This window comes from Burkholderia torrens (assembly GCF_984668525.1).
In genome coordinates, this window is the sequence record NZ_OZ480211.1 from 342,185 (window position 1) to 397,299 (window position 55,115).

The 55,115-nt window shown below is 66.7% G+C and carries 54 protein-coding genes and 1 riboswitch (2 of these 55 running past the window's edge); of the genes, 45 read left to right on the forward strand and 9 right to left on the reverse strand.

Annotation, left to right across the window (positions count from 1 at the left end):
* The 15 genes from rplF to dsbD form a co-directional block, all read left to right on the forward strand.
* A protein-coding gene (gene rplF / locus AC5LXX_RS01525; protein ID WP_006477184.1) for a 50S ribosomal protein L6 crosses the window boundary here: on the forward strand, positions 1–194 show its final stretch. 337 nt of this gene lie to the left of the window's left edge; 194 of the gene's 531 nt are visible here — the last part of the coding sequence; its start codon lies beyond the left edge, outside the window; its stop codon occupies positions 192–194.
* A gap of 12 nt (positions 195–206) precedes the next feature.
* Positions 207–572, forward strand: coding sequence for a 50S ribosomal protein L18 (gene rplR, locus AC5LXX_RS01530; protein ID WP_006477183.1), 366 nt, complete (start codon positions 207–209; stop codon positions 570–572).
* A 14-nt stretch (positions 573–586) separates the two neighbouring features.
* Positions 587–1,105 (forward strand): 30S ribosomal protein S5, encoded by a 519-nt coding sequence (rpsE, locus tag AC5LXX_RS01535; protein ID WP_006752931.1) that lies wholly within the window; start codon positions 587–589, stop codon positions 1,103–1,105.
* 15 nt (positions 1,106–1,120) lie between these two features.
* Positions 1,121–1,303 (forward strand): 50S ribosomal protein L30, encoded by a 183-nt coding sequence (rpmD, locus tag AC5LXX_RS01540; RefSeq protein ID WP_006400644.1) that lies wholly within the window; start codon positions 1,121–1,123, stop codon positions 1,301–1,303.
* Positions 1,304–1,329: 26 nt separating this feature from the next.
* Positions 1,330–1,764, forward strand: a complete 435-nt coding sequence (gene rplO, locus AC5LXX_RS01545) for a 50S ribosomal protein L15 (RefSeq protein WP_006482880.1) — start codon at positions 1,330–1,332, stop codon at positions 1,762–1,764.
* 42 nt (positions 1,765–1,806) lie between these two features.
* The gene (gene secY / locus AC5LXX_RS01550) at positions 1,807–3,156 is read left to right on the forward strand and encodes a preprotein translocase subunit SecY (RefSeq protein ID WP_006482915.1); all 1,350 of its coding nucleotides are present in this window, start codon (positions 1,807–1,809) and stop codon (positions 3,154–3,156) included.
* Positions 3,157–3,161: 5 nt separating this feature from the next.
* Positions 3,162–3,380: a translation initiation factor IF-1 gene (gene infA, locus AC5LXX_RS01555; protein ID WP_004521905.1), complete on the forward strand. Its 219-nt coding sequence runs from the start codon at positions 3,162–3,164 to the stop codon at positions 3,378–3,380.
* Between the two features lie 20 nt (positions 3,381–3,400).
* Positions 3,401–3,517: a 50S ribosomal protein L36 gene (gene rpmJ / locus AC5LXX_RS01560; RefSeq protein ID WP_004199844.1), complete on the forward strand. Its 117-nt coding sequence runs from the start codon at positions 3,401–3,403 to the stop codon at positions 3,515–3,517.
* Positions 3,518–3,555: 38 nt separating this feature from the next.
* Positions 3,556–3,921 (forward strand): 30S ribosomal protein S13, encoded by a 366-nt coding sequence (gene rpsM / locus AC5LXX_RS01565; protein WP_006477178.1) that lies wholly within the window; start codon positions 3,556–3,558, stop codon positions 3,919–3,921.
* Positions 3,922–3,949: 28 nt separating this feature from the next.
* Positions 3,950–4,351: a 30S ribosomal protein S11 gene (gene rpsK / locus AC5LXX_RS01570; RefSeq protein ID WP_004197937.1), complete on the forward strand. Its 402-nt coding sequence runs from the start codon at positions 3,950–3,952 to the stop codon at positions 4,349–4,351.
* A 154-nt stretch (positions 4,352–4,505) separates the two neighbouring features.
* Positions 4,506–5,129, forward strand: a complete 624-nt coding sequence (rpsD, locus tag AC5LXX_RS01575) for a 30S ribosomal protein S4 (protein WP_047899585.1) — start codon at positions 4,506–4,508, stop codon at positions 5,127–5,129.
* A 124-nt stretch (positions 5,130–5,253) separates the two neighbouring features.
* A complete protein-coding gene (locus AC5LXX_RS01580) occupies positions 5,254–6,231 on the forward strand; it encodes a DNA-directed RNA polymerase subunit alpha (RefSeq protein WP_006477176.1) in 978 nt (325 codons plus the stop codon).
* A gap of 136 nt (positions 6,232–6,367) precedes the next feature.
* The gene (rplQ, locus tag AC5LXX_RS01585) at positions 6,368–6,763 is read left to right on the forward strand and encodes a 50S ribosomal protein L17 (protein ID WP_006477175.1); all 396 of its coding nucleotides are present in this window, start codon (positions 6,368–6,370) and stop codon (positions 6,761–6,763) included.
* Between the two features lie 201 nt (positions 6,764–6,964).
* Positions 6,965–7,291: a divalent-cation tolerance protein CutA gene (cutA, locus tag AC5LXX_RS01590; RefSeq protein WP_034189858.1), complete on the forward strand. Its 327-nt coding sequence runs from the start codon at positions 6,965–6,967 to the stop codon at positions 7,289–7,291.
* Positions 7,284–9,140, forward strand: coding sequence for a protein-disulfide reductase DsbD (dsbD, locus tag AC5LXX_RS01595; protein WP_493410279.1), 1,857 nt, complete (start codon positions 7,284–7,286; stop codon positions 9,138–9,140). Before cutA ends, dsbD begins: the two co-directional genes overlap by 8 nt.
* A gap of 107 nt (positions 9,141–9,247) precedes the next feature.
* Here dsbD and hemB read toward each other — a convergent pair whose 3' ends face one another.
* Complete coding sequence (hemB, locus tag AC5LXX_RS01600; protein ID WP_124456897.1) at positions 9,248–10,246, reverse strand: porphobilinogen synthase; 999 nt, start codon at positions 10,244–10,246, stop codon at positions 9,248–9,250.
* A gap of 252 nt (positions 10,247–10,498) precedes the next feature.
* Complete coding sequence (gene yihA / locus AC5LXX_RS01605) at positions 10,499–11,158, reverse strand: ribosome biogenesis GTP-binding protein YihA/YsxC (RefSeq protein ID WP_175045560.1); 660 nt, start codon at positions 11,156–11,158, stop codon at positions 10,499–10,501.
* 214 nt (positions 11,159–11,372) lie between these two features.
* Between yihA and AC5LXX_RS01610 the strand changes: the two genes are divergently transcribed.
* The 5 genes from AC5LXX_RS01610 (at position 11,373) to msrQ (ending at position 17,517) form a co-directional block, all read left to right on the forward strand.
* A complete protein-coding gene (locus tag AC5LXX_RS01610) occupies positions 11,373–12,026 on the forward strand; it encodes a c-type cytochrome (protein ID WP_493411078.1) in 654 nt (217 codons plus the stop codon).
* 217 nt (positions 12,027–12,243) lie between these two features.
* Entirely contained in the window at positions 12,244–14,460 is a 2,217-nt protein-coding gene (locus AC5LXX_RS01615) for a cytochrome c biogenesis protein ResB (protein ID WP_493410280.1), read from the forward strand.
* 4 nt (positions 14,461–14,464) lie between these two features.
* The gene (ccsB, locus tag AC5LXX_RS01620) at positions 14,465–15,655 is read left to right on the forward strand and encodes a c-type cytochrome biogenesis protein CcsB (protein WP_493406561.1); all 1,191 of its coding nucleotides are present in this window, start codon (positions 14,465–14,467) and stop codon (positions 15,653–15,655) included.
* A gap of 159 nt (positions 15,656–15,814) precedes the next feature.
* Entirely contained in the window at positions 15,815–16,810 is a 996-nt protein-coding gene (msrP, locus tag AC5LXX_RS01625; RefSeq protein WP_493410281.1) for a protein-methionine-sulfoxide reductase catalytic subunit MsrP, read from the forward strand.
* A 20-nt stretch (positions 16,811–16,830) separates the two neighbouring features.
* Positions 16,831–17,517: a protein-methionine-sulfoxide reductase heme-binding subunit MsrQ gene (msrQ, locus tag AC5LXX_RS01630; protein ID WP_493410282.1), complete on the forward strand. Its 687-nt coding sequence runs from the start codon at positions 16,831–16,833 to the stop codon at positions 17,515–17,517.
* Positions 17,518–17,598: 81 nt separating this feature from the next.
* Here the strand turns inward: msrQ and lptM are convergent, their stop codons facing one another.
* Positions 17,599–17,877 (reverse strand): LPS translocon maturation chaperone LptM, encoded by a 279-nt coding sequence (gene lptM / locus AC5LXX_RS01635; protein WP_124453478.1) that lies wholly within the window; start codon positions 17,875–17,877, stop codon positions 17,599–17,601.
* Positions 17,878–17,913: 36 nt separating this feature from the next.
* On the opposite strand from lptM, the gene cyaY reads away from it, so the two are divergent.
* Positions 17,914–18,240, forward strand: a complete 327-nt coding sequence (gene cyaY / locus AC5LXX_RS01640) for an iron donor protein CyaY (RefSeq protein ID WP_124453476.1) — start codon at positions 17,914–17,916, stop codon at positions 18,238–18,240.
* Between the two features lie 90 nt (positions 18,241–18,330).
* On the opposite strand, the gene AC5LXX_RS01645 is transcribed toward cyaY, so the two are convergent.
* On the reverse strand, positions 18,331–20,718 hold the full coding sequence (locus AC5LXX_RS01645) for a penicillin-binding protein 1A (RefSeq protein WP_493410283.1): 2,388 nt from the start codon (positions 20,716–20,718) through the stop codon (positions 18,331–18,333).
* A gap of 226 nt (positions 20,719–20,944) precedes the next feature.
* Here AC5LXX_RS01645 and AC5LXX_RS01650 point away from each other — a divergent pair, with 226 nt between their 5' ends.
* The 12 genes from AC5LXX_RS01650 to ugpQ all read left to right on the forward strand — a co-directional run bounded on the left by AC5LXX_RS01650 (position 20,945) and on the right by ugpQ (position 33,035).
* On the forward strand, positions 20,945–21,868 hold the full coding sequence (locus AC5LXX_RS01650; protein WP_493410284.1) for a competence protein ComA: 924 nt from the start codon (positions 20,945–20,947) through the stop codon (positions 21,866–21,868).
* The gene (locus AC5LXX_RS01655; RefSeq protein WP_493410285.1) at positions 21,865–22,473 is read left to right on the forward strand and encodes a fimbrial protein; all 609 of its coding nucleotides are present in this window, start codon (positions 21,865–21,867) and stop codon (positions 22,471–22,473) included. The genes AC5LXX_RS01650 and AC5LXX_RS01655 overlap by 4 nt, the downstream gene beginning before the upstream one ends.
* Positions 22,470–23,324, forward strand: a complete 855-nt coding sequence (locus AC5LXX_RS01660) for a pilus assembly protein (protein WP_493410286.1) — start codon at positions 22,470–22,472, stop codon at positions 23,322–23,324. Before AC5LXX_RS01655 ends, AC5LXX_RS01660 begins: the two co-directional genes overlap by 4 nt.
* Positions 23,321–24,952 carry a type IV pilus secretin PilQ gene (locus AC5LXX_RS01665; RefSeq protein WP_493410287.1) on the forward strand — a complete coding sequence of 544 codons (1,632 nt, stop codon included), beginning with the start codon at positions 23,321–23,323 and terminating at the stop codon, positions 24,950–24,952. The genes AC5LXX_RS01660 and AC5LXX_RS01665 overlap by 4 nt, the downstream gene beginning before the upstream one ends.
* A 40-nt stretch (positions 24,953–24,992) precedes the next feature.
* Positions 24,993–25,547 carry a shikimate kinase AroK gene (aroK, locus tag AC5LXX_RS01670; RefSeq protein WP_322083558.1) on the forward strand — a complete coding sequence of 185 codons (555 nt, stop codon included), beginning with the start codon at positions 24,993–24,995 and terminating at the stop codon, positions 25,545–25,547.
* Positions 25,544–26,623 carry a 3-dehydroquinate synthase gene (aroB, locus tag AC5LXX_RS01675; RefSeq protein ID WP_493410288.1) on the forward strand — a complete coding sequence of 360 codons (1,080 nt, stop codon included), beginning with the start codon at positions 25,544–25,546 and terminating at the stop codon, positions 26,621–26,623. Before aroK ends, aroB begins: the two co-directional genes overlap by 4 nt.
* Positions 26,624–26,664: 41 nt before the next feature.
* Positions 26,665–27,873, forward strand: coding sequence for a deoxyguanosinetriphosphate triphosphohydrolase (locus AC5LXX_RS01680; protein WP_493410289.1), 1,209 nt, complete (start codon positions 26,665–26,667; stop codon positions 27,871–27,873).
* Between the two features lie 88 nt (positions 27,874–27,961).
* Positions 27,962–29,296, forward strand: a complete 1,335-nt coding sequence (gene ugpB, locus AC5LXX_RS01685) for a sn-glycerol-3-phosphate ABC transporter substrate-binding protein UgpB (RefSeq protein WP_493410290.1) — start codon at positions 27,962–27,964, stop codon at positions 29,294–29,296.
* Positions 29,297–29,392: 96 nt separating this feature from the next.
* Positions 29,393–30,277: a sn-glycerol-3-phosphate ABC transporter permease UgpA gene (gene ugpA / locus AC5LXX_RS01690; protein WP_493410291.1), complete on the forward strand. Its 885-nt coding sequence runs from the start codon at positions 29,393–29,395 to the stop codon at positions 30,275–30,277.
* Positions 30,274–31,119 (forward strand): sn-glycerol-3-phosphate ABC transporter permease UgpE, encoded by an 846-nt coding sequence (ugpE, locus tag AC5LXX_RS01695; protein ID WP_124453457.1) that lies wholly within the window; start codon positions 30,274–30,276, stop codon positions 31,117–31,119. Before ugpA ends, ugpE begins: the two co-directional genes overlap by 4 nt.
* A 31-nt stretch (positions 31,120–31,150) precedes the next feature.
* The gene (locus AC5LXX_RS01700) at positions 31,151–32,236 is read left to right on the forward strand and encodes a sn-glycerol-3-phosphate import ATP-binding protein UgpC (protein WP_493410292.1); all 1,086 of its coding nucleotides are present in this window, start codon (positions 31,151–31,153) and stop codon (positions 32,234–32,236) included.
* Between the two features lie 28 nt (positions 32,237–32,264).
* On the forward strand, positions 32,265–33,035 hold the full coding sequence (gene ugpQ / locus AC5LXX_RS01705) for a glycerophosphodiester phosphodiesterase (protein ID WP_493410293.1): 771 nt from the start codon (positions 32,265–32,267) through the stop codon (positions 33,033–33,035).
* Between the two features lie 176 nt (positions 33,036–33,211).
* On the opposite strand, the gene AC5LXX_RS01710 is transcribed toward ugpQ, so the two are convergent.
* Positions 33,212–33,943 (reverse strand): OmpW/AlkL family protein, encoded by a 732-nt coding sequence (locus AC5LXX_RS01710; protein ID WP_124453452.1) that lies wholly within the window; start codon positions 33,941–33,943, stop codon positions 33,212–33,214.
* A 194-nt stretch (positions 33,944–34,137) separates the two neighbouring features.
* Between AC5LXX_RS01710 and AC5LXX_RS01715 the strand changes: the two genes are divergently transcribed.
* The 5 genes from AC5LXX_RS01715 to thpR all read left to right on the forward strand — a co-directional run bounded on the left by AC5LXX_RS01715 (position 34,138) and on the right by thpR (position 43,758).
* The gene (locus tag AC5LXX_RS01715; RefSeq protein WP_034189835.1) at positions 34,138–34,851 is read left to right on the forward strand and encodes a transposase; all 714 of its coding nucleotides are present in this window, start codon (positions 34,138–34,140) and stop codon (positions 34,849–34,851) included.
* A gap of 288 nt (positions 34,852–35,139) precedes the next feature.
* Complete coding sequence (locus AC5LXX_RS01720; protein ID WP_493410294.1) at positions 35,140–39,843, forward strand: glutamate synthase-related protein; 4,704 nt, start codon at positions 35,140–35,142, stop codon at positions 39,841–39,843.
* Positions 39,844–39,927: 84 nt separating this feature from the next.
* Entirely contained in the window at positions 39,928–41,394 is a 1,467-nt protein-coding gene (locus AC5LXX_RS01725; protein ID WP_493410295.1) for a glutamate synthase subunit beta, read from the forward strand.
* 289 nt (positions 41,395–41,683) lie between these two features.
* The gene (locus AC5LXX_RS01730) at positions 41,684–43,186 is read left to right on the forward strand and encodes an alanine/glycine:cation symporter family protein (protein WP_493410296.1); all 1,503 of its coding nucleotides are present in this window, start codon (positions 41,684–41,686) and stop codon (positions 43,184–43,186) included.
* A complete protein-coding gene (thpR, locus tag AC5LXX_RS01735) occupies positions 43,183–43,758 on the forward strand; it encodes an RNA 2',3'-cyclic phosphodiesterase (RefSeq protein WP_493410297.1) in 576 nt (191 codons plus the stop codon). Before AC5LXX_RS01730 ends, thpR begins: the two co-directional genes overlap by 4 nt.
* On the opposite strand, the gene AC5LXX_RS01740 is transcribed toward thpR, so the two are convergent.
* The 4 genes from AC5LXX_RS01740 to AC5LXX_RS01755 all read right to left on the reverse strand — a co-directional run bounded on the left by AC5LXX_RS01740 (position 43,746) and on the right by AC5LXX_RS01755 (position 48,988).
* Positions 43,746–45,029: a D-amino acid dehydrogenase gene (locus tag AC5LXX_RS01740; protein ID WP_493410298.1), complete on the reverse strand. Its 1,284-nt coding sequence runs from the start codon at positions 45,027–45,029 to the stop codon at positions 43,746–43,748. The two genes, thpR and AC5LXX_RS01740, sit on opposite strands and share 13 nt — an antisense overlap.
* A gap of 25 nt (positions 45,030–45,054) precedes the next feature.
* Entirely contained in the window at positions 45,055–46,317 is a 1,263-nt protein-coding gene (locus AC5LXX_RS01745; protein WP_493410299.1) for an MFS transporter, read from the reverse strand.
* Positions 46,318–46,445: 128 nt separating this feature from the next.
* Complete coding sequence (locus AC5LXX_RS01750) at positions 46,446–47,222, reverse strand: SDR family NAD(P)-dependent oxidoreductase (protein ID WP_493410300.1); 777 nt, start codon at positions 47,220–47,222, stop codon at positions 46,446–46,448.
* Positions 47,219–48,988, reverse strand: a complete 1,770-nt coding sequence (locus tag AC5LXX_RS01755; RefSeq protein ID WP_493410301.1) for an ABC transporter ATP-binding protein/permease — start codon at positions 48,986–48,988, stop codon at positions 47,219–47,221. Before AC5LXX_RS01755 ends, AC5LXX_RS01750 begins: the two co-directional genes overlap by 4 nt.
* A 270-nt stretch (positions 48,989–49,258) precedes the next feature.
* Positions 49,259–49,382: riboswitch (TPP riboswitch) on the forward strand.
* Positions 49,383–49,607: 225 nt separating this feature from the next.
* On the opposite strand from AC5LXX_RS01755, the gene AC5LXX_RS01760 reads away from it, so the two are divergent.
* The 7 genes from AC5LXX_RS01760 to mlaD all read left to right on the forward strand — a co-directional run.
* A complete protein-coding gene (locus AC5LXX_RS01760) occupies positions 49,608–50,744 on the forward strand; it encodes an FAD-dependent oxidoreductase (RefSeq protein WP_493410302.1) in 1,137 nt (378 codons plus the stop codon).
* Between the two features lie 32 nt (positions 50,745–50,776).
* A complete protein-coding gene (gene thiS, locus AC5LXX_RS01765; protein WP_014898319.1) occupies positions 50,777–50,974 on the forward strand; it encodes a sulfur carrier protein ThiS in 198 nt (65 codons plus the stop codon).
* 38 nt (positions 50,975–51,012) lie between these two features.
* Complete coding sequence (locus tag AC5LXX_RS01770; protein ID WP_096504231.1) at positions 51,013–51,828, forward strand: thiazole synthase; 816 nt, start codon at positions 51,013–51,015, stop codon at positions 51,826–51,828.
* Positions 51,825–52,949 (forward strand): thiamine phosphate synthase, encoded by a 1,125-nt coding sequence (gene thiE, locus AC5LXX_RS01775; RefSeq protein WP_493410303.1) that lies wholly within the window; start codon positions 51,825–51,827, stop codon positions 52,947–52,949. Before AC5LXX_RS01770 ends, thiE begins: the two co-directional genes overlap by 4 nt.
* Before the next feature lie 84 nt (positions 52,950–53,033).
* Positions 53,034–53,855 (forward strand): ABC transporter ATP-binding protein, encoded by an 822-nt coding sequence (locus tag AC5LXX_RS01780; protein WP_124453428.1) that lies wholly within the window; start codon positions 53,034–53,036, stop codon positions 53,853–53,855.
* Positions 53,852–54,619, forward strand: coding sequence for a lipid asymmetry maintenance ABC transporter permease subunit MlaE (gene mlaE / locus AC5LXX_RS01785; RefSeq protein WP_011655796.1), 768 nt, complete (start codon positions 53,852–53,854; stop codon positions 54,617–54,619). Before AC5LXX_RS01780 ends, mlaE begins: the two co-directional genes overlap by 4 nt.
* Before the next feature lie 24 nt (positions 54,620–54,643).
* On the forward strand, positions 54,644–55,115 hold the 5' portion of the coding sequence (gene mlaD / locus AC5LXX_RS01790; protein ID WP_493410304.1) for an outer membrane lipid asymmetry maintenance protein MlaD. It continues 92 nt past the right edge of the window; 472 of the gene's 564 nt are visible here — the first part of the coding sequence; its start codon is at positions 54,644–54,646; the stop codon falls past the right edge of the window.

The following is a 55,115-nucleotide window of genomic DNA, read 5'->3' on the forward strand; positions in this document are numbered from 1 at the left end:
TGCACCAGATGCCGGAAGGCGTCAAGGCTGAAACCCCGACGCAAACCGAAATCGTGATCAAGGGGATCAACAAGCAACAAGTCGGTCAAGTGGCTGCGGAAGTCCGCGGTTACCGTCCGCCGGAGCCCTACAAGGGCAAGGGCGTGCGCTATGCCGACGAGGTTGTGATCCTCAAAGAAACGAAGAAGAAGTAAGGGTGCGCAATCATGGATAAGACTCAATCTCGCCTGCGCCGCGCTCGCCAGACGCGTATCAAGATCGCTGAGCTGCAGGTCGCGCGTCTCGCCGTGCATCGCACGAACACGCACATCTACGCTCAAGTGTTCTCGCCGTGCGGCACCAAGGTGCTCGCCAGCGCGTCGACGCTCGAGGCAGAAGTGCGCGCAGAACTGGCCGACAAGTCGGGCAAGGGCGGCAACGTCAATGCCGCGACGCTGATCGGCAAGCGTATTGCCGAAAAGGCAAAGGCTGCCGGCATCGAATCCGTCGCCTTCGACCGCTCGGGCTTCCGCTACCACGGCCGCGTCAAGGCGCTGGCTGAGGCAGCTCGCGAAGCTGGGCTCAAGTTCTAAGGAAGGAATTCGTCATGGCAAAGATGCAAGCGAAAGTTCAGGCTGACGAGCGCGACGACGGCCTTCGTGAAAAGATGATTTCGGTCAATCGCGTGACCAAGGTCGTGAAGGGTGGCCGTATTCTCGGCTTCGCCGCACTGACCGTGGTTGGCGACGGTGATGGCCGCATCGGTATGGGCAAGGGCAAGGCGAAGGAAGTGCCGGTCGCTGTCCAGAAGGCAATGGAACAAGCTCGCCGCAACATGTTCAAGGTGCCGCTCAAGAACGGCACGCTGCAACACGAAGTGCACGGCAAGCACGGCGCATCCGCTGTCCTCCTCGCTCCGGCGAAGGCAGGTACGGGCGTGATCGCCGGCGGCCCGATGCGCGCAGTGTTCGACGTGATGGGCGTTCAGAACGTCGTGGCGAAGAGCCACGGTTCGACGAACCCGTACAACCTCGTTCGCGCCACGCTGGACGGCCTGCGCAAGCAGTCCACCCCGGCAGACATCGCGGCGAAGCGCGGCAAGTCCGTCGAAGATATTTTGGGCTAAGCCCGGGTGGTCACCATGTCTGAAAAAACTGTCAAGGTTCAGCTCGTTAAGAGCCTGATCGGGACCCGCGAATCGCACCGCGCGACCGTGCGTGGCCTGGGCCTGCGCCGACTCAACTCGGTCAGCGAGCTCCAGGACACGCCGGCGGTCCGCGGCATGATCAACAAGGTCTCGTACCTCGTTAAGGTCATCGCGTAAGCGGCCCTACGGATCAAGGAGTTGATATGGAATTGAATAACCTGAAGCCGGCCGCTGGCGCCAAGCACGCCAAGCGTCGCGTCGGTCGTGGCATCGGTTCGGGCCTCGGCAAGACGGCTGGCCGTGGTCACAAAGGTCAGAAATCGCGTTCGGGCGGCTTCCACAAAGTCGGTTTCGAAGGCGGTCAGATGCCGCTGCAACGTCGTCTGCCGAAGCGCGGCTTCACGTCGCTGACGAAGGAATTCGTCGGTGAAGTGCGCCTGGGCGACCTCGAGAAGCTGCCGGTCGACGAGATCGATCTGCTCGCACTGAAGCAAGCCGGCCTGGTCGGCGAGCTGACGAAGAGCGCAAAGATCATCGCGACGGGCGAACTGAAGCGCAAGATCGTCGTGAAGGGTCTCGGTGCCACCAAGGGTGCGCGCGCTGCGATCGAAGCGGCTGGCGGTTCGTTCGCCGAGTGACACGCGTAGCGCGTCGTCACTTGCATTCATCGGAGAAGGTACTTGGCTAACAGCCCGAGTCTTGCAAAACCCGGTCGAAGCACGGCGAAATTCGGCGATCTGCGTCGGCGAGCGATGTTCCTGCTCCTGGCGCTGATCGTCTATCGCATCGGCGCGCACATTCCCGTGCCGGGCATCGATCCGGATCAACTGGCTAAGCTGTTCCAGAGCCAGGCGGGCGGCATCCTGGGCATGTTCAACATGTTCTCGGGTGGCGCGCTTTCCCGCTTCACGATCTTTGCGCTGGGGATCATGCCGTACATCTCGGCGTCGATCATCATGCAGTTGCTGGCGATCGTATCGCCGCAACTCGAGGCGCTGAAGAAGGAAGGGCAGGCAGGGCAACGGAAGATCACGCAGTACACGCGGTATTTCACCGTGGTGCTCGCGACCTTCCAGGCGTTCGGTATCGCGGCTGCGCTGGAAAACCAGCCGGGCCTCGTCACCGATCCCGGCATGCTGTTCCGTCTGACGACGGTCGTGACGCTGGTTACCGGTACGATGTTCCTGATGTGGCTCGGCGAGCAGATTACCGAGCGTGGTCTGGGCAACGGTATCTCGATCATCATCTTCGGCGGGATCGCAGCAGGGTTCCCGAATGCCGTGGGTGGGTTGTTCGAGCTGGTGCGTACGGGTTCGATGAGCATCATTTCGGCGATCATCATCGTCGTCCTGATTGCCGCGGTGACTTACCTGGTCGTGTTCATCGAACGCGGCCAGCGCAAGATCCTCGTGAACTACGCGAAGCGCCAGGTCGGCAACAAGATCTACGGTGGGCAGTCGTCGCATCTGCCGCTGAAGTTGAACATGTCGGGCGTGATTCCGCCGATCTTTGCATCGTCGATCATTCTGTTCCCGGCAACGATTCTCGGCTGGTTCAGTACCGGTCAGCCGACGGGAAGCTGGATTTCCAATACGTTGCATAACGTAGCGGAAGCGCTGAAGCCGGGCCAGCCGGTCTATGTGCTGCTGTACACGCTGGCGATCGTGTTTTTCTGCTTCTTCTACACCGCACTGGTGTTCAACAGCAGGGAAACCGCGGACAACCTGAAGAAGAGCGGCGCGTTTGTTCCGGGCATCCGTCCGGGCGATCAGACCGCACGATATATCGACCGCATCCTCACGCGTCTGACGCTGGCCGGTGCGATCTACATCGTCTTCGTGTGTCTGCTGCCGGAATTTCTGGTGCTGCGCTGGAACGTGCCGTTTTATTTTGGTGGAACGTCGCTGCTGATCATTGTCGTCGTCACGATGGACTTTATGGCGCAGGTGCAGTCGTACGTTATGTCGCAACAGTATGAGTCTCTGCTCAAGAAGGCGAACTTCAAGGGCGGCAACATCCCGATGCGTTAAGGACTATGGCCAAAGACGATGTAATCCAGATGCAGGGAGAGGTGATTGAAAACCTCCCGAATGCGACCTTCCGTGTGAAGCTGGAAAACGGCCATGTCGTGTTGGGGCATATTTCCGGAAAGATGCGGATGCACTACATCCGCATCCTGCCGGGCGACAAGGTGACGGTTGAGTTGACGCCTTACGATCTGTCTCGTGCGCGGATCGTGTTCCGGGCGAAGTGATTTGAAAAAAGGGTATTATCATGAAAGTGATGGCATCGGTTAAGCGCATTTGCCGCAATTGCAAGATCATCAAGCGCAAAGGCGTCGTTCGCGTGATCTGCAGCTCGGATCCGCGCCACAAGCAGCGCCAAGGCTGACCGCGCGTTTGTTTGCGCTTTTTGTTTGAGGAAAAACAATGGCTCGTATCGCAGGGGTTAACATCCCGAATCACCAGCACACCGAGATTGGCCTGACGGCTATCTTTGGTGTCGGCCGCACCCGTTCGCGCAGCATCTGCGTGGCAGCTGGCGTCGATTTTTCGAAGAAGGTCAAGGATCTGACCGACGCAGACCTGGAAAAGCTGCGTGAAGAAGTGGGCAAGTTTGTCGTCGAAGGCGATCTGCGCCGTGAAGTGACGATGAACATCAAGCGCCTGATGGACCTCGGTTGCTACCGTGGCGTCCGTCATCGCAAGGGCCTGCCGATGCGCGGTCAGCGTACGCGTACGAACGCACGTACCCGTAAGGGTCCGCGTCGTGCAGCGCAAGCGCTGAAGAAGTAAGCGGAACTGACAGTTACAGGAAAACGTAATGGCTAAGGCTTCGAATACCGCGGCGCAACGCGTTCGCAAAAAGGTTAAGAAGAACGTCGCTGAAGGCGTGGTTCACGTTCACGCGTCGTTCAACAACACGATCATCACGATCACCGATCGCCAAGGCAACGCGCTGGCATGGGCGACGTCGGGCGGTCAGGGCTTCAAGGGCTCGCGCAAATCGACGCCGTTCGCTGCTCAGGTCGCAGCCGAGTCGGCTGGCCGCGTCGCGATGGAATACGGTGTGAAGAATCTGGAAGTGCGGATCAAGGGCCCGGGCCCGGGTCGTGAGTCGGCAGTGCGCGCACTGCACGGCCTCGGCATCAAGATCACCGCGATTTCGGACGTCACCCCGATTCCGCACAACGGCTGCCGCCCGCCGAAGCGTCGTCGTATCTAAGGATGTGCTGGCACGTTCGTGCTAGCGCATTGCCTGTCGCCGCTCAGCGTCGACGGGCGTTGCTTTTTTGATTGACTAAGCCCACCGTTCGCCCCAAAGGGAGCGGACTAGCGCGGATTTCGATCCGCGTGACTGATTGATAAAGGAATGCAAAGTGGCACGTTATATCGGCCCCAAAGCCAAGCTGTCCCGCCGTGAAGGCACCGACCTGTTCCTGAAGAGCGCACGCCGCTCGCTCGCCGACAAGTGCAAGCTCGACAGCAAGCCGGGTCAGCACGGCCGTACCTCGGGCGCACGTACGTCCGACTACGGTACGCAGCTGCGTGAAAAGCAGAAGGTCAAGCGCATCTACGGCGTGCTGGAGCGTCAGTTCCGCCGCTACTTCGCCGAAGCCGATCGCCGCAAGGGCAACACGGGTGAAAACCTGCTGCAACTGCTCGAGTCGCGCCTCGACAACGTCGTGTATCGCATGGGCTTCGGCTCGACCCGCGCTGAAGCGCGTCAGCTGGTGAGCCACAAGTCGATCACCGTGAACGGCGTCGTCGCAAACGTCCCGTCGCAGCAAGTGAAGGCAGGTGACGTCGTCGCGATCCGCGAAAAGGCGAAGAAGCAAGCGCGTATCGTCGAAGCGCTGTCGCTGGCCGAGCAAGGCGGCATGCCGAGCTGGGTTGCAGTCGATGCGAAGAAGTTCGAAGGCACGTTCAAGCAAATGCCGGAACGCGTCGAGATCGCAGGCGACATCAACGAAAGCCTGATCGTCGAATTGTATTCGCGTTAATCCGATTGACGGCCGAGGTACCCCGATTGCGTTGCGCAAGGAGGGGCCTCGGCTGTTTATTTTCTGGTTGTTACCGGTCAGCCTTATCGGTGTAACGAGCCGAGGGTATTGAAAAGGAAAGCCCATGCAAACCAGTTTGCTGAAACCCAAGATCATCGCCGTGGAATCGCTGGGCGAGAACCACGCGAGGGTGGTCATGGAACCGTTCGAACGCGGTTACGGCCATACCTTGGGCAATGCGCTTCGCCGCGTGCTGCTGTCGTCGATGGTTGGCTACGCGCCGACCGAAGTCACGATCGCAGGCGTGGTGCACGAGTACTCGACGCTGGATGGCGTGCAGGAAGACGTCGTCAACCTGCTGCTGAACCTGAAGGGCGTGGTGTTCAAGCTGCATAACCGTGACGAAGTGACAGTTACGCTGCGCAAGGAAGGTGAAGGCGTTGTCACGGCCGGCGATATCGAGCTGGCCCACGATTGCGAAGTCATCAACCCGAATCACGTGATTGCGCACCTGTCGAAGGGCGGCAAGCTCGACGTTCAGATCAAGATCGAAAAGGGTCGCGGCTATGTGCCCGGCAACGTCCGTCGCTACGGCGAAGACACGGCCAAGATCATCGGCCGCATCGTCCTCGACGCATCGTTCTCGCCGGTTCGCCGCGTGAGCTACGCTGTCGAAAGCGCACGTGTCGAGCAGCGTACCGACCTCGACAAGCTCGTGATGAACATCGAGACGAGCGGTGTGATCACGCCGGAAGAAGCGATCCGTCAATCGGCCCGCATCCTGGTCGACCAGCTGTCCGTGTTCGCGGCGCTGGAAGGCACGGAAACGGCAGCCGAAGCGCCGTCGCGTGCTCCGCAGATCGACCCGATCCTGCTGCGTCCGGTGGACGATCTCGAACTGACGGTTCGCTCGGCGAACTGCCTGAAGGCCGAGAACATCTACTACATCGGCGACCTGATCCAGCGCACGGAAAACGAGCTGCTGAAGACGCCGAACCTCGGTCGCAAGTCGCTCAACGAGATCAAGGAAGTGCTCGCTTCGCGCGGTCTCACGCTGGGCATGAAGCTCGAGAACTGGCCGCCGGCTGGTCTCGACAAGTAAGCCTGGTTGTTGCTGTAGTTGGCAAAGATGCGGATTTTCCTTTAAAATCCGCATCTTGCTTTTTTCGCTACCGGCCCGTGCACCCTCGAGGTGCGATAGAAGAGCTGGATCAAAACTTTGAATCAAGGAAACTGAAATGCGCCATCGTCATGGTCTGCGGAAACTGAACCGCACGAGCAGCCACCGTCTGGCTATGCTCCGTAACATGTCCAACTCGCTGATCGAGCACGAAGTCATCAAGACGACGCTGCCGAAGGCGAAGGAACTCCGTAAAGTCGTCGAGCCGCTGATCACGCTCGGCAAGAAGCCGTCGCTGGCAAACCGTCGCCTGGCATTCAACCGCCTGCGCGATCGTGACTCGGTCGCGAAGCTGTTCGACGTCCTCGGTCCGCGTTTCGCGAACCGTCCGGGCGGCTACCTGCGCGTGCTGAAGTTCGGCTTCCGCGTGGGCGACAACGCACCGATGGCACTGGTCGAACTGCTCGACCGTCCGGAAGTCGACGAAACGGAAAACGTGCAAGAAGCCGAGTAAGCTTCCGGTACGCTGCAGTATCTGAAAAGGGCCGAGCGATTGCTTGGCCCTTTTTGTTTTTGAGATGCCGGCTGCGATCGATTGTCGCAGGACGGCGCCGGCAGCATTGCGCGGGCTGCGCTACGATACGGGCAGCCGGTGTGATCCGAGGATAGGCAATCCGCGCCGGCAGGAGCCGCCAGACCAGCCAGGAGGGCGCGGATGATAGTGGTGCTGATGCTGACGACGGTGCCCGATGCGGCGACGGCCGCGGCGCTGTCCGACGGCGCGCTCGACGCGCGGCTGGCCGCGTGTGTGTCCGAGCTTGGTGCGATCAAGTCGCGTTATCACTGGCAGGGCAAGGTCGAAACGGCCGACGAGATCCAGTTGTTGTTCAAGACGAGCCCCGTGCGGGCGCTCGAACTGGAGCGATTTATTCTCGCGCATCATCCGTACGAGACGCCCGAAATCGTCTCGTGGCAAACGACGGCATCGGCCGCGTACGGCCAGTGGGTGACCAGCGAAACTCAACGTCTATTTCATGTTTAACGGTATGGCGCTTTCCGTGCGCGTGCGCGCGCTGCGGTTCCTTGCAGTCCTGGTGTCGTTCGCGGTCATGCTGCTGGGCGGCCTGTCGGCCGCGCGCGCGGCCGACGATTTCCTCGATCCGTCGGTCGCGTTCAAGTTCAGCGCGAGCGAATCGCCGGGACAGGTGGACGTCCGCTTCAAGGTCGCCAACGGCTACTACATGTACCGCGAGCGGTTCGCGTTCGCGGTGAAGAGCGGGCAGGCGACGCTCGGCGAGCCGCAATTCCCGGCCGGCCACGTCAAGTTCGACCAGACGTTCCAGAAGAACGTCGAGACCTATCGCGACGAAGTCGTCATCCACGTGCCGGTGAAGCAGGCGGCCGGGCCGTTCGAGCTCGCGGTGACATCGCAGGGGTGCGCGGACGAAGGGATCTGCTATCCGCCGGCCGAGCACGTCGTGAAGGTCGACGGCGCCGCGCTCGGCACCGCCGCGTCGCCGCCCGGCGGCGACACGGCAGCCGCAGGCAGCTGGTTCGACAAGGTCACGAGCGCCGATTTCGCGCAGTCGCTGCTCGAAGGGCACGGCTTCTTCACGATCGTCGCACTGTATTTCGTCGCGGGCGTCGTGCTGAGCCTCCTGCCCTGTTCGTACCCGATGATTCCGATCGTGTCCGCGATCATCATCGGCCAGGGCACGCGCGCGACGCATGCACGCGGCTTCGCGCTGTCGCTGACCTATGTAGTCGGCATGGCGCTCGTCTATACGGTGCTCGGCATCGCCGCGGCGCTGGTCGGCCAGAGCCTCGGCGCGTGGCTGCAGAACCCGTGGGTGCTCGGCGCGTTCGGCGTGCTGCTGACCGCGTTCGCGGTGTCGCTGATTTCGGGCAAGGACCTCGCGTTGCCTGCACGCTGGCAAAACGGCGCGGCCGAGGCATCGAGCACGCGCCAGGGCGGCCACTTCGTCGCGGTCGCGGCGATGGGCGCGTTGTCGGCGCTCGTCGTCGGCGCATGCATGACGGCGCCGCTGTTCGCGGTACTCGCCTTCATCGCGCATACCGGCAATGCACTGCTCGGCGGTGCGGCGCTGTTCGCGATGGGGCTGGGGCTCGGCGTGCCGCTGCTGGTCGTCGGCGTCGGTGCCGGGACGGTCCTGCCGCGCGCAGGCGCCTGGATGGACGGCGTGAAGGTGTTCTTCGGCATCGTGCTGCTCGCGGCCGCGCTGTGGATCGTGTGGCCGGTGCTGGCGGGCGGCCTGAAGATGGTGCTCGCCGCACTGTGGCTGCTGATCGCGGCCGCGGCGCTCGGCCTGTTCACGCCGAATGCCGGTGCCGCGTCGATCTGGCGCCGCCTGGGCCGCGGCGTGGGCGCCGCGCTCGCGATCTGGGCCGCGACGCTGCTCGTCGGCCTGGCTGCCGGCTCGACGGATCCCGTGAAGCCGCTGGCCGTGCTGGCCGCGCGCACGGTGGCCGCCGGCGGGGCTGCGACGGCCGGCGCAGCCGGCGCGCAGGACGGCCCTGCGTTTGCAGCGGTGCGCTCCAGCGGTGAGCTCGACACGCTGCTGAAGACGTCGGGCCAGCCCGTGATGCTCGACTTCTACGCCGACTGGTGCGTGAGCTGCAAGGAGATGGAGCATCTGACGTTCACCGATGCCCGTGTGCAGGCGCGCCTCGCGAAGCTTCACCTCGTGCGCGCGGACGTCACCGCGAACAATCCGGACGACCAGGCGCTGCTCAAGCGCTTCAACCTGTTCGGGCCGCCGGGCATCATCTTCTTCGATCGCAGCGGCAACGAGATCGGGCGCGTGGTCGGCTACCAGGCGGCCGAGACGTTCCTGCGCAGCCTCGATCGCGCTGCCGTCCCGACGGTATGAGCTGACGAAGGCCGGGGGCCGGCAGACGACCTCGATCGGCGGTAAACGAAAAACGGCGGAACACCGAGGTGTCCCGCCGTTTTTCGTTCGAGCCTGCCGGCGCGCGATCAGCGCTGCGCTTTCAGCAGGCGCGCGGCGTCGAGCGCGAAGTACGTGAGCACGCCGTCGGCGCCCGCCCGCTTGAACGCGAGCAGCGATTCGAGCACGACCTTGTCGTGGTCGAGCCAGCCGTTCATCGCGGCGGCCTTCAGCATCGCGTATTCGCCGCTGACCTGGTACACGTAGGTCGGGAAGCGGAATTCGTCCTTCACGCGGCGCACGATGTCGAGATACGGCATGCCGGGCTTGACCATCACCATGTCGGCGCCTTCGTCGATGTCGAGGCGCACTTCGCGCAGCGCTTCGTCGCTGTTCGCCGGATCCATCTGGTAGGTCATCTTGTTGCCCTTGCCCAGGTTGGATGCCGAGCCGACCGCGTCACGGAACGGACCGTAGAACGCCGACGCGAACTTCGCCGAGTAGGCCATGATCCGCGTGTGGATGTGGCCGTCGCTTTCCAGCATTTCGCGGATCGCGCCGATGCGGCCGTCCATCATGTCCGACGGCGCGACGATGTCGACGCCGGCTTCTGCCTGTGCGCGCGCCTGATCGATCAGGATCTCGATCGTGTCGTCGTTGATCACGTAGCCGTTCTCGTCGAGCACGCCGTCCTGGCCGTGGCTCGTGTACGGATCGAGTGCGACGTCGGTCAGCACGCCGAGCTCGGGAAAGCGCTTCTTCAGCTCGCGCACCGCGCGCGGAATCAGGCCTTCCGGATTGGCTGCCTCGCGGCCGTCGGGCGTCTTCACCGACGGGTCGATGGCCGGGAACAGCGACAGCACGGGCACGCCGAGCTCGACGCATTGTTCGGCGACGTGCATCAGCAGGTCGACCGATACGCGCTCGACGCCGGGCATCGACGGTACCGGCTGCCGCTGGTTGGTGCCTTCGACGACGAACACCGGATAGATCAGGTCGTCGGTGGTCAGGCGGTTTTCGCGCATCAGGCGGCGGGAGAAGTCGTCGCGGCGCATCCGGCGCGGACGATGAAGCGGATGGAAGCTCATGGCGATTTGGCAGAAATCAGGGCGGTAAGACCTTACGGAACCCTTAGGTGATTTTTGGGAGCGTTGGTATATGATAGCGATCGAGCGGCACGCCTCGCGTGCAACTCCCCGCTTCTCCTCCCTGAGCGGGTGCCTGTCGTTTTTCGATTAGGCTGTTTGACCCGCCGTTCAACGGCGGGTTTTTTTATGAGCCGGCCGAATTCGCAGGCGCCGTCAGGTGCGCGCCGCCGATCCCGGCCGCGCGTTGCCCGATCATTGTGCTACAGGCTCGCCATTTTCGTCGGCGACCGACGGCCGCAGCCAGCTCTCGATCAGCTCGTGCGCTTCATCCAGCCCCGTGCGCTTCAGCGCGGAGAACAGCTGGACCGTCAGCTTGCCCTGGACGCCCTGGTCGCGATACGCATCGAGCCCCTTTTGCGTGGTCCGCAGCGCATTGATGCTTTCCTGGCGCGTCAATTTGTCGCACTTGGTCAGCAGCGTGTGGATCGGCTTGCCGGTCGGCGCAAACCACTCGATCATGCGGCGATCGAGGTCGGTCAACGGACGGCGCGAATCCATCATCAGGATCAGGCCGCAGAGCTGCGAACGCGTCGCAAGGTAGGACGACAGCAGCATCTCCCAGTGCGCCTTGGCGGCGCCGGGCACTTCCGCGTAGCCGTAGCCGGGCAGGTCGACGAGGTTCGCGACAGGCTCGGCGGCCGGGCCGACGGAGAAGTAGTTGATGTGCTGCGTGCGGCCGGGCGTTTTCGACGCAAAGGCCAGCCGCTTCTGGTTGCACAGCACGTTGATCGCCGTCGACTTGCCGGCATTCGAGCGGCCCGCGAACGCGATTTCCGGCTGGACCGTCGGCGGCAGGTCGCGCAGATGGTTGACGGTCGTGTAGAAGCGGGCTTGATGGAGCAGAAAGGCCATGGGAACCGGAAGGACGGGCGGCGCGAGCCGCTTGGTGGAGGCGGGGTAGCCCCGATAGGCGCCGGAGCTTTCAACACGATATTGTACAATACGGCGGTTTTACCGAAGGCCACCCGGCGCCTGCCTCGCGCTTTTATGTGGCTTCTGCGGTAGACTGGTCGCCGTCGTTTTTTGCAGAACCTCAAATTCCCACAAGACGAAACAGGGTGTGCGAATGAATCGACTGTGCAAGTCTCTGATGGTGCTTCAGGTTGCAGCAGGGTTCGTAGGTTTCGTAGCGGAGGCAAACGCGGCGGATGCGGCAAAGCCGGATCTCGATCGCGGCAAGGCGATTGCCGGGCAGGTCTGCGCGTCGTGTCACGGCACCGACGGCAATAGCGCGTCGGGCAGTTTCCCGAAGCTGGCCGGCCAGCATCCCGAATATCTGGTCAAGCAGTTGAACGACTTCAAGGCGCAGCCGGGCGCGAAGGGGCCGGTGCGCAACAACGCGGTGATGGTCGGATTCGCGAGCGCGCTGAGCGCGGACGACATGCGCAACGTCGCCGCGTACTACGGGTCGCAGACGACGAAGCTCGGTACCGCACGCGATGCGGCGACCGTGCCGGTCGGCCAGAAGATCTATCGCGGCGGCATCGCGGAGAAGGGCGTCCCTGCCTGCGCGAGCTGCCACGGGCCGACGGGCCAGGGGATGCCGGTCCAGTATCCGCGTCTGTCGGGGCAGTGGGCCGATTACACGGTCGCGCAGTTGACCGCGTTCCAGCAGGGTGCCGGCGCGCGCAACAACAACGAGGCGATGCATCAGATCGCCACGCGCCTGTCGGACAACGAGATCAAGGCCGTCGCGGATTACATCGCGGGCCTGCGTTGACCGGCCCGTCGCGAATGGCATGACCGGTCGCCCAAAGGGCGGCCGGAGTCAGAACAAGAAAAGGGTGGGGCGCCGCACCGTTGCGGCCGCCTTGCCCTTTTTTGTTGGCACTCGCCGGGGCGAGCCGGGATGGAGAGGCTTGCAGGCGATGGGGGGGCTGCGCCCCCCGAACGAATATAGTGAGTGCGGGGGCTGTTTCCCCTTAGTCGGAGTTTGAATGAGCGTTACCACGTCGGGGTTGCAGTCGAAGTCGGGTCAGGGTGCGTCGAAGCGCGCGGTCGAGCTGCTGAGCTCGATGCGCTTCGCCATTGCGCTGCTGGTGGTGCTGTCGATCGCGAGCATCATTGGCACGGTCCTGACCCAGGACGATCCGTATCCGAACTACGTGAACCAGTTCGGGCCGTTCTGGGCGGACATCTTCCGCTCGCTCAGCCTGTACACCGTGTACAGCGCGTGGTGGTTCATGCTGATCCTGATCTTCCTCGTCGTGTCGATCTCGCTGTGCGTGATCCGCAACGCGCCGAAGATGCTCGCCGATGCGAAGAGCTGGAAGGACAAAGTCCGCGAAGGCAGCCTGCGCGCGTTCCATCACAAGGCCGAGTACGCGGCTTCCGGCACGCGTGCGACCGTCGCGGCGACGCTCGCCACGTTCGTCACCAAGGCCGGCTACAAGCACGTCGTGCGTGAAACCGACGGCGCGACGCTGATCTCCGCGAAGCGCGGCGCGATGACCAAGTGGGGCTACATCTCCGCCCACCTCGCGATCGTCGTGATCTGTATCGGCGGCCTGCTCGACAGCAACCTGCCGATCAAATTCCAGATGTGGATGTTCGGCAAGAGCCCGGTCAACACGAGCGCGACGATCAGCGAGATCTCGCCCGACCATCGCCTGTCCGCGTCGAACCCGACGTTCCGCGGCTACGCGTGGGTGCCCGAGGGCCAGTTCGTGTCGACCGCGATCCTGAACCAGCCGAGCGGCTCGCTGATCCAGGACCTGCCGTTCTCGATCCAGCTCGACAAGTTCATCGTCGACTACTACACGACGGGCATGCCGAAGCTGTTCGCGAGCGACATCGTCGTGATCGATCGCGAGACCGGCCGGAAGATCCCGGCGCGCGTCGAGGTCAACAAGCCATTCACGTACAAGGGCGTGTCGATCTACCAGTCGAGCTTCCAGGACGGCGGCTCGCAGATGCAGATGACGGCTTACCCGATGACGGGCGGCAATGCGACGACCGTCCCCGTGAAGGGCACGATCGGCAGTTCGGCGCCGCTGCAGGTGCCGGGCGCCGACGGCGACACGATCGAGTTCTCCGATTTCCGCGCGATCAACGTCGAGAACATGGCCGATGCGAACGGCAAGCCGGACGTGCGCGGCGTCGCGACGACGAGCTCGCTGAAGGAAGCGTTCGACGAGCGGCTCGGCTCGGGCGCGAAGACGTCGAAGCCGACGCAGCTCCACAACATCGGCCCGTCGGTGCAGTACAAGATCCGCGGCAAGGACGGCCAGGCGCGCGAATTCAACAACTACATGCTGCCCGTCGACATGAACGGCGAGCGCGTGTTCCTCGCCGGCGTGCGCGCGAGTCCGAACGATCCGTTCCGCTACATGCGGATCCCGGCCGACAGCCAGGATTCGATCGGCGAATGGATGCGCCTGCGCGCCGCGCTGCAGGATCCGGCCGTACGCGTCGAGGCCGCCGCGCGCTTCGCGCAGCGTTCGCTGCCGGGCACCGACGCGTCGCTGCGCCCCCGCCTGCAGGACAGTGCATCCAAAGTGCTGACCCTTTTTGCCGCGAGCGACGACAGCGTCGGCCGCGGCGCCGACGGCCAGCCGGTCGGCGGCTTCCAGGCGGTGGCGACGTTCATCGACCGCTCGGTGCCGAAGGCCGAGCAGGAGAAGGCGGCGAGCCTGCTGCTGCGCATGCTCGAAGGCTCGATGTGGGAGGTCTGGCAGATCGCGCGCGAGCGTGCCGGCGAGCCGGCCGCCCAGCAGGGCACCGAGACGATCCGCTTCGTGCAGAACGCGATCAATGCGCTATCCGACAGCTTTTTGTATGGATCGCCGGTCTATTTGCAGCTTGACTCATTCAAGCAGGTGCAAGCTTCGGTATTTCAGTTGACGCGCGCGCCCGGCAAGAATCTGGTGTATCTTGGCAGCCTGCTGCTGGTCGCCGGCATCTTCTCGATGTTCTACGTGCGCGAGCGGCGCCTCTGGTTCTGGCTGAAGGACGCCGGTTCGGGCGTCGATGTGGTGATGGCAATGTCCACGGCCCGCAAGACCTTCGATTTCGAGAAAGAATTCGTGCAGACGCGCGACGCGGCCGGCGTCGCCTTGCGCGCCGCACCTCGCGACGCCGCACCCGCGGGTGCGGCTTCGACGGCCCGCCCGCCTGCCGGCAGCGGTTCCGATTCCGAGAATTCCACCCGGTAACATCATGGATCTCACGCAAGTTTCCTCTTCCCGTGCGGCGTCGGCCCAGGCGCCGGTTTCGTCGCCGTTGTTCGACGAGCGTCCGTTCCTCGCGCGCCTGTCGCTGTTCGACTGGCTGTTCGCACTGGCGCTCGTGGCGGGCGCGGGCTATGCGCTCGTGCACTACCACGCGCACATGGATTACTACGACAAGGCGGTGATGATCGGCACCGTGCCGGCGCTCGTCGCGCTCGGCTGGCGCTGGAAGCCCGCGCGGCTGATGATGGCATCGATCGCCGTGCTGTCGCTGCTGTCGATCCAGATCTACCAGGGCGATCTCGCCCGCGCCGATTCGGCGTTCTTCCTCAAGTACTTCCTGTCGAGCCAGTCGGCGATCCTGTGGATGAGCGCGCTGTTCGTGCTCGCGACGATCTTCTACTGGATCGGCCTGCTCGCCCGCTCGGAAACGGGCGCCGCGATCGGCCAGAAGCTCACGTGGGTCGCCGTGCTGATGGGCTTCACGGGGCTGATGGTGCGCTGGTACGAGTCCTACCTGATCGGTGCGGACGTCGGTCACATCCCCGTGTCGAACCTCTATGAAGTGTTCGTCCTGTTCAGCCTGATCACCGCGCTGCTGTATCTGTATTACGAAGGCCACTACGGCACGCGTTCGCTCGGCGCGTTCGTGCTGCTGGTCATCAGCGCGGCTGTCGGCTTCCTGATGTGGTACTCGGTCGCACGCGACGCGCAGCAGATCCAGCCGCTCGTGCCGGCGCTGCAGAGCTGGTGGATGAAGATCCACGTGCCGGCGAACTTCATCGGCTACGGCAGCTTCGCGCTGTCGGCGATGGTGTCGGTCGCGTACCTGATGAAGGAGCGCGGCGTGCTCGCCGATCGCCTGCCGACGCTCGAAGTGCTCGACGACGTGATGTACAAGTCGATCGCGGTCGGTTTCGCGTTCTTCACGATCGCGACGATCCTCGGCGCGCTGTGGGCCGCCGAGGCATGGGGCGGCTACTGGAGCTGGGACCCGAAGGAAACCTGGGCGCTGATCGTGTGGCTGAACTACGCGGCGTGGCTGCACATGCGGTTGATGAAGGGCCTGCGCGGCGCGGTCGCCGCGTGGTGGGCGCTCACGGGCCTGCTGGTCACGACGTTCGCGTTCCTCGGCGTCAACATGTTCCTGTCCGGGCTGCACAGCTACGGCAAGCTGTAAGATTTCCGCCGCTCGTCCGACTATCGAACCGCCGGTGCACTGCGTGCCCGGCGGTTTTGTTTTGTAACGGGCGGGCGAACCGGGCGTCGAACGGCGCATGACGGGCCGGGTCGAACGCTCATGAAACATGCGCGCCGCGCATGCAGGAGGAGCAGCACGATGTGGATCAAACGCCCTTTGCGGAACGTACTGACCGGCGGTGATATTTCGCCCAGCGAGATCACGCCGCGCACGATATTCGAGAACCGGCGGCGCGTGTTGCAGGCGGCCGGCCTCGCGGCGGCGGGCGGCTTGCTCGGCGGCAGCGGCGCGGCGTTCGCCGCGTATGCGTCGCCCGACGCGCGTGCGGCGAAGCTCGCGGCCAAAACGAACCCGACGTTCGTCGCCGCCGACAAGGTGACGCCGTTCAAGGACATCACGTCCTACAACAACTTCTACGAATTCGGCACCGACAAGAGCGACCCGGCGCAGAACGCCGGCACGCTGCGGCCGCGTCCGTGGCGGGTGAGCGTCGAGGGCGAGGTGCAGCACCCGAAGGTGTTCGATCTCGACGAACTGCTGAAGCTCGCGCCGCTCGAGGAGCGCGTGTACCGGCTGCGCTGCGTCGAGGGATGGTCGATGGTGATCCCGTGGATCGGCGTGCCGCTGTCCGAGCTGATCAAGCGCGTGCAGCCGACCGGCAACGCGAAATACGTGCAGTTCATCACGCTCGCCGACCCATCGCAGATGCCGGGCCTGTCGACGCCGGTGCTCGACTGGCCGTATTCGGAAGGGCTGCGGATGGACGAGGCGATGAATCCGCTGACGCTGCTGACGATGGGGGTCTACGGGCAGGTGCTGCCGAACCAGAACGGCGCGCCGGTGCGGATCATCGTGCCGTGGAAGTACGGCTTCAAGAGCGCGAAGTCGCTCGTGAAGATCCGCTTCGTCGACAAGCAGCCGAAGACGAGCTGGAACACCTATGCATCGAACGAGTACGGCTTCTATTCGAACGTGAATCCGAACGTCGATCATCCGCGCTGGAGCCAGGCGACCGAGCGGCGCATCGGCGAGGACGGCTTCTTCACGCCGAAGCGCAAGACGCTGATGTTCAACGGCTACGGCGACCTCGTCGCGTCGATGTATCAGGGCATGGACCTGAAGAAGAACTTCTGAGCGCGACGGTGAGAAACGACATGCCTCCTTCGACGCTCACGCCCGCTCGCGCGGCGGGTACCGGGCCGGCCGCACGCACGGCGCGGGCCGGTGCGATCCGTCCGGCCGCGCCGCGCTGGCTCGCGCCGGCCAAGGTGCTGGTGTTCGCGGCCGGCCTCTATCCGCTCGCGCGTCTCGTGCTGTTCGGGCTGACCGACCGGCTCGGCGCGAATCCGATCGAATTCATCACGCGCTCGACGGGCCTCTGGACGCTCGTCATGTTGTGCATCACGCTCGCCGTCACGCCGCTGCGGCGCATGACGGGGTTCGCGGCGCTGCTGCGTTTTCGCCGGATGATCGGGCTGTTCGCGTTCTTTTACGCGACGCTGCACTTCACGACCTACCTGTGGTTCGACAAGTGGTTCGACGTCGTCGCGATCCTGAAGGACGTCGGCAAGCGTCCGTTCATCACGGTCGGCTTCGCCGCGTTCGTGCTGCTGATCCCGCTCGCCGCGACGTCGACGCGCGCGATGGTGCGCCGGCTCGGCCGCCACTGGGCGACGCTGCATCGTGCGATCTATGCGGTCGCACTGTTCGGCGTGCTGCACTTCTGGTGGATGCGCGCCGGCAAGCACAATCTCGCGCAGCCGAAGCTCTACGCGGCGATCGTCGCGGCGCTGCTCGGCTGGCGGCTGCTTGCGTGGGGATGGCGGCGCGTGCGTGCGTGACGGCGCAGCCCGAAAAAACAAAAGGCGATGATCGTGAAATCATCGCCTTGTTTCGCCAGCCGCGCGAGCCGCGTTGTGTCGTTACTTCGCGGCGGCCGGACCCGATGCCGGTGCGGGCATGGTCGATGCGCCGCTCGACAGCTCGGGCGACAGCGTGAGCGGCGAACCCGACGTATCGGGTGTATCGTCGGACGACGCGTTTTCATCGGTCGGCTTCACGTCCGACGGCGGCGTGTTCTGCTGCTGGAGCGGCTTGGGCATCGGGGGTACGGTGGGCAGATAAAGCGCGCCGCTTTGACCGCAGCCGGCAAGAATCGCCAAAGCCGCTACAATCGCGCTCATCCGGAAAACGACTCGCATGATCGTCCCTGAACAATTGAACCGATAGAGTTTAGCATGTCCGATACCGAATACCTGACCCGTGCCGAGGCCGTGCTGATGGCCGTCGAGCGTACCGTCGACGCCGCGAACGACGGCGACCACGACATCGATCTGGAGCGCAACGGCAGCGTCCTGACGCTGACGTTCGAGAACGGCTCGAAGATCATCGTCAACCTGCAGCCGCCGATGAAGGAAGTGTGGATCGCCGCGAAGGCGGGCGGATTCCACTACCGTTTCATCGACGGCGAGTGGCGCGATACGCGCACGGGCACCGAGTTCTTCTCGGCGCTCACCGAATACGCGACTCAGCAGGCCGGCCTGCCGATCACGTTCAGCCTGTGAGCCTGTGACGCGCCCGGGGCGCCGGACCCCGAGCGTCGCAGCCAAAGAAAAAGCGCCCCGCGGGGCGCTTTTTCATGTCCGGGCCGTGCGTCAGTGGCCGCGGAACAGGTTCATGATGTCCTGCTTTTCCTGCTCGTCGACGTGCGGTACGGCTTCGTCGACGTTCTGCGCGGCCGGCGCCTGCGGCACGCCGACCGTCGACACGAAGCCGTGACCCGGCGTGAATTCGGTGAAGTACAGCTCGCTGCCGAGCGACTCGACACCTTCGGGCATCGTCGGCTTGAACTCGGGCACGCCCTTCAGCGCCGCGCCCATGTACTCGATCCAGACCGGCAGCGACAGGCCGCCGCCCGTTTCGCGATCGCCGAGGCTGCGCGGGTTGTCGTAGCCGATCCACGCGATCGCGGCGAGCGTGTGCTGGTAGCCGGCGAACCACGCGTCGTGCGAATCGTTCGTCGTGCCGGTCTTGCCCGCGAGGTCGGTGCGCTTCAGGATGTTGGTCCGTGCGCCCGTGCCGCGCTGCGCGACGCTCTGCAGCAGGCTGTTCATCACGTATGCGTTGCGCGCGTCGATCGCGCGCGGCGCGTTCTGCTCGGCGACGAGCGGCTGCGCACGCGCGACGATCGCGCCGTTCGGATCGGTGACTTCGGCGATCAGGTACGGATTGACGCGGTAGCCGCCGTTCGCGAACACCGAGTACGCGCCGGCCATCTGCAGCGGCGTGACCTGGCCCGCGCCGAGCGCCATCGGCAGGTAGGCCGGATGACGGTCGGCGTCGAAGCCGAAGCGCGTGATGTACTGCTGCGCGTACTTCGTGCCGATGTGGTTCAGGATCCGGATCGACACGAGGTTGCGCGAGCGCTGCAGCGCGGTGCGCATCGACATCGGGCCTTCGAAGCCGCCGCCGTAGTTCTTCGGCTCCCACGGCTGGCCGCCCGTTTCGGCAGCGCTGAAGTACAGCGGGCCGTCGTTGATCACGGTTGCCGGCCCGAGGCCCTTGTCGAGCGACGCCGAGTAGATGAACGGTTTGAACGACGAACCCGGCTGCCGCCATGCCTGCGTGACGTGATTGAACTTGTTCTTGTTGTAGTCGAAGCCGCCGACGAGCGAGCGGATCGCGCCGTCCTGCGGGACGATCGACAGGAACGCGCCTTCGACCTGCGGCAATTGCGTGATCGACCATTTGCCGGTGTCGTTCTTCACGACGCGGACGATCGCACCGGGGCGGATGCGGCGGTTCGGCTGCGCGCTGGCCGACAGCGCACCCGACGCGAAGCGCAGGTTGTCGCCCTCGACCGTCGCCGTGCTGCCGTCGATGAAGGCCACCGTGATCTGGCGCGGGCTCGCGGCCGTGACGACCGCGGCAATCAGTTCGCCGTTGTCGGGGTGTTCGAGCAGCGCGTCGTCGATCGCCTGTTCGCGGTCGTCGGCACCGGCGGGCAGTTCGATGAAGCCTTCCGGCCCGCGATAGCCGTGGCGACGCTCGTAATCCATGATGCCCTTGCGCAGCGCGGTGTACGCGACCTGCTGGTCCGCGGAATCGATCGTCGTGACGACGTTGAAGCCGCGCGTGTAGGTTTCCTCGCGGTACTGCGCGTACATCATCTGTCTGACCATTTCCGCGACGTACTCGGCGTGCACGCTGAAATCGCGGCCCGGGCCCTTGACGACGAGCGGCTGCGCGGAGGCTTCGTCGTACTGCTCGCGCGTGATGAAGTTCAGCTCGAGCATCCGCTGCAGGATGTATTCCTGGCGGACCTTCGCGCGTTTCGGATTGACGACCGGGTTGTACGCGGACGGCGCCTTCGGCAGCCCCGCGAGCATCGCGGCTTCCGCGAGCGAGATGTCCTTCAGGTCCTTGCCGAAATAGACCCGCGCGGCGCTCGCGAAGCCGTACGCGCGCTGGCCGAGATAGATCTGATTCATGTAGACCTCGAGAATCTGATCCTTCGTCAGCGCGCGCTCGATCCGGTACGCGAGCAGCATCTCGTAGATCTTGCGCGTGTAGGTCTTCTCGCTCGACAGGAAGAAGTTGCGCGCGACCTGCATCGTGATCGTGCTCGCGCCCTGCGACGCATGGCCGTTCGTCAGCGCGACGAAGCCGGCGCGGATGATGCCGGTGAGGTCGACGCCGCCGTGATCGTAGAACCGCGCGTCCTCGATCGCGAGGATCGCCTTCTTCAACGAGTCGGGCACGTCCTTGAAATGGACGACGTCGCGGCGCTCCTCGCCGAATTCGCCGATCAGCACGTGATCGGACGTGTAGATGCGCAGCGGCACCTTCGGGCGATAGTCGGTCAGCGCGTCGAGCGACGGCATGTTCGGCCAGGCGACGACGAGCGCGTAGCCGAGCACGAGGCCGCCGGCCACGACGAGGGCCACGCACATCGCGGCGAAGCCGAGCAGGACTTTTTGCCACCAGGGCCGTTTCTTCGGCTCCGGGGCAGGAGGCGGGGACGTAGGAGTCGTGGATTGCATAGGCATACCGGAAAACAGTCCCGCGATTATAGCTGCCCGGTAAGACCGGTCCTGACGCGGGGGGCGGCCGCCGGAAAGCCGCCGGTCGGCATGCCGTCAGTATGACCCGCGCACGGCCGCCGCCGGCCGCTGCTGGCCGTTTGGCCGACTGTCGGCGGCGCGCGCCGCTTTGCAGAATCAGGTCTCGGAAACGCGGCGTGGGCCGCGACGATTTCGGGAGGCTGGGATGGCGGGACGATGGGTAGCACGGTTTGCGCAGGGCAGGCACCGGTCGACGGGAATCGACGTCGGCGCCGGCGAGGTGAGGGTGGTCGTGCTGAGCCGGCGCGGCCGGGGTGCGGATGTGCGGGTCGAGGGGCTCGAGCGGGAGCCGGTCGGGCTGGCGGGCGGCCCGGAAGACGCTCGCTGGGCCGCGGTCGCCCGTGCGCTGGCGGCAGCCGTCGCGCGGCTGTCGGCGGCCGACGTGCGGTGCGATGCACGCGGCGTGATGGCGCTGCATGATGACGAAATACGTACCGCGACGCTCGACCTGGCCGGCCGTCACGACATCCCGGACGCCGCGCGGCAGGCGGCCGAGCGCATCTCGGGGCTGGCGCCGGACAGTTTCGCGTTCGACTGGCGGCAGCACGGCGGCGCGCGCTCCGGCGAGATCGCGGTGACCGTGGCCCCGCTCGCGCTGCTCGAACGGCGGATCGACGTGGCCGCCCAGGCCGGTATCGACCTGACGGCGGTCGACGGCGAGTCGGCCGCCATGCTGCGCGCGCTGCGCTATGCCGCGCAATTCGAACTCGATGCTCAGGGTTCCTACGCCGCGCTCTGGTTCCGCGATTCGGGGGTGCGCGGCTGGCGCATCGACGGGCCGTTGGCGGTGCCGGTGCTCACGCTGTCCGGCACGCTGCCGGAGGCGCTCCCCGATGCACTGCGCCGGCGCGCGCTCGGCGCCGTGCGCTGCGTATTCGTCGCCGGGGACGAGCGAAGCATCGCGCGCTTCGAAACCTCCGTCGCCGAGATTGGTGACGTGCTCGGCTCGGCGGTGGTGCCGTTCGACTGCACGAGCTGGGACGGGCAGCCGTGCGCGCCCGCCGGCATGCCGGGCGGCCCGGCATTCGCCGTTGCGTTCGGGCTGGCGCTGCGCGGAGTGTGGGAATGACGGCCGATCAGGCGGCACTCGGCGGCTTCAACCTGCTGCCGTACCGCGAACGGCTGGCGCACGCGTTGCGGCGTCGCCGGGCCGGGCAGTGCGCGACGGCGATCCTGCTCGGCGTGCTCGGCACCTTGCTGTGGACGGGCGCGGCCACCTGGATGCGGTGGCGCACGGATGCCGCGCGCGCGGGTGTGGAAACGCGGCAGCGACAGTTGCAGCCGCAGGTGAGTGCAGCGACGCGCGCCGCCGATGCGGCGGCTGTCATCGCGCGGCGCGACGCGCAGGCCGCCGCGCTTGCCGCACCGCACGGGCGCGTCGCGGGGCTGCTGGCGACACTGGTGCAGGTGCGCGACGACGGCGTCCGGCTCGACGCGCTGCGCACGACACCGGCAGGGGCCGTGCTCGATGTGCGGGCCACGAGCTACCGGGCGGCCGCGCGATGGCTCGCCGCGATGGCACGCGAGCAGCGTGACTGGAGGATCGACGTGGATGCGTTGACGCCTGCGTCGAGTGCGCGGGCGCTGCTGGCCGGGATGCCGTTCCGGTTCTCGGTTCAATTGCGCTGGCACGATGCGATGCCGTCGCGGACGGCGTCGGGAGGTGGCGCATGACGGCGATCACGCACTGGCCAGTGCCACGTGGCGTTGCGTGGCCGCGCGGCATGCCGCGGGTCTCGCCGGCGGCCATGCAGGCCGCCGGCTGCGTGCTGGCGTTCGTGGCCGTGCTGGCAGGCGGCATTCATCTGGCGAATGCGGCCGACTGGAGCGGGCTCGCGCATAGTCGCGCGTTGCTGGTGGCCGCGCAGGGGCGCGCGGCCGACGCGCAGCGCATGCTCGAATCCGCGGAGCGACGGCGCAGCGCCCATCCGGCGCCGGCGCATGACGATCGCGCGTCGCGTGCGCCGGAATGGGCCGCGCTGATGCTGGAGCTGGCCGATCTCGCTGCGTCGAGCGGGCTGCACGGCGTATCGATCGAGCCGCAGCGCACCGATGGCGCGGCGCCGGCTGGCCGGCGCACCGTCCGCATCGTCGCGGATGGCGGCTTTCGCGCGTTGTCGAGGATGGTCGGCGGGCTGGTGCGCTTTCCGGTGCTGGCGGTGCCGTCGGCGCTGCGTGTCGAGCGCGGCATGCAGTCCACGCGGGTGGACATGTCTGTCGACGTGTTTCCGGCGCTGCCGGCCGCATCGCCCGCAGGCGGCACGGTGCCGCTTCAGGCTGATGCGCTCGACGCCGATCCGTTCGGCGGTGAAGCCGATGGCGTGGCGGCCCGGCTCGCCGGCACGATTCGCGACGCGCGTGCCGGTCTCGCCTTGTTCGACGACGGCGACGGCGCGTTCACGGCCGTGATGCCCGGCGAAGCAATCGGGGCGGCGCGCGTGGTGCGCGTCGAGTCCGCGGCGGTGATGCTCGCGACGGCGGACGGCGCGCACCGGGTCGCGTTCGACGATGGAGGGCGGCCATGACGAAGTACGGCCATTGGGCGCTCGCCGTCTGGGCCGGATCGACGGCGGCCTGCGCAGGCGCGTCGTTGCCGCCGCTGCCGGCAGTCTGGCCTGCCGCGTCGATGGAGGCACCGGTGCCGGGTCTGCCGCTGCCGCACGGGAGGGTAGACGGTGCGGACAACGCGGTTGCGGAGGAAGCCGGCCCGCCTCCGATCGACCAGGCCGCTCGTGCGGCGCTTCGGACGGAGCCAGCCGCACCGGCACCGCAGCTGGAGGGGCCGCCGATTCCGTTGGCGCCGCCGGCCCGGATGAGCGACGCCGCGGCACGGCAACCCGGCGATGCGGACGACGCGCGGCGGATCTCGCTGAATCTGCAGGGCGCCGGGCTCGCGGCCGCGTTCGACGCGTTCGCGAGGTTCACGGGGCTCAATATCGTCGTCGGCGAGCAGGTGCGCGGCACGGTCACGTTACGTCTGAACAATGTCCGCTGGCGCGAGGCCTTCGACACGCTGCTCGACACGCACGGGCTCGCGATGTCCCGGCGCGGCAACGTGATCTGGGTCACGCCGGCGGCCGACCTGGCCGCCCGCGAGCGCGAGCGCTTCGAAATGCATGCGCGGGCCGCCGATCTGGAGCCGCTGGCGAGCCGCACTTTCGCGCTGCACTACCCGCGCGCGCAGGACGTGCAGCGGCTGCTGGCCGGCGCGACCGGTCAGCGCCTGCTGTCGAAGCGCGGCGCCGCGGCGGCCGATCCGCGCACGAACCTGCTGTTCGTCACCGATCTCGCGCCGCGCATCGCGCAGATCGCGGGCCTGATCGACGCGATCGACCGGCCGTCGCGGCAGGTCCGGATCGAGGCGCGCATCGTCGAAGGCGAACAGGGTTTCTCGCGCAACCTCGGCGTGCGCGTCGCGCTGCGGGCGCAGGGGCGGCCGTCGGCGGGCGAGAGCGCCACGTTTACGGCCGATGCGCGCAACGCGCTCGACCTGGCCGCGCGGCCGCTCGGCGGCTTCGACGCAGCGACTGCCGGCTTCACGCTGTTCGCCGCGCCGCTCAGCCGCGTACTCGACGTCGAACTGAGCGCGCTCGAGGCGCAAGGGCGGGGCCAGATCGTTTCGCGGCCGCGCGTGGTGACGGCCGACCGCGTCAAGGCCATCGTCGAGCAGGGTTCGGAGCTGCCGTACCAGGCGAAGGTGGGCAACGGCATGAGCGGCGTGCAGTTCCGCCGCGCGACGCTCAAGCTCGAGGTCGAGCCGCAGATCACGCCGGACGGGCGCGTGGTGCTCGACCTGGACGTGACGAAGGACAGCGTCGGCGAGCCGACGGCGGCCGGCCCCGCCATCCATACGAAGCATGTACAGACACGTGTCGAGGTCGAGAATGGCGGGACGGTCGCAATCGGTGGTATCTATGAACAACTGAACCGGAACGATGTGACGCGCGTGCCGCTCTTGGGCAAAATACCGTTTCTGGGCGCACTTTTCCGGCACCGCGCGCAGCGCGACCAGCGCAACGAACTGGTCGTGTTCATCACGCCGACCGTCGTCGATGCGCGCTGCGATGCGCACGGCCCGGGCGGCGCGGATGCCGATAAAACGGGGCCGGAAGCCGCCGGCGCAGGCTCGACAAGGCAGCCGCTTTGCCAGTAAGCTGCGCCACACACCAGCAAGATTGAAGCAGAGGAAGCCGTTGCAAGCGCGGGACCCACATGCAAACGTATTTTTCGTCGGCCTTATGGGAGCGGGTAAGACCACCGTGGGCCGTGCGGTCGCGCGTCGTCTCGACAGGACGTTCTTCGACTCCGACCACGAAATCGAGGCCCGCACGGGCGCGCGCATTCCGGTGATCTTCGAGCTGGAAGGCGAGGCCGGGTTTCGCGATCGCGAAACGCAGGTGATCACCGATCTCACGCAGCGCGAGAACATCGTGCTCGCGACGGGCGGCGGCGCGGTGCTGCGCCCGGAAAATCGCGACTGCCTGAAAAGCAACGGCATCGTCGTCTATCTGCGCGCCAATCCGCACGATCTGTGGCTGCGCACGCGCAAGGACAAGAACCGCCCGCTGCTGCAGACCGAAGATCCGAAGGGGCGTCTCGAAGCGCTGTACGAAGTGCGCGATCCGCTGTACCGCGAATGCGCGGATTTCGTCATCGAGACCGGCCGTCCGTCGGTCAACGGTCTCGTCAACATGGTGCTGATGCAACTCGAACTGGCGGGCGTCATCGCCAAGCCGCTACAAGCATGATTACTGTCAACGTCGATCTGGGCGACCGCGCCTATCCGATTCACATTGGTGCCGGCCTGATCGGCCGCACCGAGCTGTTCGCGCCTCACATCAAGGGTTCGTCCGTCACGATCGTCACCAACACGACGGTCGATCCGCTCTACGGCGACGCGCTGCGCGCGGCGCTCGCGCCGCTCGGCAAGCGCGTGTCGACAGTCGTGCTGCCGGACGGCGAGGCGTACAAGAACTGGGAAACGCTGAACCTGATCTTCGACGGCCTGCTGACCGAACGCGCGGATCGCAAGACGACGCTCGTCGCGCTCGGCGGCGGCGTGATCGGCGACATGACGGGCTTTGCCGCTGCGTGCTACATGCGCGGCGTGCCGTTCATCCAGGTGCCGACGACGCTGTTGTCGCAAGTCGATTCGTCGGTCGGCGGCAAGACGGGCATCAACCACCCGCTCGGCAAGAACATGATCGGCGCGTTCTACCAGCCGCAGGCCGTGATCGCGGACATCGGCGCGCTGTCGACGCTGCCCGATCGCGAACTGGCGGCCGGCGTCGCCGAAGTCATCAAGACCGGCGCGATCGCCGATGCCGAGTTCTTCGACTGGATCGAGGCGAACGTCGACGCGCTGAACCGTCGCGAGCCGGCGGCGCTCGCGCACGCCGTGAAGCGTTCGTGCGAGATCAAGGCGAGCGTCGTCGCGGCCGACGAGCGTGAAGGCGGCCTGCGCGCAATCCTGAATTTCGGCCACACGTTCGGCCACGCGATCGAGGCCGGGCTCGGCTACGGCGAGTGGCTGCACGGCGAGGCGGTCGGCTGCGGGATGGTGATGGCGGGCGACCTGTCGGCGCGGCTCGGCCTGCTCGACGAAGCGTCGCGGCGGCGCCTCGACGCGGTGATCGCGGCCGCGCGTCTTCCGACCCGCGGGCCTGCGCTCGGCGACGCACGCTACATGGACCTGATGCGTGTCGACAAGAAGGCCGAGGCCGGCGCGATCAAGTTCATCCTGCTGAAGCGATTCGGCGATACGCTGATCACCGAGGCGCCGGACGAAGCCGTGTTCGCTACACTGGCGCAGACGACGCGCTAACGACGGCCCGGATGCCCCGGCGCCCCTGACATGGAGGAGACGTGAGCGAGACATCCAGCAGCACACTGCCCGAAGCCAGCCGCGCATCCGCTGCGCCGGTGGCCGAGCCGCCGACGCTGGCGGCGCTGGAAGCCCATCTCGCTCCGTATGCCGCCCACGCGTCGCAGTCGCGTGGGCGCCGCCATCCGGAAACCCCACCGGCGGCGCGCACCGAATTCCAGCGCGATCGCGATCGCATCGTCCATTCGACCGCGTTCCGCCGGCTCGAATACAAGACGCAGGTCTTCGTCAATCACGAAGGCGACCTGTTCCGCACCCGCCTCACGCACAGCCTCGAAGTCGCGCAGATCGCGCGCTCGGTCGCGCGCAACCTGCGGCTGAACGAGGATCTCGTCGAAGCGATCTCGCTCGCGCACGATCTCGGCCATACGCCGTTCGGCCATGCCGGGCAGGACGCGCTGAATGCGTGCATGCGCGACCACGGCGGCTTCGAGCACAACCTGCAGAGCCTCGCGGTCGTCGACGAGCTCGAGGAGCACTACGGCGCATTCAACGGGCTGAACCTGTGCTTCGAGACGCGCGAAGGCATCCTGAAGCATTGCTCGCGCGAGAACGCGCGCAAGCTCGGCGCGCTCGGCGAGCGCTTCCTGCACGGACGCCAGCCGTCGCTCGAAGCTCAGCTCGCGAACATCGCCGATGAAATCGCCTACAACAACCACGACGTCGACGACGGCCTGCGTTCCGGCCTGATCACGATCGAGCAGCTCGCGGAAGTCGAGCTGTGGCAGCGCCACTACGAAGAAGCGCTCGCCGAATTCCCGCACCTCGAAGGCCGCCGGCTCGTGCACGAGACGGTGCGCCGCATCATCAACACGCTGATCGTCGACCTGATCGACGAAACCACGCGCAACCTCGTGCGCGTGGCGCCTGCGTCGCTCGACGACGTGCGCGCCGCACCGCCGCTCGTGTCGCACAGCGCGACGGTCGCCGCGCAGGCGGCCGCGCTCAAGCGTTTCCTCTTCAAGAACCTGTATCGCCACTACAAGGTGATGCGCATGGCGAGCAAGGCGCAACGCGTCGTCACGGGGCTGTTCGACGCGTTCATCGACGATCCGCGCCTGCTGCCGCCGCCGTACCAGTCCGACGACGCGGCGCAGCAGCCGCGTCTCGTCGCGCACTATATCGCCGGCATGACCGACCGCTTCGCGCTGAAGGAATATCAGCGCCTGTTCGTCATCAGCGACAACTGACTGTCACAAACGATCACTAGACTTCGCCGGTTCAATGGCGACGGGAATGTTGCACACGCTGTTGGTAACGTTTTCATAGGAGAGGTCGATGAAGAAGAAGCCTGCGGGGACACTGGTTCGTTCGATCGCGCTCGGCGGCGCGCTGATGTTCGGGGTGCAGCACGTGGCGCTCGCCGCGACGGAAATTCAGTTCTGGCATGCGATGGAGGCCGCGCTCGGCGAACGGGTCAATGCGATCGCCGACCAGTTCAACGCGTCGCAAAGCGACTACAAGATCGTGCCGGTCTTCAAGGGCACCTACGACCAGGCGCTCGCGGCCGGCATCGCCGCGTATCGCAGCGGCAACGCACCGGCGATCCTCCAGGTCTACGAAGTCGGCACGGCCACGATGATGCAGGCGAAGAAGGCCGTCGTGCCGGTCTACGACGTGTTCAAGCAGGCCGGCGTGCCGCTCGACGAAAAGGCGTTCGTGCCGACCATCGCGAGCTACTACAGCGACGCGAAGACGGGCCATCTCGTGTCGATGCCGTTCAACAGCTCGACGCCGGTGCTGTACTACAACAAGGACGCGTTCAAGAAGGCCGGCCTCGACCCGAACCAGCCGCCGAAGACGTGGGCCGACGTGAAGGCCGATGCCGAGAAGCTGCGCAAGTCGGGGATGGCGTGCGGCTTCACGACCGGCTGGCAGGGCTGGATCCAGCTCGAGAACTACAGCGCGTGGCACGGGCTGCCGTTCGCGACCCGCAACAACGGCTTCGACGGCACCGACGCCGTCCTCGAATTCAACAAGCCGCAACAGATCGAGCACGTGTCGTTCCTGCAGCAGATGGCGAAGGACGGCACGTTCACGTACGCGGGCCGCAAGGATGAAGCGTCGGCGAAGTTCTACAGCGGCGACTGCGGGATCCTGACGACGTCGTCGGGCGCGCTCGCGAACGTGCAGAAGTTCGCGAAGTTCAGCTACGGCACCGGCATGCTGCCGTACGACGCGAACGTGAAGGGCGCACCGCAGAACGCGATCATCGGCGGCGCGAGCCTGTGGGTGCTGGCCGGCAAGGATCCGGCGACCTACAAGGGTGTCGCGAAATTCCTCGCGTACCTCGCAACGCCCGCCGTTGCCGCGAAGTGGCACCAGGACACGGGCTACCTGCCGGTCACGACCGCCGCTTACGACCTCACGCGCCAGCAGGGCTTCTACGCGAAGAATCCGAGCGCCGAAACCGCGATCAAGCAGATGCTGAACAAGCCGCCGCTGCCGTACACGAAGGGGCTGCGCCTGGGCAACATGCCGCAGATCCGCACGATCGTCGACGAGGAGTTCGAACAGGTCTGGGCGCAGAAGAAGTCGCCGAAGGATGCGCTCGATTCGGCCGCGTCGCGTGGCGACGAGTTGCTGCGCCGCTTCGAGAAGTCGGGCGGCTGAGCACGCATCGCTTCGTGCCGCCGGCGGCATCGCGCGCGAGCGCATGCCGGCCGGCGGCGCGGTTTCCTTTCCGCTTCGCCTGACCGGATATCCGCGATGCAATCCCGTTCCCGTTTCGGTACGAGCCTGGTGCCGTACCTGCTGATCGCGCCGCAGCTCGCGATCACGGCCGTGTTCTTCCTGTGGCCGGCCGGCGTCGCGCTGTGGCAGTCGACGCAGATGCAGGACGCGTTCGGCACATCGAGCGAATTCGTCGGCTTCGCGAACTTCACGCACCTGTTCGCCGATCCGCTGTATCTCGATTCATTTCGCACGACGCTCGTGTTCAGCGGGCTCGTCACGGTGAGCGGGCTCGTCGTGTCGCTGCTGCTCGCCGCGTGCGCCGATCGCGTGATTCGCGGCGCACGCGTGTACCGCACGCTGCTGATCTGGCCGTACGCGGTCGCGCCGACGATCGCGGCCGTGCTGTGGGCGTTCCTGTTCAACCCGAGCATCGGCCTGATCACCTATGCGCTCGCGAAGGGCGGCATCGTGTGGAACCATGCGCTGAACGGCGAACAGGCGATGTTCCTCGTCGTGCTGGCGTCGGTGTGGAAGCAGGTGAGCTACAACTTCCTGTTCTTCTACGCGGGCCTGCAGGCGATTCCGCGCTCGCTGATCGAGGCGGCGGCGATCGACGGCGCCGGGCCGGTGCGGCGCTTCTTCAACATCGTGCTGCCGCTGCTGTCGCCGACGAGTTTCTTCCTGCTGGTCGTGAACCTCGTCTACGCGTTCTTCGACACCTTCCCGGTGATCGATGCGGCGACCGGCGGCGGCCCGGCGCAAAGCACGAAGACGCTGATCTACAAGATCTTCGCGGAAGGCTTCCAGGGGCTCGACATCGGCAGCTCGGGCGCGCAGTCGGTCGTGCTGATGATCATCGTCGTCGGGCTCACGGTGATCCAGTTCCGCTTCGTCGAACGCAGGGTGCAATACGCATGATCGAAAATCGCAAGGGCTTCGACCTGTTCTGCCATGCGGTGCTGATCGCGGGCGTCGTGCTGATCGTGTTCCCCGTCTACGTCGCGTTCTGCGCGGCGACGATGAACGCGCAGGAAGTGTTCACGGTGCCGCTGTCGCTCGTGCCGAGCTCGCACCTGTTCGAGAACGTCGCGCATATCTGGTCGCACGGCAGCGGCGGCACGACGGCGCCGTTCGGCCGCCTGCTCGTGAACAGCTTCGCGATGGCGCTCGGCATCGCGGTCGGCAAGATCGCGGTGTCGATCCTGTCCGCGTACGCGATCGTCTATTTCCGCTTTCCGTTTCGCAACACGGCGTTCTGGCTGATCTTCGTCACGCTGATGCTGCCGGTGGAAGTGCGGATCTTTCCGACCGTGCAGGTGGTGTCGACGCTGCACCTGACGAACACGTACGGCGGGCTCACGATGCCGCTGATCGCGTCGGCGACCGCGACGTTCCTGTTCCGCCAGTTCTTCATGACGCTGCCCGACGAGCTGATGGACGCCGCGCGCATCGACGGCGCGGGGCCGCTGCGCTTCTTCTGGGACGTCGTGCTGCCGCTGTCGAAGACGAGCATCGCGGCGCTGTTCGTGATCACGTTCATCTACGGCTGGAACCAGTATCTGTGGCCGATCCTGATCACGACGGAGGCTTCGCTGTCGACGGCGGTGGTGGGTATCAAGACGATGATCGCGAGCGGCGACGCCGCGACCGAATGGCAATACGTGATGGCGGCGACGCTGCTGGCGATGATTCCGCCGCTCGTCGTCGTGCTGGCGATGCAGCGCTGGTTCGTGCGCGGCCTCGTCGATTCCGAGAAATGAACCACGGACGTAACCGGGAGAAGGACCAGGTATGGCTGCGCTGAGCTTGAAGGGCGTCAGGAAATCCTACGACGGCAAGCAGCACGTGCTGCACGGCATCGACGTGGAGATCGCGGACGGCGAATTCATCGTGCTGGTCGGCCCGTCGGGCTGCGGCAAATCGACGTTGCTGCGGATGATCGCGGGGCTCGAGTCCGTGACGGACGGCGAGATCGCGATCGGCGAACGCGTCGTCAACACGCTGGAGCCGAAGGATCGCGACATCGCGATGGTGTTCCAGAACTATGCGCTGTACCCGCACATGACGGTCGCGCAGAACATGGGCTACGGGCTGAAGATCCGAGGAATCGAGCGCGCGACGATCGATTCGAGGGTGGCCGCGGCCGCGAAGATCCTCGAACTGGAGCCGCTGCTCGCGCGGCGGCCGCGCGAGCTGTCGGGCGGCCAGCGGCAGCGCGTCGCAATGGGCCGCGCGATCGTGCGCGAGCCGTCGGTGTTCCTGTTCGACGAGCCGTTGTCGAACCTCGACGCGAAGCTGCGCGTGCAGATGCGGCTCGAGATCCAGCGGCTGCATGCGCGGCTCGCGACGACGAGCGTCTACGTGACGCACGACCAGATCGAGGCGATGACGCTCGCGCAGCGCGTGATCGTGATGAACCGCGGCTACGCGGAGCAGATCGGCGCGCCGGTCGACGTGTACGAGAAGCCGGCGACGGTGTTCGTCGCGGGCTTCATCGGCTCGCCGGCGATGAACCTGATGCACGGCCGGCTGTCGGAAGACGGTGCGACCTTCACGGTCGCGGGCGGCGGCCCTGCGCTGCCGGTCGCCGGCGCACCCGGCATCGGCGCGGCGATCGCCCCCGGGCGCGACTGGGTGCTCGGCGTGCGTCCCGAACACATGACGCCGCAGCCGGGCGTCGCGCAGGCGACGCTGCCGGTCGACTCGTGCGAGCTGCTCGGCGCGGACAACCTCGCGCACGGCCGCTGGGGCAATCACGACGTCGCGGTGCGCCTGCCGCACGCGGACCGTCCTGCGCGCGGCACGGCGCTGGCGGCCGCGCTGCCCGCGCACCGGCTGCATTTCTTCGATCCCGAAACCGGCAAGCGTGCCGGCTGACCCCGTTGCACTTGCCGAGAGACCGACGATGACCTTCCGCACCGACTGGCCCTATCCGCGCGTCGTCGCCCATCGCGGCGGCGGCACGCTCGCGCCGGAGAACACGCTTGCCGCGCTCGACGAGGGCGCGCGGCGCGGGCACCGGATGGTCGAGTTCGACGCGAAGCTGTCGGCCGACGACGTGACGTTCCTGCTGCACGACGACACGGTCGACCGGACCTCGAACGGCACGGGTGCGGCGGCGGGCATGCGTTATGCGGCGCTGGCGGCGCTCGATGCGGGCGCGTGGCGCGACGCGCGTTTCGCGGGCGAGCGGATGCCGACGCTCGAGGCCGCGGCGGCGCGCTGCATCGCGCACGGGCTGGCCGCGAACGTCGAGATCAAGCCGTGCCCGGGGCGCGAGCGCGAGACCGGGCAGCGCGTCGCGGCCGACGCGGCCGCGTACTGGCGCGATGCCGCGGTGCCTCCGCTGCTGTCGTCGTTCTCGTTCGATGCACTGCAGCAGGCGCGCGCGACCGTGCCGGCGCTGCCGCGCGGGATGCTCTACGAAGCCGTGCCGGACGACTGGCATGCCCAGGTCGTCGATGCGCTCGACTGCGTATCGTTGCATGCAGACCACAAAAAGCTCGACGAACCGCTCGTGCGCGCGATCAAGGCGGCCGGTCTGCGCATCCTGGTTTACACGGTGAACGACCTCGAACGGGCGCGCGAACTCGCGCGCTGGGGCGTCGATTCGGTCTGCACGGACCGCATCGACCTGATCGCGCCCGATGCGCTGGACGACATCGCCATCGTCTGACGGCAGCGGTCGCTGCGGGGTCCGGTGAAACTTTTGCCCGGAACGTGCCTGACGCGAAAAAACGACGCCCCGACGGGATTCCCGCCGGGGCGTTTTGCATCGTGGAGACGTTACGCCAGGAAAAATCCGCTACAAATTGCAGCAGGATTAACCATTCCCCAAATATTCGACTACGCTTAGAAGCGGTAGCCGACGTTCAGGTACGTGACGATCGGGTTCAGCGAGATGTGGGCCTTCGACGTTTCCGTCAGCGTGCCGACCGGCGTCCGGCGGGCCGTCGTGAAGGTCGCCGTCACGCTGACCGGGATGTACGAGAGCGACAGGCCTGCGAACCAGTGTTTCGTGAAGTTGTACGTGAAGCCGGCGTTGAAGACAGGCGCCCACTGGTTGCTGGTCGTGGCGCTGGTCGGGCCGCCGAGCACGCCGTTCTCGAAGCTGCCGTTCGTGATCTTTGCGCCGGTGAACCAGACGTACGTCGCGCCGATGCCGACATACGGACGGAACTTCGCGTTGGCGTCGTTGAAGTGGTAGCGCAGCAACACGGCGGGGCTCCACTGGTACGCACGGCCGAGTACGCCGAATCTTTCGAACTGACCCTTGCCGGTAATGTCGAACTTCGGCGGTATCCCCATAACGAGCTCGGTGGAGATATGGTCGGTGATGAAGTAGCCCGTTGCGAGCCCAAGCGTATCGGCGTCGCTGATGCCGGCGCCGGTATTGGGAATCGACTGGTTGATGGGCGTGCCGCCCACGCCGTAGACGAACAGCGGGTCGCTGCTGTCCTGCGGCGCGAGGTGGAACCAGCCGGTGCTGACGTAGAAATCACCTGCGGATTGTGCTTGTGCCGTACCGCCCGCAAACGTGAATGCGAGCGCTGCAGCCCCCGTAATGGCCAGTTTTCGTTTCATTGTGTCTCCTCCGATCTAAAGGCGTGCTCATTATGACGACTGCGTTTAAAACCAAACAAGCTCGTAAGTTAGAGTTTTCTCCCTAGGATTCGCACGACCGTACGCATACGCGCGCCGCGGGGACAGGCATTCTACGCAGGTGCGCATTTTCGGACCTCCGGGTATTTCCTAACGCGTTCAAACGGACATTCAGCATGGCACGGTTAGCACGACTCTACGTTCCCGACCAGCCGCAGCACGTGATACTGCGCGGCCTGGATCAGCAACCCGCGTTCGTCGACGACCAGGACTACGAACTCTTCATCGATTGCCTGAAGGCCGCCGCACGCGATCATCACCTGTCGGTGCATGCCTACGTGCTGCTGCCGCGCCAGGTGCAACTCCTCGTGACACCGAGCGACGAGGCGAGCTTGCCGAAAGCGATGCAGGCCGTCGGCCGCCGCTACGTCGCGCATTTCAACCGGCGCTACTCGCGGCGCGGCACGCTGTGGGAAGGCCGCTACCGCGCGACGGTGATCGAAGGCGAGCGCTATTTCCTGCTCGCGAGCCGCGTGGTCGAGATGAGCCCCGTGCGTTCGCAGCTCGTCGCGACGCCCGAGGCCTATCGCTGGTCGAGCTACCGGCATCACGTCGGGCTCACCGTCGACAGCCTGATCACCGACCATCCGCTCTACTGGGCGCTCGGCAATACGCCGTTCGACCGCCAGCGCGCGTACAAGGAGCTGTGCGAGCAGCCGCTCGACGAGCGGCAGGCCGATCAGCTGCAGCAGGCGACGCTGAAGGGCTGGGTGCTCGGCGGCGAGCATTACCGCGAGTGGGCGGCGCGTACCGCGAACCGGCGGGTCTCGCCGTTGCCGCGCGGACGCCCCAGAAAGGTGCGTGAAAACACGCCGCCGATCCAGCAGTAATGCCGGAAAGGCGGGTCAGGAGCGGCGCTGCGGGCGCCGCTTCTTTTTGCACCAAAATGATACGTCCCCAATAAAACAGCACCAGATGAATGCATTCGTTTAATTGGGGTTCGATCAAACGGTTTTTGTTGCTATTCCCTTGATTCGTCGCGTATATTCCGAATTCCGGTGGCCCGGGCGAAGCATGCCCAACCACTGTCGGCCGTGCCGTCTCCCGTCGGGAGCGGGATCGACGGCAACAAGAAAACGGTTCAACGGCCTCCAGGCCCCCTTTACGACGGTGTCCCCATGAACGACCATCAGCAGCCGCTCGCCGCGGTGCCCGCCGCACAAGGTCTGTACGACCCGCAAAACGAACACGACGCCTGTGGCGTCGGCTTCGTCGCTCACATCAAGGGCAAGAAGAGCCACGAGATCATTCAGCAAGGTCTGAAGATCCTCGAGAACCTCGATCACCGCGGCGCGGTCGGTGCCGACCCGCTGATGGGCGACGGCGCGGGCATCCTGATCCAGATTCCGGACGCGTTCTATCGCGAGGAAATGGCGAAGCAGGGCGTGGACCTGCCGCCGGCCGGTGAATATGGGGTGGGGATGATCTTCCTGCCGAAGGAGAACGCGTCGCGTCTCGCGTGCGAGCAGGAGCTCGAGCGTACGGTGAAGGCCGAAGGCCAGGTCGTGCTCGGCTGGCGCGACGTGCCGGTCGACCACGCGATGCCGATTTCGCCGACCGTGAAGGCGAGCGAGCCGCTGATCCGCCAGATCTTCATCGGCCGCGGCAAGGACATCATGGTGACGGACGCGCTCGAGCGGAAGCTGTACGTGATCCGCAAGACGGCGAGCCACCGCATCCAGGCGCTGAAGCTCAAGCACGGCAAGGAATACTTCGTGCCGTCGATGTCGGCGCGCACGATCGTCTACAAGGGGCTGCTGCTGGCCGGCCAGGTCGGCGTGTACTACCGCGACCTGCAGGACCCGCGCGTCGTGTCGGCGCTCGCGCTCGTGCACCAGCGCTTCTCGACCAACACGTTCCCGGCGTGGGAGCTGGCTCACCCGTACCGGATGATCGCGCACAACGGCGAGATCAACACCGTGAAGGGCAACGTGAACTGGCTGAACGCGCGTACCGGCGCGATCGCGTCGCACGTGCTCGCCGACGATCTGCCGAAGCTGTGGCCGCTGATCTACCCGGGCCAGTCCGACACCGCATCGTTCGACAACTGTCTCGAGCTGCTGGTGATGGCCGGCTACCCGCTCGTGCACGCGGTGATGATGATGATCCCGGAGGCGTGGGAACAGCACACGCTGATGGACGAGAACCGCCGCGCGTTCTACGAATACCACGCCGCGATGATGGAGCCGTGGGACGGCCCGGCCGCGATCGCGTTCACCGACGGCCGCCAGATCGGCGCGACGCTCGACCGTAACGGCCTGCGCCCGGCGCGCTACATCGTGACCGACGACGACCTCGTCATCATGGCGTCGGAAGCCGGCACGCTGCCGATCCCCGAATCGAAGATCGTCAAGAAGTGGCGCCTGCAGCCGGGCAAGATGTTCCTGATCGACATGGAACACGGCCGCATCATCGACGACAAGGAACTGAAGGACAACCTCGCGAACGCGAAGCCGTACAAGAGCTGGATCGACGCCGTGCGCATCAAGCTCGACGAAATCGAGCCGAAGGCCGAGGAAGTCGCGGCCGGCCGTACGCAGGGCGCCGCGCTGCTCGACCGCCAGCAGGCGTTCGGCTATACGCAGGAAGACCTGAAGTTCCTGATGGCGCCGATGGCGCAGCAGGGTGAGGAAGCCGTCGGTTCGATGGGCAACGATTCGCCGCTCGCGGTGATGTCGAACAAGAACAAGACGCTCTATCACTACTTCAAGCAGTTGTTCGCGCAAGTCACGAACCCGCCGATCGACCCGATCCGTGAAAACATGGTCATGTCGCTCGTGTCGTTCATCGGCCCGAAGCCGAACCTGCTCGACACGAACAACATCAACCCGCCGATGCGTCTCGAAGTGTCGCAGCCGGTGCTCGACTTCAAGGACATCGCGAAGATCCGCGCGATCGACCAGTACACCGGCGGCAAGTTCAGCGCGTACGAACTGAACATCTGCTATCCCGTAGCCTGGGGCAAGGAAGGTATCGAGGCGCGTCTCGCGTCGCTGTGCGCGGAAGCCGTCGACGCGGTGAAGTCGGGCTACAACATGCTGATCGTGTCGGACCGCAAGACGGACGCCGAGCACGTCGCGATTCCCGCGCTGCTCGCCACGTCGGCGATCCACACGCACCTCGTCCAGCAAGGGCTGCGTACGAGCACGGGCCTCGTCGTCGAGACGGGCTCCGCGCGTGAAACGCATCACTTCGCGCTGCTCGCGGGCTACGGCGCGGAAGCCGTGCACCCGTACCTCGCGATGGAAACGCTCGCGAAGATGGCCGAGGGCCTGCCGGGCGACCTGTCGCCGGAGAAGGCCGTCTACAACTTCACGAAGGCGGTCGGCAAGGGCCTGCAGAAGGTGATGTCGAAGATGGGCATCTCGACGTACATGTCGTACACGGGCGCGCAGATCTTCGAAGCGCTCGGCCTGTCGAGCGACCTGGTCGAGAAGTACTTCAAGGGCACGGCGTCGAAGGTCGGCGGCATCGGCCTGTTCGAGGTCGCGGAAGAGGCGATCCGCCTGCACCGCGACGCGTTCGGCGACAGCCCGGTCCTGCGCGACATGCTCGACGCGGGCGGCGAGTACGCGTACCGCGTGCGCGGCGAAGACCACATGTGGACGCCGGATTCGATCGCGAAGCTGCAGCACGCGACGCGCAGCAACTCGTACCAGACGTACAAGGAATACGCGCACCTGATCAACGACCAGACCAAGCGTCACATGACGTTCCGCGGCCTGTTCGAGTTCAAGGTCGAGCCGACCCGGGCGATCCCGATCGAAAACGTCGAATCGGCGAAGGAGATCGTCAAGCGCTTCGCGACGGGCGCGATGTCGCTCGGTTCGATCAGCACCGAAGCGCACGCGACGCTCGCGGTCGCGATGAACCGGATCGGCGGCAAGTCGAACACCGGCGAAGGCGGCGAGGACGAGAAGCGCTACCGCAACGAACTGCGCGGCATTCCGATCAAGGCGGGCGAGACGATGAAGTCGGTGATCGGCGACGAGATCGTCAGCGACATTCCGCTGAAGGACGGCGATTCGCTGCGCTCGAAGATCAAGCAGGTCGCGTCGGGCCGCTTCGGCGTCACTGCCGAGTACCTCGCGTCGGCCGACCAGATCCAGATCAAGATGGCGCAGGGCGCGAAGCCGGGCGAAGGCGGCCAGCTGCCGGGCCACAAGGTGTCGGAATACATCGGCAAGCTGCGTTACTCGGTGCCGGGCGTCGGCCTGATCTCGCCGCCGCCGCACCACGACATCTACTCGATCGAGGATCTGGCGCAGCTGATCCACGACCTGAAGAACGTGAACCCGAGCGCGAGCATCTCCGTGAAGCTCGTGTCGGAAGTGGGCGTCGGCACGGTCGCGGCCGGTGTCGCGAAGGCGAAGGCCGACCACGTCGTGATCGCCGGCCATGACGGCGGCACGGGCGCGTCGCCGCTGTCGTCGGTCAAGCACGCCGGCACGCCGTGGGAGCTCGGCCTCGCCGAAACGCAGCAGACGCTGGTGCTGAACCGCCTGCGCGGCCGGATCCGCGTGCAGGCCGACGGCCAGATGAAGACCGGCCGCGACGTCGTGATCGGCGCGCTGCTCGGCGCGGACGAATTCGGCTTCGCGACGGCGCCGCTCGTCGTCGAAGGCTGCATCATGATGCGCAAGTGCCACCTGAACACGTGCCCGGTCGGCGTCGCGACGCAGGATCCGGTGCTGCGTGCGAAGTTCAAGGGCCAGCCCGAGCACGTCGTGAACTACTTCTTCTTCGTCGCCGAGGAAGTGCGCGAGATCATGGCGCAGCTCGGCATCGCGAAGTTCGACGACCTGATCGGCCGCGCCGATCTGCTCGATACGCGCAAGGGCATCGAGCACTGGAAGGCGAAGGGCCTCGACTTCTCGCGCGTGTTCTACCAGCCGGAAGAATGCGAAGACGTCGCGCCGCGTCACGTCGACGTGCAGGATCACGGCCTCGAGCGCGCGCTCGACCACGTGCTGATCGAGAAGGCGAAGGCCGCGATCGAGAACGGCGAGCATGTGTCGTTCATCCAGCCGGTGCGCAACGTGAACCGTACGGTCGGCGCGATGCTGTCGGGCGTGATCGCGAAGAAGCACGGCCATGACGGCCTCGCCGACGACGCGGTGCACATCCAGCTGAAGGGCACGGCGGGCCAGAGCTTCGGCGCGTTCCTCGCGAAGGGCGTGACGCTCGACCTCGTCGGCGACGGCAACGACTACGTCGGCAAGGGCCTGTCGGGCGGCCGGATCATCATCCGCCCGACCAACGACTTCCGCGGCAAGTCCGAGGAAAACATCATCTGCGGCAACACGGTGATGTACGGCGCGATCGAAGGTGAGTCGTTCTTCCGCGGCGTCGCGGGCGAGCGCTTCTGCGTGCGCAACTCGGGCGCGACGGCGGTCGTCGAGGGCACGGGCGACCACGGTTGCGAATACATGACGGGCGGTACGGTCGTCGTGCTCGGCGAGACGGGGCGCAACTTCGCGGCCGGCATGTCGGGCGGCCTCGCGTACATCTACGATCCGGAAGGCACGTTCGCGGCGAAGTGCAACAAGTCGATGGTCGCGCTCGAGCCGGTGCTGCAGCAGGCCGAGCAGGAGCGCACGGTCGACCGCGCACTCTGGCACGCAGGCACGACGGACGAAGCGCTGCTCAAGGGGCTCGTCGAGCGTCATTTCCAGTTCACGGGTTCGCCGCGCGCGAAGTCGCTGCTGGAAAACTGGGACGCGGCGCGCCGCCAGTTCGTGAAGGTGTTCCCGCACGAATACAAGCGCGCGCTGGGCGAGATCGGTGCGAAGAAGGCGGCGAAGGAAGTGCTGGCCGCCTGAGCGACGAACGACATAGCGAATGCCGCACGCGCATGAAGCTGCGCGCGGCTCCCCCACCCGATACACCGAACAGAAGAGCACCTTATGGGCAAGGCAACCGGTTTTCTGGAGTTCGAACGCCGCCACGAGGCGTACGAAGCACCGCTCACGCGCGTGAAGCACTACAAGGAATTCGTCGCGGCACTGACCGACGCGGACGCGAAGATCCAGGGCGCGCGCTGCATGGATTGCGGCATCCCGTTCTGCAACAACGGCTGCCCGGTCAACAACATCATTCCGGACTTCAACGATCTCGTTTATCGCCAGGACTGGCAGCAGGCGATCGAAGTCCTGCACTCGACCAACAACTTCCCGGAATTCACGGGCCGCATCTGCCCGGCGCCGTGCGAGGCGGCGTGCACGCTCGGGATCAACAACGACCCGGTCGGCATCAAGTCGATCGAGCACGCGATCATCGACAAGGCTTGGGGCGAAGGCTGGGTGAAGCCGCTGCCGGCCGAGCACAAGACGGGCAAGAAAGTCGCGGTCGTCGGTTCGGGCCCCGCGGGCCTCGCCGCCGCGCAGCAGCTCGCGCGCGCGGGCCACGACGTGACGGTGTTCGAGAAGAACGACCGCATCGGCGGCCTGCTGCGTTACGGGATCCCCGACTTCAAGCTCGAGAAGTGGCTGATCGATCGCCGCATGCGCCAGATGGAAGCGGAAGGCGTGACGTTCCGTACCAGCGTGTTCATCGGCAAGGATCCGCTGCCGGAGTCGATCGGCAGCCTCGCGAAGGAAACCATCTCGCCGGACACGCTGAAGGAAGAATTCGACGCGGTCGTGATCGCGGGCGGTTCGGAAACGCCGCGCGACCTGCCGGTGCCGGGCCGCGAGCTCGCGGGCGTCCATTTCGCGATGGACTTCCTGCCGCAGCAGAACCGCGTGAACGCGGGCGACAAGCTCGTCGACCAGCTGCTCGCGAAGGGCAAGCACGTGATCGTGATCGGCGGCGGCGATACGGGTTCGGACTGCGTCGGCACGTCGAACCGTCACGGCGCGAAGCAGGTCACGCAGTTCGAACTGCTGCCGCAGCCGCCGGAAGAGGAAAACAAGCCGCTCGTGTGGCCGTACTGGCCGATCAAGATGCGCACGTCGTCGTCGCACGACGAAGGTTGCGAACGCGACTGGGCGGTCGCGACGAAGCGCCTCGAAGGCAAGAACGGCAAGGTCGAGAAGCTGATCGCGGTGCGCGTCGAGTGGAAGGACGGCAAGATGCAGGAAGTGCCGGGTTCCGAGTTCGAGATGAAGGCCGATCTCGTGCTGCTCGCGATGGGCTTCACGCAGCCGGCGGCGCCGGTGCTCGACGCGTTCGGCGTCGCGAAGGATGCGCGCGGCAACGCACGTGCGGCGACCGAAGGCGATCGTTCGTACTACACGTCGGTCGACAAGGTGTTCGCGGCAGGCGACATGCGTCGCGGCCAGTCGCTCGTGGTGTGGGCGATCCGCGAAGGCCGCCAGTGCGCGCGCTCGGTCGATGCGTACCTGATGGGCCATACGGAACTGCCGCGCTGAGCTGAATCGCGCGAGCGGGTTTCGACGAAAGCCGGGCGTCCGAGAGGGCGTCCGGTTTTTTTTACGTGCACAGCCGCAAGGCGGCCGGCGCCGAGTTCGCCCGGACTGCCGCGCCGGCCTCCCGCATTTTCGCGAAGCGTCGTCTAACCTGATGACATCCGGCCGCGATTTCTCGCCATCCCGTTTTCTTTCATTTTGTAATAATCCTTGAAAACTGTCATATCATGTCGCCCCTCGGGCCGCGTTCGCGGTCGCCGTACATGACTGACGCTATTTACAAGGACTCTGGATGGAAGCATTCGTGCAAGGGCTGATCGAAGCCGTCAACGGCGTGCTGTGGAACTACGTGCTGATCGCGCTGCTGCTCGGCGCGGGGGCGTGGTTCACGTTGCGGTTCCGCATGATCCAGTTGAAGGCGCTGTTCCTCAGCATGAAGCTGGTCGGCAGCAAGGGCGAACCGGGCAGCATTTCATCGTTCCAGGCATTCGCGACCGGGCTCGCGAGCCGCGTCGGCACCGGCAACATCGCCGGCGTCGCGGTCGCGCTGACGGTTGGCGGGCCGGGCGCGATCTTCTGGATGTGGATGACCGCGCTCGTCGGGATGTCGTCCGCGTTCGTCGAGGCGACGCTCGCGCAGATCTTCAAGGTGTCGCACCCGGACGGCAGCTATCGCGGCGGCCCTGCGTACTACATCCAGACGGGTCTGCGCTCGCGCGGCTTCGGCGTGCTGTTCTCGCTGTCGCTGATCCTCGCGTTCGGCTTCGTGTTCAACGCGGTGCAGGCCAACGCGATCGCCGACGCGTTCCATACGTCGTTCGGCTGGCGCCGCGAGACGGTCGGCCTCGGCCTCGTGCTGCTGTCCGCCCCGATCATCTTCGGCGGCATCCGCCGCATCGCGGCGGTCGCGCAGGTGATCGTGCCGCTGATGGCGATCGGCTACCTCGCGCTCGCGGTCTACGCGGTCGCGACGCACATCGCGCTGGTGCCGGGCGTGATCGCGCTGATCGTGAAGAGCGCGTTCGGCGTCGAGCAGGCGGCCGGCGGCCTGACCGGCTATGCGGTCAGCCAGGCGATCGCGATCGGCGTGAAGCGCGGGCTGTTCTCGAACGAAGCAGGGATGGGCAGCGCACCGAACGCGGCCGCGACCGCGAGTACGCGGCATCCGGTCACGCAAGGGCTGATCCAGATGCTCGGCGTGTTCGTCGACACGATCGTGATCTGCAGCGCGACCGCGTTCGTGATCCTGCTGTCGGGCCAGTACGAACTCGGCACCGGGATGGAAGGCGCGGCGCTCACGCAGCGCGCGATCTCGAGCCACGTCGGCGACTGGGGCGGCATCTACATGGCCGTCGCGATCTTCTTCCTCGCGTTCTCGTCGGTGATCGGCAACTACGCGTATGCGGAAGGCAACGTCGAATTCATCACGAAGCGGCGCGGCGTGCTGCCGCTGTTCCGCATCGCGGTGCTCGCGATGGTGATGTTCGGCAGCGTCGGGCAATTGCCGCTCGTGTGGGCGATGGCCGATACGAGCATGGGGCTGATGGCGATCATCAACCTGATCGCGATCCTCGCGCTCGGCAAGCATGCGCATGCCGCATGGGCCGACTATCGCCGCCAGCGCGCGGCTGGCGTCGCCGATCCGGTGTTCACGCGCAACACGATCCCCGCACTCGCGCGCGTGCTGCCGGCCGACGTGTGGGGCGAACACGGGCCGCTGCCGCGGCGTCCGGCTATGGCTACGGCTTCTGCCGACGCCGCCGGCGCGCCGCGCGGCGCGGTGCGCGAGTCATGAACGGCGACCGGCTCCGTGCGTTCGTCGCGCTGATGCCCGATGCGGCGTCGCGCGACGCGCTGCACGCGTTGCCGGTCACCCGTGGCGCGCGGCGCACGCTGCCCGCGCAACTGCACATGACGCTCGCGTTCATCGGGGCGATCGAACGCGAGCGGTGCGACGCGCTGGCCGCGCACCTGCCCGCGCTCGCGGCCGCGCATGCGCTGCCGTTGCTGCCGGTCGAGCGGATCGCGTGGTGGCCGAGCCTGCCGCGTGCGAGGCTGATCGTCGCGGAACTGGCGGCCGACCCCGCGTGCGTCGCGCTGAATGCCGGGTTGTCGGCGCTGCTGCGCGAACTGGGTGTGCCGGCCGACCGGCGGCCGTTCCGGCCGCACGTGACGCTCGCGCGGCTGCCGCACGACGCGGTCGGCCAGCCCGCGCACGGCGGCGCGCCGGGGCGGCAGGTCATGCTGCGCATCGAAGTGCTGACGCTGTTCGAAAGCCGGCTGTCGCAGGAGGGCGTGTCGCATCAGCCGATCGTGTCGGCGCCGATCGCACACGCGGACGGCAGCGCCGGCGCCTACCGGCCGTAACGCGCGAGCGTCAGGCCCGACAGGTCGATTTCCGGTTCGTGCCCCGTGACGAGATCCGCGACCACCTTTCCCGAACCCATCGACATCGCCCAGCCCGTCGAGCCGTGGCCGACGTTGAGCCAGAGCCCGTCGATCCCGCTCGCGCCGAGCAAAGGCGGCCCGTCGGGCGTCATCGGCCGTCGGCCGACCCAGAAGCGCGCCGATGTGCGATCGGCCGCGTGCGGGAACCAGTCGTCGAGCACCTTCATCAGCGTATCGAGCGCCTGCCGACGCAGCGCCGCGTGCCGGTTGCCGAGCTCCGCGGTACCCGCGACGCGCAGCGTCGGGCCGAAGCGCGTGATCGCCGTCTTCAGCGATTCGTCCATCAGCGCGGCGCGCGGCGCTTTTTCGTCGTCGACGACCGCGAGCGTCGCCGAGTAGCCCTTCACCGGATACAGCGGCACGTCGATCCCGTACGGCCGCAGCAGGCCGGCGCTGTCGACGCCGAGCGCGACGACGATCGCATCGGCGGCGAGCAGCACATCGCGTTGCGTGGCATCGCCGGCTTCGCGCGAATCGACCCGCACGCCGCGCACCTTGCCGCCCGCGACATCGAGCGTGCGGATTTCGGTGCGAAAGCGGAACGTCACGCCGTGCGCTTCGCATAGCGCCCGCAGCTCGCGCGTGAAGCGGGCGCAGTCGCCGGCTTCGTCGTCGGGCAGGTAGATGCCGCCGACCGGCGCCTGCCGCGCCCAGCGCAGGCCCGGTTCGATCGCCGTGCAGCCGGCCGCGTCGAGTTCACGAAACGCGATGCCGGCGTCGCGCAGCACCTTCAGCGCGGGCTGCACCATCTCGACGTCGAATGCGCCGCGCAGCAGCTGCAGGTAGCCGCGGCTCGCGCCATAGTCGAACGGATGACGCTCGCGAAACGCATGCAGGCACGCGCGGCTGTAATACGCGATGCGCTGCATCCGCTGCTTGTTCACGCGGAACCGCTCGAATTCGCATTCGCGCAGCCAGCGCGCGATCCAGCGCCACTGCGCGGGATCGGGCGTTGGCCGGAAGATCAGCGGCGACGCGGGCTTGAACAGGTACTTGAGGATCTTGCCGGGCATGCCGGGCGCGGCCCACGGCGTCACGTAGCCGGGCGCGATCACGCCCGCGTTGCCGAGGCTCGTCGCCTGCGCGACATCGGCCTCGCGTTCGATCACGGTGACGTCGCAGCCTGCTTCGCGCAGGTGCCAGGCGGTGGTGACGCCGATCACGCCGGCGCCGAGGACGATCACGTGCATGCGATTTCCGGAGTGAAGCGGCCGCTCACGATGCGACGGCCGGATCGTCGACGAGCGACTTGCCGCGCGTTTCGGGCAGCACGAGCGCGGCGACGATCACGAGCAGGTAGCCGCCGCCCGCGACGAGGCCGATCGCTTTCACGAGCGACATCGTCTGCGACAGCGAGCCGACGAGGATCGGGAAGAACGAGCCGAGCCCGCGGCCGAGGTTGTAGCAGAAGCCCTGGCCCGAGCCGCGGATCGCGCCCGGGTACAGCTCCGACAGGTATGCGCCGACGCCGGCGAAGATCCCCTGCACGACGATGCCGAGCGGGAAGCCGAGCAGCAGCATCGCGGTATCGGTGATCGGCAGCATCGTGTATGCCATGCCGAGCGAGAACGAGCCGATCGCGAACAGGATGAACGACGCGCGGCGGCCGAGCCGGTCGGACAGGATCGCGCCGACCACGTAGCCGACGAACGAGCCGACGATCAGCACGACCAGATAGCCGCTCGTGTTGAATACCGACAGGTGGCGGACGGTTTTCAGGTAGGTGGGCAGCCACGTCGTGATCGCGTAGTAGCCGCCGAGCATGCCGGTGCACAGCGCGCTGCCGAACAGCGTCGCGCGCAGGTGCGGCGGCGAGAAGATCTCGAGGAAGTGGCCCGACACGCGGCCTTCGTTGCGGGCGCGGCGCGTGGCCGTGTAGATGTCGGGATCGCTGACGTTGCGGCGGATGTACAGGATCCACAGCGCGGGCACGATGCCGATCCAGAAGCACGCGCGCCACGCGACCTGCTCGGGCAGCAGCGCGAAGAACGCCCAGTAGAGGATCGCGGCCGCGCCCCAGCCGAACGACCAGCTGCTCTGCACGGTGCCGACGGCCTTCGCGCGATGCTCGGGCGAGCGGATCGTCTCGGCCATCATGATCGTCACGACCGACCATTCGCCGCCGAAGCCGAAACCCTGCAGCGTGCGCGTGGCGAGCAACTGCCAGAACGAATGCGTGAAACCGGACAGGCACGTGAACAGCGCGAACGTCGCGATCGTCCACTGCAATACGCGCACGCGGCCGTAGCGGTCGGCGAGGATGCCGGCGACCCAGCCGCCGATCGCCGACGAGATCAGCGAACTCGTCGCGATCATCCCGGCCTCGCTCTTCGACATGCCCCACGAGGCGATCAGCGTCGGAATCAGGAACGAATAGATCATGAAGTCGAACGCATCGACCGCGTAGCCGCCGAAGCCGGCGTACAGCGTCCGGCGCTCGCGCGTCGACAATTCGTTGAACCACTGGAATGCCTGCATGCTTGCCGCCCCCTCTCGTCTTGTCTCGTCTCGCGCTGCCGCGTGGCGATTATTTTACGGGCGCGATCCCGCGCGCCAAAAAGGCGGATGCAGGTTCGCGCGGGCAGGCAGGAAGAGGGAAAGACGCGTCAGAGCGTCAGGCCGCCGTCGACGTGGACGACCTGGCCGGTGATCTGCCGCGCCGCATCGGACAGCAGGAACGCGATCAGCGCGGCGACGTCGTCGGGTTCGGCGATCCGGCCGAGCGGCGTCGCCTGTTCGGCCTGCGCCCACGCGGCGGCGTTGCCGACGCTCGGTCCATGGTCCTTGCGCGTGAAGCCCGGCGCGACCGCGTTCACGGTGATGCGGTGCGCGGCGAATTCGGCGGCCGCGGTGCGCACGAGCGATTCGAGCGCGGCCTTCGCGGCGGCGGTCGCCGCGAATGGCGCAGCGGCGCGATAGCGGTGCGCGACGAACGAACTGACCGCGACGATGCGCGGGGCGGCCGACGCTTCGAGCAGCGGCCGCGCGCGGCCCGCGAGCGCGGAGAACGCGCCGGGCATCGCCGCGAAGGCGGACGCGAGTGCGTCGGCGGAAAGATCGGAAAAGGATTGCCGCGCGGCGAAGCCGGCGTTCGCGACGAGCTGGTCGAGCCCGCCGAAGCGGGTCGCGGTGCTATCGACCAGCGCGGCGGCGACACCCGGTTCGCCGAGATCGCCGGTCAGCGTGATGCACTCGGCGCTTGCCGCCGTGCACGCACGGGCGACTTCGGCGAGCCGGGCCCGCGCCGAATCGTCCGCGCCGCGCGCATGCAGCGCCAGCGCGATACCGGGCGCCGCGAGCCGACGGGCGAGCGCCGCGCCGATCCCCGAGCCTGCGCCGGTGATCAGCGCGATGCGTTCGAGGTGCGCGGCGCGTGCGCTCACGCGGCGACCTTGTCGCCGGCGTTCACGCGTTCGACGTTGATCGTGCCGACGTGGAACGCGGCCAGCGACTCGCGGTGCGCGATGCTGACGATCGCGGCCTTCGGCAGCCGTTCGGCGAACAGGTGATAGAGGCGTGCCTCGTTGTCGGCGTCGAGCGCGCTGGTGGCTTCGTCGAGGAACAGGAAGTCGGGCTTGTGCAGCAGCACGCGGGCGCCGGCAAGGCGCTGCTGCTCGCCCGGCGACAGCACGCGCGTCCAGTGCGCGGTCTCGTCGAGGCGCTCGACGTAATCCTCGAGGCGGCACGCGCGCAGCGCGTCGCGGCAGGCTTCGTCGCTGAACGTGTCGGGCGTCGCCGGATAGGTGAGCGCGGCCTTCAGCGTGCCGATCGGCAAATAGCTCGTCTGCGGCACGAACATCATCCGCGCGCCGACCGGCGCGTCGATCGCGCCGTCGCCGAACGGCCACAGGCCCGCGAGCGCGCGCATGAACGTGCTCTTGCCGGAGCCCGACTTGCCGATCACGAGCCAGCGCGAACCAGGCTCGATCGTGAGGTTGCCGATGTTCGCGAGCACGTTGCCGTTCGGCAGCGCGAGTTTGAGCGACGACGTCGACAGCTTCGCGCCGTCGATGTAGTGCAGGTTGATGCCGCCGTGCTCGGTCGCGGGCGACAGGCTTTCCTTCAGGTGCGACGTGCCCATCACGCGCTTGAATTCGCGCAGACGGTTGACGGTGGCGCGCCATTCGACGAGGGTCGAGTAGCTGTTGATGAACCACGAGAACGAATCGCTGACGGTGCCGAACGCGGACGAGATCTGCATCAGCACGCCGAACGAGAACGCACCCGCGAAATAGCGCGGCGCGGCGACCACGAGCGGGAAGATGATCGCGATCTGCCCGTAGAAGCTCAGCACGAACGTGAGCCGCTTCGTGTACTTCATCACGCGCCACCAGTTGTCGCGGATGCGCATGAAGAGGGTCTGCGCGTTGCCGGTCTCGGTCTTCTCGCCGTCGTAGAACGCGATCTGCTCGGCGTTCTCGCGCACGCGGATCAGCCCGAAGCGGAAATCGGCCTCGACGCGCTGCTGCTGGTAGTTGATCGACACGAGCGGATGGCCGACCTTCTGGATGATCAGCGAGCCGATCACCGCATACAGCGCGGCCGCCCACACCATGTAGCCGGGAATCGCGATTGGCGTCGCGCCGAGCGTGAACGTCAGCGCGCCGGCGAGCGACCACAGGATCGTGATGAACGACACGAGCGTGACGACCGTCGACAGCAGGTCGAGCGACAGCGCGAGCGTCGTGGTCGCGAACGACTGGAGGTCGTCGGTGATCCGCTGGTCAGGGTTGTCCGCGAGGCGGTCACGCTCGATCCGGTAGAACGCGCGATCGCCGAGCCACTGGCCGAGGAAGCGGTCGGTGAGCCACTGGCGCCAGCGGAAGCCGAGCATCTGCCGCAGGTAGCGGCCGTACACGGCGAGGATGATGAAGCCGAACGCGAGCGCGGAGAACTGCATCAGCAGGTTCGGGAAGTCGTGGACGTCCTTCGACTGCAGCGCGTTGTAGAACTCCGCGTTCCACTTGTTCAGCCGGACGTTGATCCAGACCACGCAGAGGTTGATCGCGATGATCGTGACCAGCAGGCCCCACGCGATTTTCCATTCGGACGATACCCAGTAGGGCTTGATGAGGCTCCATGCGGATACCGGGCGCTCGTCCTGCGGCGCGTCGGAGGCGGAGCGGACGGGATCGATCGATTGGGTCATGTGCTTCCTGATGAGTAGCCGGCGCGCGGGCCGGGCGAAGCCGGGCGCGCGCCGCGATACGGCATGCCGGGACGCGGCGCCGACTGACGGCGGGCGCAGCGATGGTCGCCCGCGCGTCTTAAACGGCGCTTAAGGGCCGGCGGTGACGCGGCAACCGGCCGCTCGCGCGGCCGGCCTGCGGGCATTGTGCCAGAGCGGCGCGGGCCGACGGCGAATTTGCCCCACGGGGGACAGTTTGCGGCACTTTCCGCTTTTATGGTCTAATGGCCGACGACGAAACAGGGGTGCTTCGTGGCGCGGCCGGCAGATGTTCCGGGCGGCGCGGCGAGGCTGAGAAAAACCCTTTGCACCCGATCCGGGTAATACCGGCGAGGGAAGTTTCTGATCCCGCCGGGCCGCGCTGGCCGCCATCCCACATGGTCAGCGCCCGAGTCCCGCCCGGCCGGCCTTTGCTGCCGGTTTCGTCCTTTTGGGTACGCGCATTGCGCGTTACGGAAGGAATGATGACCGCACAATCTTCAGTCTTTTGCTTGATTCCCGGCCCGATGTCGCGTGCATTCGCACGTGCCGGTGCGCGTGCGTCGCCGTTCGTCGTGCGCGTTCGCACGGAGGGCGCGCGATGAACGTCCAGGATGCACGGCCCGATTTCGCGGTGCTCGGCGGCGGGCTCGTCGGCCGCCTGATCGCGTGGCGGCTTGCGGGCGACGGGCATCGCGTCGCGCTGTACGAGCGCGGCGGCCCGGACGGCGAGCAGTCGGCCGCGTGGATCGCGGCCGCGATGCTCGCGCCGCTCGCGGAAGCGGCGAGCGCCGAGCGGCTGATCACCGAGCTCGGCGCCGCGTCGCTCGAACGCTGGCCGCAATGGCTCGCGGAACTGCCCGAACCCGTCTTCTTCCAGCATCGCGGCACACTCGTCGTCTGGCACCACGCGGATCGCGCGGAGGCGCCGCTGTTCGAGCGGCGCGTGCGTGCGAACGCGCCAGCCGACCTGCTCGACGGCGGCTTCGTGACGCTCGCCGGCGCGCAGGTCGATGCGGCCGAGCCGACGCTCGCGGGCCGTTTCGCCCGCGGCCTGCTGCTGCCGCGCGAAGGCCAGCTCGACAATCGCCAGGCGCTGCGCGCGCTGGCGGCGGGCCTGGCCGAACGCGGCGTCGACCTGCACTGGCACGTCGCGATCGACGACGCGAACCTGCCCGCCGCGCATTTCACGATCGATTGCCGCGGGCTCGGCGCGAAATCCGCGCTGCCCGCCCTGCGCGGCATCCGCGGCGAAGTCGCGCGCGTGCACGCGCCCGGCATCGGGCTGACGCGGCCCGTGCGGCTGCTGCATCCGCGGTACCCGCTGTACATCGCGCCGAAGCAGGGCGATCTCTATGTGATCGGCGCGACCGAGGTGGAGGGCGAGGACATGTCGCCCGTCAGCGTGCGCTCCGCGCTCGAACTGCTGAGCGCGGCGTTCTCCGTGCACCCGGCGTTCGGCGAGGCGCGCATCCTCGAACTCAATGCGCAGTGCCGGCCGACGCTGCCCGATCACCGCCCGGCGGTGATCTGGGACGGCGCATCGACGCTCGCCGTCAACGGCCTGTACCGGCACGGCTTCATGATCGCGCCGGAAGTCGCGCACGCGGCCGTCGCGTGCGCGCAAGCCGTGCTCGGCGGCGCGTTCGGCGATGCCGACGCGTTTGCCGCATGGCGCGACGCCGCGCGCTGGCCGGCGCTCCTTCATCACCGCAGCGACGCGCGCCAGCCGGCGTGACGCGTGCCGCCGACCGAATCCGACCGAGCCTCATGGATATCCAGATCAACCAACAGACCCTGACGCTGCCCGACGGCGCGACGGTGGCCGACGCGCTCGCCGCGTACGGCGCGCGTCCGCCGTACGCGGTCGCGCTGAACGGCAATTTCGTCGCGCGCACGCAGCATGCGGCGCGCGCGCTCGCGACGGGCGACAAGCTCGACGTCGTGCACCCCGTCGCGGGCGGCTGAGCGCCGCCGGTTCGCCCCCGCTCTTCCAGGAAAACGACATGACGTCCCACACCTCCGCCGACGCGCTGACGCTGTACGGCGAAACTTTCGCAAGCCGCGTGCTGCTCGGCACGTCGCGCTATCCGTCGCTGCAGTCGCTGTCCGATTCGATCGCCGCGTCGCGTCCCGGGATGGTGACGGTCGCGCTGCGCCGCCAGATGACGGGCGGCACGGCCGAAGCCGGCTTCTTCGATCTGCTCAAGCGCCACGCGGTGCCGCTGCTGCCGAACACGGCCGGCTGCCAGACCGTCGCCGAGGCCGTGACGACCGCGCACATGGCGCGCGAGGTATTCGATACCGACTGGATCAAGCTCGAGCTGATCGGTGACGACTACACGCTGCAGCCGGATCCGGTCGGGCTGATCGAGGCCGCCGCGCAACTGGTCAAGGACGGCTTCAAGGTGCTGCCTTACTGCACCGAGGATCTCGTGATCGGCCGGCGCCTGCTCGACGTCGGCTGCGAGGCGCTGATGCCGTGGGGCGCGCCGATCGGCACGGGCAAGGGTGTCGTGAACCCGTACGGCCTGCGCGTGCTGCGCGAGCGGTTGCCCGACGTGCCGCTGATCGTCGACGCAGGGCTCGGCGTGCCGTCGCACGCGTGCCAGGTGATGGAGTGGGGCTTCGACGGCGTGCTGCTGAACACGGCCGTGTCGCAGGCCACGCACCCGGAAATCATGGCGCGCGCGTTCGCACAGGGCGTCGAAGCCGGCCGTGCCGCGTATCTGGCCGGGCCGATGGACGCGCGCGAAACTGCGCATGCGAGCACGCCGGTGGTCGGGATGCCGTTCTGGCACCAGGACGGGGGCGGCGCATGAGCGCGCGCTTCGCCGATGCATTCTGGCCGCCGGCCGACGAGCTGGCCGAAGCGGCCGAACGGATCCGCGCCCGCCTTGGCGACTGGCCGGACGGCGCGGCGCCGTGGCGGCTCTGCGTGGCGGCACCCGAGGTGCCGTCGGACGGCGACGTCTTGATCGTGTCGGCCGGCGACCGCACCGTGCGGGCGCGCGCGTCGGCCGCGTCGCGGCCGGCCTCGCCGGACGCGGTTGCGATCGAATTCGACGAGCAGGGTGCGGTGCTGCATGCGGCAGGCGCGCGCTACGCGCTCGAAGCCGCGCATCCGCTCGCGGACGACTGGATCGCGGCCCTCGCCGCATTCCTCGATTGCGGCTTCGCGCCGGTCGACGCGCTGGTGCTCGCGCTGGCGTGGCGCGACGGCGACGAGACGCGCGCCGCCGATGCGTGGCCGGTCGATGCCGCGCGGTTCCCGCGGGTCGCCGGGCTGCCGCCTGCGCCGGAGCCGGCATTCGCGCCGTGCCCCGCGCAGCTCGGCCTTTATCCGGTCGTGCCTAGCGCCGAATGGGTCGAGCGCGTGCTCGACGGCGGCGCGCGGACCGTGCAGCTGCGCGTGAAAGGCGCGACGCCTGACACGCTGCGGCGCGAAATCGCGCGCGCGGTCGCGGCGGGGCGCCGCTATCCCGATGCGCGTGTGTTCATCAACGATCACTGGCAGATCGCTGCAGAAGAGGGCGCGTACGGCGTTCATCTGGGGCAGGAAGACCTCGAAACGGCCGATCTGGCCGCGATCGCGCGCGCGGGCCTGCGGCTCGGACTTTCGAGCCATGGTTATTACGAGATGTTGCGGGCGCTGCACGAGCGTCCGAGCTACCTCGCGCTCGGTCCCGTCTACGCGACCGCCACCAAGGCCGTCGCCGCGCCGCCGCAGGGCCTCGCGCGGATCGCCCGCTACGCGCGCTTCGCCAGCGCGCGGGCGCCGCTCGTCGCGATCGGCGGAGTGGGGCTCGACACGCTGCCGGCCGTGCTGGCGACGGGCGTCGGCAGCGTCGCGGTGGTCAGCGCGGTGACGGGCGCAGCCGATTATCGGACGGCGCTTATTGCGCTGCAGCAGTGCTTTCCCGGACAATTTGACAATCATTGACCGCAGGGCCCGGAACGGCGTCACGACATCATTCCAATGCAGGCCCTATAATTCGGCGTTCTGCGTAAAAGGACTGTCAGCTCCGTGAGCCCCACTCCTACCGAGACCCTGCTGGAACTTCGCGACGTCGACTTCGGCTACGGCGACCGCCTCGTCCTGTCCAACCTGAACCTGCGCTTCGGGCGCGGGCAGGTCGTCGCGGTCATGGGCGGCTCGGGTTGCGGCAAGACCACCGTGCTGCGCCTGGTCGGCGGCCTCGTGCGTGCGCGCCGCGGCCAGGTGCTGTTCGACGGCGCCGACGTCGGCGCGCAAACGCGCGACGGCCTGTACGCGCTGCGCCGCAAGATGGGCATGCTGTTCCAGTTCGGCGCGTTGTTTACCGACATGTCGGTGTTCGAGAACGTCGCGTTCGCGCTGCGCGAGCATACCGACCTGCCCGAAGACCTGATCCGCGACCTCGTGCTGATGAAGCTCAACGCGGTCGGCCTGCGCGGCGCGCGCGACCTGATGCCGTCCGAGGTGTCGGGCGGGATGGCGCGCCGCATCGCGCTGGCGCGCGCGATCGCGCTCGATCCGCAGCTCATCATGTACGACGAGCCGTTCGCGGGCCTCGACCCGATCTCGCTCGGCATCACCGCGAACCTGATCCGCACGCTGAACCAGGCGCTCGGCGCGACGTCGATCCTCGTCACGCACGACGTGCCGGAATCGTTCGCGATCGCCGACTACGTGTATTTCCTGGCCAACGGCGGCGTGCTTGCCCAGGGCACGCCCGACGAGCTGCGCGCGTCGACTGATCCGAGCGTGCGGCAGTTCATCGACGGTGCGCCGGACGGCCCGTTCAAATTTCATTACACGAGCCCGCCGCTCGCAGCGGATTTCGGGCTCGGTGGAGGGCGCGCATGATCAGCGCGATCGGACGTTACGTCATCGGCGGCCTCGAGCGCGCGGGCTACGGCACGCGGCTGTTCGTGCGCCTCGTGCTGGAATTCTTCCCGTTGCTGCGCCGGCCGCGGCTGGTCACGAAGCAGATCCACTTCCTCGGCAACTATTCGTTCGTGATCATTGCCGTGTCGGGGCTGTTCGTCGGCTTCGTGCTCGGCCTGCAGGGGTATTACACGCTGAACCGCTACGGTTCCGAGCAGGCGCTCGGCCTGCTGGTCGCGCTGTCGCTTGTGCGCGAGCTCGGGCCGGTCGTCACCGCGCTGCTGTTCGCGGGGCGCGCGGGCACGTCGCTCACGGCCGAGATCGGCCTGATGAAAGCCGGCGAACAGCTCACCGCGCTCGAAATGATGGCGGTCGACCCGATCAAGACGGTGATCGCGCCGCGCCTTTGGGCCGGCATCATCGCGATGCCGCTGCTCGCCGCGATCTTCAACGCGGTCGGCGTGCTCGGCGGCTACTTCGTCGGCGTCGTGCTGATCGGTGTCGATCCGGGCGCGTTCTGGTCGCAGATGCAGGGCGGGGTCCAGGTCTGGGCCGACGTCGGCAACGGCGTGATCAAGAGCATTGTGTTCGGGTTCGCCGTGACTTTCATTGCACTGTTTCAAGGGTATGAAGCGAAGCCCACGCCCGAAGGCGTGTCGCGCGCGACCACCAAGACGGTCGTGTTCGCGTCGCTCGCCGTACTCGGCCTCGATTTCCTGCTGACCGCGCTGATGTTCAGCTAAGCCTCAGCCAAGCCAAATTTTGGGATGACGATGAAAAAGACTGCTCTCGACTTCTGGGTCGGCCTGTTCGTGGTGGTGGGCTTCCTTGCGGTGCTGTTCCTGGCGCTCAAGGTCGGTAACATGAGCTCGCTGTCGTTTCAGCCGACCTACGCAGTGAGGATGAAATTCGACAATATCGGCGGGTTGAAGCCGCGCGCGGCCGTGAAGAGCGCGGGCGTCGTGGTCGGCCGCGTGAAGTCGATCGGGTTCGACACGAACACGTACCAGGCGCTGGTCACGATCGACGTCGACGGCCAGTACCCGTTCCCGAAGGATTCGTCGGCGAAGATCCTGACGTCGGGCCTGCTCGGCGAGCAATATATCGGCCTCGAGCCGGGCGGCGATACCGAAATGCTGAAGGCCGGCGATACGATCACGATGACGCAGTCGGCGATCGTGCTCGAGAACCTGATCGGCCAGTTCCTGTACAGCAAGGCCGCCGATGCGGGCGGTGCGA

Excerpts from the sequence above, each read along its gene's own strand:
- rplR (WP_006477183.1), top strand. The coding sequence starts at position 207 with ATGGATAAGACTCAATCTCGCCTGCGCCGCGCTCGCCAGACGCGTATC.
- rpsE (WP_006752931.1), top strand. The coding sequence starts at position 587 with ATGGCAAAGATGCAAGCGAAAGTTCAGGCTGACGAGCGCGACGACGGC.
- rpmD (WP_006400644.1), top strand. The coding sequence starts at position 1,121 with ATGTCTGAAAAAACTGTCAAGGTTCAGCTCGTTAAGAGCCTGATCGGG.
- rplO (WP_006482880.1), top strand. The coding sequence starts at position 1,330 with ATGGAATTGAATAACCTGAAGCCGGCCGCTGGCGCCAAGCACGCCAAG.
- infA (WP_004521905.1), top strand. The coding sequence starts at position 3,162 with ATGGCCAAAGACGATGTAATCCAGATGCAGGGAGAGGTGATTGAAAAC.
- rpmJ (WP_004199844.1), top strand. The coding sequence starts at position 3,401 with ATGAAAGTGATGGCATCGGTTAAGCGCATTTGCCGCAATTGCAAGATC.
- rpsM (WP_006477178.1), top strand. The coding sequence starts at position 3,556 with ATGGCTCGTATCGCAGGGGTTAACATCCCGAATCACCAGCACACCGAG.
- rpsK (WP_004197937.1), top strand. The coding sequence starts at position 3,950 with ATGGCTAAGGCTTCGAATACCGCGGCGCAACGCGTTCGCAAAAAGGTT.
- AC5LXX_RS01580 (WP_006477176.1), top strand. The coding sequence starts at position 5,254 with ATGCAAACCAGTTTGCTGAAACCCAAGATCATCGCCGTGGAATCGCTG.
- rplQ (WP_006477175.1), top strand. The coding sequence starts at position 6,368 with ATGCGCCATCGTCATGGTCTGCGGAAACTGAACCGCACGAGCAGCCAC.
- cutA (WP_034189858.1), top strand. The coding sequence starts at position 6,965 with ATGATAGTGGTGCTGATGCTGACGACGGTGCCCGATGCGGCGACGGCC.
- dsbD (WP_493410279.1), top strand. The coding sequence starts at position 7,284 with ATGTTTAACGGTATGGCGCTTTCCGTGCGCGTGCGCGCGCTGCGGTTC.
- hemB (WP_124456897.1), bottom strand. The coding sequence starts at position 10,246 with ATGAGCTTCCATCCGCTTCATCGTCCGCGCCGGATGCGCCGCGACGAC.
- yihA (WP_175045560.1), bottom strand. The coding sequence starts at position 11,158 with ATGGCCTTTCTGCTCCATCAAGCCCGCTTCTACACGACCGTCAACCAT.
- AC5LXX_RS01610 (WP_493411078.1), top strand. The coding sequence starts at position 11,373 with ATGAATCGACTGTGCAAGTCTCTGATGGTGCTTCAGGTTGCAGCAGGG.
- AC5LXX_RS01615 (WP_493410280.1), top strand. The coding sequence starts at position 12,244 with ATGAGCGTTACCACGTCGGGGTTGCAGTCGAAGTCGGGTCAGGGTGCG.
- ccsB (WP_493406561.1), top strand. The coding sequence starts at position 14,465 with ATGGATCTCACGCAAGTTTCCTCTTCCCGTGCGGCGTCGGCCCAGGCG.
- msrP (WP_493410281.1), top strand. The coding sequence starts at position 15,815 with ATGTGGATCAAACGCCCTTTGCGGAACGTACTGACCGGCGGTGATATT.
- msrQ (WP_493410282.1), top strand. The coding sequence starts at position 16,831 with ATGCCTCCTTCGACGCTCACGCCCGCTCGCGCGGCGGGTACCGGGCCG.
- lptM (WP_124453478.1), bottom strand. The coding sequence starts at position 17,877 with ATGCGAGTCGTTTTCCGGATGAGCGCGATTGTAGCGGCTTTGGCGATT.
- cyaY (WP_124453476.1), top strand. The coding sequence starts at position 17,914 with ATGTCCGATACCGAATACCTGACCCGTGCCGAGGCCGTGCTGATGGCC.
- AC5LXX_RS01645 (WP_493410283.1), bottom strand. The coding sequence starts at position 20,718 with ATGCAATCCACGACTCCTACGTCCCCGCCTCCTGCCCCGGAGCCGAAG.
- AC5LXX_RS01650 (WP_493410284.1), top strand. The coding sequence starts at position 20,945 with ATGGCGGGACGATGGGTAGCACGGTTTGCGCAGGGCAGGCACCGGTCG.
- AC5LXX_RS01655 (WP_493410285.1), top strand. The coding sequence starts at position 21,865 with ATGACGGCCGATCAGGCGGCACTCGGCGGCTTCAACCTGCTGCCGTAC.
- AC5LXX_RS01660 (WP_493410286.1), top strand. The coding sequence starts at position 22,470 with ATGACGGCGATCACGCACTGGCCAGTGCCACGTGGCGTTGCGTGGCCG.
- AC5LXX_RS01665 (WP_493410287.1), top strand. The coding sequence starts at position 23,321 with ATGACGAAGTACGGCCATTGGGCGCTCGCCGTCTGGGCCGGATCGACG.
- aroB (WP_493410288.1), top strand. The coding sequence starts at position 25,544 with ATGATTACTGTCAACGTCGATCTGGGCGACCGCGCCTATCCGATTCAC.
- ugpB (WP_493410290.1), top strand. The coding sequence starts at position 27,962 with ATGAAGAAGAAGCCTGCGGGGACACTGGTTCGTTCGATCGCGCTCGGC.
- ugpA (WP_493410291.1), top strand. The coding sequence starts at position 29,393 with ATGCAATCCCGTTCCCGTTTCGGTACGAGCCTGGTGCCGTACCTGCTG.
- ugpE (WP_124453457.1), top strand. The coding sequence starts at position 30,274 with ATGATCGAAAATCGCAAGGGCTTCGACCTGTTCTGCCATGCGGTGCTG.
- AC5LXX_RS01700 (WP_493410292.1), top strand. The coding sequence starts at position 31,151 with ATGGCTGCGCTGAGCTTGAAGGGCGTCAGGAAATCCTACGACGGCAAG.
- ugpQ (WP_493410293.1), top strand. The coding sequence starts at position 32,265 with ATGACCTTCCGCACCGACTGGCCCTATCCGCGCGTCGTCGCCCATCGC.
- AC5LXX_RS01710 (WP_124453452.1), bottom strand. The coding sequence starts at position 33,943 with ATGAAACGAAAACTGGCCATTACGGGGGCTGCAGCGCTCGCATTCACG.
- AC5LXX_RS01715 (WP_034189835.1), top strand. The coding sequence starts at position 34,138 with ATGGCACGGTTAGCACGACTCTACGTTCCCGACCAGCCGCAGCACGTG.
- AC5LXX_RS01720 (WP_493410294.1), top strand. The coding sequence starts at position 35,140 with ATGAACGACCATCAGCAGCCGCTCGCCGCGGTGCCCGCCGCACAAGGT.
- AC5LXX_RS01725 (WP_493410295.1), top strand. The coding sequence starts at position 39,928 with ATGGGCAAGGCAACCGGTTTTCTGGAGTTCGAACGCCGCCACGAGGCG.
- AC5LXX_RS01730 (WP_493410296.1), top strand. The coding sequence starts at position 41,684 with ATGGAAGCATTCGTGCAAGGGCTGATCGAAGCCGTCAACGGCGTGCTG.
- thpR (WP_493410297.1), top strand. The coding sequence starts at position 43,183 with ATGAACGGCGACCGGCTCCGTGCGTTCGTCGCGCTGATGCCCGATGCG.
- AC5LXX_RS01740 (WP_493410298.1), bottom strand. The coding sequence starts at position 45,029 with ATGCACGTGATCGTCCTCGGCGCCGGCGTGATCGGCGTCACCACCGCC.
- AC5LXX_RS01745 (WP_493410299.1), bottom strand. The coding sequence starts at position 46,317 with ATGCAGGCATTCCAGTGGTTCAACGAATTGTCGACGCGCGAGCGCCGG.
- AC5LXX_RS01755 (WP_493410301.1), bottom strand. The coding sequence starts at position 48,988 with ATGACCCAATCGATCGATCCCGTCCGCTCCGCCTCCGACGCGCCGCAG.
- AC5LXX_RS01760 (WP_493410302.1), top strand. The coding sequence starts at position 49,608 with ATGAACGTCCAGGATGCACGGCCCGATTTCGCGGTGCTCGGCGGCGGG.
- thiS (WP_014898319.1), top strand. The coding sequence starts at position 50,777 with ATGGATATCCAGATCAACCAACAGACCCTGACGCTGCCCGACGGCGCG.
- AC5LXX_RS01770 (WP_096504231.1), top strand. The coding sequence starts at position 51,013 with ATGACGTCCCACACCTCCGCCGACGCGCTGACGCTGTACGGCGAAACT.
- thiE (WP_493410303.1), top strand. The coding sequence starts at position 51,825 with ATGAGCGCGCGCTTCGCCGATGCATTCTGGCCGCCGGCCGACGAGCTG.
- mlaE (WP_011655796.1), top strand. The coding sequence starts at position 53,852 with ATGATCAGCGCGATCGGACGTTACGTCATCGGCGGCCTCGAGCGCGCG.